Consider the following 57671-nt stretch of genomic DNA (forward strand, 5'->3'; position numbering starts at 1 on the left):
GAAGTTATCGACCGCATCCTCTTCTTTACCAAGTACAGGAATGTTTTGATCGGCGATGTAAGCGTGTCCGGCCTCATGTAATAAGGTATGCAACAAAGTATCGAGTGCGCCTATTTTGGCCGCTTTTCCGAAACGTTCTTGATATTGGTTGTTAGTGAAGTAGTTAAACGATTCAATATAAAACGTGTAGGGAATGTGGATGGTGTGAGTTTCTGGATCGTAAAGCGGACCGTCTTCACCACCGTAGGTTAGTGTCAGTGGGTTATCAAACGGGAAGTAATCATTAGAAAGCTGAACAAAGATATCGTTTACTTCACTTTTTTCAATCACTTGTGCAGCAAAGCGATCATCGGAGGTTTCCGTGGGTAAATATTTAACTTTGATGTTTTCGCTTGCAGATGTTGTGGCAGCAAACAACAGCAGAGAGACGAGAGCAGAGTAATTTTTCATTTTTGGAATCTTGTTATTTATCTGGCTTGCTTGAAAATTATACATGGTTTTTATAGTGTGCGCGCTGGAGGGTACATTCATGAATAATCCATTGCTACTGCAACCCCGCATCTAATAGGCGTCGTTGACTGAGAACGCAGCAACAACGCCACGAGAAATCGTTCCGTGGCAAACATTTACTCAATTGAGGCAATTGCCATGAAAAAACATTGGTCTAAATTCCAGTATCTGCACCAAGTAGTGCAAAACCAAAACATCCACATCAAAGGCACACACAGTTATTACAGCGATTGTTGGGATAACGGCTTTGAAGATTCGGTCGTGCGTTATCTGCATGGCGATGAAATCAGCAAAGCTTGGCAACCAAGGTGGGAAGTTGATCAGCTTTACATTGGTGACTATGTCTGTATCGCCGCTGAAGTGGTGATTTTGATGGGCGGTAACCATAATCACAGGACGGACTGGTTTTGCCTGTATCCGTTCTTAGATGACGTCGAGCAGTCTTATCAAGGTAAAGGCGATACCGTGATTGGTGATGCCGCTTGGATTGGCATGCGTGCCATGATTATGCCAGGAGTTACTATTGGGGAAGGCGCAGTAATTGCTGCCAACAGCGTGGTGACCAAAGATGTCCCGCCTTATACCGTAGTCGCAGGCTCGCCAGCGAAAGCCATTAAGCTTCGTTTCGATCAAAATACCATTGATAAGTTGCTCGCACTGCAAATCTATACGTGGGATGAAGCTAAGTTCGAGGCGCTTCGTGCTTTCATCTGTAGCAATGATATTGAACAGTTGATCGTTGCGGAAGCAAACTATGAAGGTGGCGAATAACACTGAAATGAGGAAAATTTTCAGCGATATGTTATAATCTCGCTCCGTTGTAACGAGAACACTTGTTGCAAGCTTGAGAATTTCCTTGGATTCGGCTCGTTCAAAATTCCATGAGTCAGAGTTTTTAAACTACGATGGGATACAAGCAAACCCAAATGTTAGGGCGCCATTTCGGCGCTCTATTCGTTATGACGGGAAGGAACTTTGCTCGATAGTGATGATCACTTTCTGTTTATGTAAGGGAGCCCGATAGCGGTTCAGAAAGTGTCACTCGAACAATACTCACAACATGATATCCGTCTCGTACAAGCAGTCATTTTTGCTTGTCTATGAAGGGGATAAGAAGGAGCTTAACAGGCTCCTTTTACATTTTAGGGCTTGCGAATAGCGCGTAAATCAGAACATCGCTTAACGACCGTCCCTTAAACTAGCCTAAGGCGCATTTAACACAACCTTTTGAGTATTTTCGGAAAAATTTGGCGAGAAAATTTGCTATTGAACAGAGCTTAAACTAACACTCAATCATTACGGAGGATGAAGAGAACAATAATAAGAGGCGATATGAATCATTTAATATCTGTAGGTGCACTGGAATCCTTTTTGGTTGCGATTAGTGTGCTTTTTTTGGGGCATTTTATTAATGCTAAACTACCGATCTTAAAGAAATTCAACATACCTGAGCCGATTGTAGGTGGCTTGATTGTGGCCTGCATCATTACTGCTCTTCATTTTAACGGCATCGATTTGGAATTCGATTTGCCGTTGCAAAATACATTCATGCTGATGTTCTTCTCTACCGTTGGTTTGGCAGCTAATTACACTCAGTTAATGAAAGGGGGCGCGAAGGTCTTCATCTTTTTAGCAGTCGCGTCGTTCTACATCATCATTCAAAACGGTGTTGGTGTTTCACTGGCAGCGGCATTGGGTTTAGATCCGCTGATGGGGCTTATCGCTGGTTCGATTACTCTATCAGGTGGTCACGGCACGGGGGCGGCGTGGTCACAAACTTTCCAAGACGTTTACGGTTTGAATAACGTATTGGAAATCGCGATGGCGTCAGCAACATTCGGTTTGATCATCGGTGGTATCATCGGTAGTCCGGTTGCGCAGCGTCTGGTCGAAAAGAACAACATCGAATCTGAGTATGGTCGTGGTGGTAGAGATGCCAAAACCCACGAAAAATTCCCAGAGTTGGTGACATACAACGAGTATGAAGAAGACAAAGTAACCGCGAAAAAAGTGGTAGAGAAGTTGTTCTTCCTATTGATCTGTGTAACAGGCGCTAAGTACGTAGAGCAATGGGTGAGCACTTACGACATCCAATGGTTGATGATTCCAGACTTCGTTTACGCGTTGTTTATTGGTGTGATCATCACCAACTTCTTGGAAGTGACTAAGATTCGTAAGTTGGATGCCGAAACGGTCGACATGTTAGGTACGGTATCGCTGTCTCTGTTCCTAGCGATGGCTTTGATGAGTTTGAAATTGTGGAACATTTTCGACCTAGCGATCCCATTCTTGGTGATTCTAGGCGTGCAGTCCGTGATTCTGGCTATCTTCACCTATTACGTTACGTTCAAGGTGATGGGTAGCAACTACGATGCTGCGGTTATCGCTGGTGGTCACTGTGGTTTCGGTTTGGGTGCAACCCCAACGGCGGTAATGAACATGGGTTCTATCGTAAACCGCTTTGGCCCATCACCACAGGCGTTCATGGTTGTGCCGATTGTTGGTGCGTTCTTCATCGACATCGTTAACTTGATCATTCTACAAGGCTACATTTCGTTCCTTGGCTAGATAGATTAAGACGCCAAATAAAACAAAAGGTCACAGTGTTGCTGTGACCTTTTTTGTATCTGGTGTTTGCCAATGACTGGCTTCGTCTTGTCTATACGCACACTTTCACTTTCAAGCGGTTCTTGTTGTCGCGATTGGCAAGCACTTGCTGTTGGTCATCAATCGCTCCCAGTGTTTTCGCCATGCGATCGTAAAGTACAACATTGACTGTCGCGGCTAGGTTCATACAACCGTGAGTCGGTACGTACACCACGTGATGCGCCTTATCGACCATCTCTTGCGGCAGTGAGCCGTCCTCCGGTCCAAACACATAAATCGCTTTCTGTGGATGAGTGAAGTGCGGCAGTGCTGTTGCACCGACCACTAACTCAACACAAACGATTTCAACATCGTCGGCAACATTAGCGGTGAGGTCTTCCATCTCCACTAACTGAATGCGTTCTTGTGAGTTCTGGGTGTCGGTCTGAAACTTTACTGCGCGGCTGTAGCGTGTGCCGTTGTAACGAACTTGCGCAGCGTCGTAGCAGCCTGCGGCTCGTAATACAGCGCCAACGTTGGTTGGACTCTTTGGGTTGTACAGTCCAATAATGGCTGTTGGCTTGGTGGTCATGGTTGGTGTTCTGCTTTTCAAAAATTCTAGATAACAGCGCTGGGCGCATTAAGCGGGGGATTATGAACTTAACCACGCAGAAGCGCTATGGCTATAGGCTGATTATTTTTGCGTTGAAGCAAACAGAGTGAAGATGGATGCTGCTGAAAATGAAAAAAGCGAGGACAGTGCCTCGCTTTTGATGTGTGGTTTCGCTTGTGCTTGTTAGTTCACGGTGCGGCTGAATTTGATACTAGCCGTCCAAGCGAGCACGCCGATGAAGGCGTAAATACCAACATTTACCCAACCTGCATCTGGAATGGCGCTGAACGGGTTTGGCGCAAGAATCGCGTGCAGTGGTAGGTAGAAAATTGCTGAGAAGAAATCATCCAGACCATAGAAGTTGAACATCGCAATCGGCATCCAGCGCAGCGCGTAAATACCAATCAAGATCACCAACAGTGGTGAGTTCACTTTCTGTGAGATTGCCATTGCGGTCAGTGCGAGTGGTAATAACAACACGCCAGCCACCACCATTCGAAGCAAAAACTCAATCCAATTCAGCAGCACGAAGCCCAATGATGCTTGACGATACAACAACGCCAGCTGGTGGTCGGTTGAAACATTCAACATCCACAGCATAAAGTCCGCAGCGAAAACCAATACCGAGCACACCAATGGAATCACCAATAAACCAAACGTCAGCTTCACCAGATGGGTTTTCACGTCACTAACAGGCATACTGCGCCAAAACATGATACTGCCCTCTGAGCGCTCTTTACGCAGCGTTCTCGGGAAGTATTGAGTGCCAAGCAGGATAGACAATAAACCAATGCCACCAGTGATCAGCATATTGACGTCATCGCCGAGCTCTTTGTGGATGTCATTGACATCGCCGCCAAAGCTCATTTGGAAGAACATATTGTGTTGCAGTGTCGAGCTACTCATCAAGCTGACGAACAGCAGCACGCCACAGGCAAACATAAATAACGGCACGCGTGTAACCAATGGGTTCTCTAGCCATTCTTTACGCAACATTGCGACAATCGATTTCATTATGCTGCCTCCTTCTGCAATGCCAAGAACAGATCTGCAAGCTTGACGCCATACACATCACCCAGCCCTGCAACTTGCTCTGCGTATTGGGACGACAGCAACCATTTAGTCGTGCCTAAGCCCTTTTGCGATGATAGTGGTTTCAGCGCTTCGATTTGCGCACGATGCTCATCACTGGCATCGAGAATGAAGTAATCCTCGCTGATGCTGTCCATAGAGGTTTGCAGGACAGGTCGACCGTGTTTAAGAATCAGCACGTCCGTCAGTAGGTGTTCGATTTCCGATACTTCATGGCTCGCAATGATCAGCACACGCTCGCCATCGTGGAACCATTCCAGCAAATGACGGTAGAAGGTATCGCGATAAACCAAATCTAAGCCAAGCGTTGGTTCGTCCAGAATCAGAATCTGGGTGTTGGTCGCGATGACAACGGCCAAGTGCAGTTGCACCTTCATGCCTTTCGATAGGGATTTGATACGTGCACGCGGCTTGATGTCGGTTTGACGAAGCATGCTATCGGCTTTGCTGCGATTAAAACCTGGGTGTACGCCCTCGGTGTAATCGAGCAGCTGAGCAACCGTCATCCAGTTTGGCAGAACGTTCACATCTGAAATGTAAGATAAGCTCTGCATGATTTTGTCGCGTTGCATGATTGGCTCAAAGCCGCTGATGCGAATGGTACCCTGATATTCGTGTGCACCGAGTAGGGCGTTAATGAGAGTCGATTTACCCGCACCGTTATGACCTAACAAGCCAAGCACTTGACCCGCTTGTAGATCAAAGCTCACGTCATGCAGCGCTTCACCCTGCTGACGATATTGCTTGGAGACGTGTTTTACACTGACTAATGCGCTCATTGGTCACCTTCAATATGTGTTTGGATTTGTTGGATAAATTCATCAAGAGACATATCCAGACGTTGTAGTGTGTCTGCGATCTGCGGAATTTGTTGTTCAAGGAAACGGGCTTTTTCATCAGCAAGCAGCTGTTTTTTTGCACCTTGGGCGACAAACATGCCTTGCCCACGTTTCTTCTCGACCAATCCTTCATCAACCAATAACTGATAGCCTTTCATGACCGTCAGGTGGTTGATCTTCATATCCGCAGAGACACTGCGTACCGAAGGCAAAGCTTCGCCCTCTTGCCAGATACCTTGCAATATTTGCTGGGTGATCTGGTCAGCCAACTGACGGAAAATCGGTTGGCGATCATGCCAATGCGTCATGATTGGTTTCCTTGGCTGAGTTGGTGTTATATATATGTATAACACCTTAAGGTTGGGATAAAAAGATCCAATCTTCTAGCGTTGTTTTTTCAACCACTTTGGTCGATGGATTTGCACCAAAGTTTCACGCAAAATTTGCACGCAATCGCATACGCTTTAGGATGTGAAAACTGGCAAAAAATTGTTCACTTCTCATAAGTTGAGAAGGGCGATGAAAACGAGAAAATTGCGCCACAAAACTTGGTGAAAAAGTGTGTTTTTTCATTGAGTGAGAATTGGGTGAATATCCGAGCTATTGCTTTCTTATTTAATGAGAATTTAGTGGATTTGCACCCTAGAAAACCACACGTTCAGTAGGCACTCTGACCTGCCTAAATACCGCTCAGCCGGCGAGTTGTTACTCAAAGGATGAGAAAAAGGAGGCAAAGAGGTTTTATGAATCAGGTCATTTCTGTTGGTCCACAAGAGTCGTTTCTCGTCGCTATTTGTGTGTTGTTCTTGGGACAATTCGTTAACGCTAAATTACCGATCTTAAAGAAATTCAATATTCCCGAGCCAATCGTGGGTGGTTTGATTGTCGCTTGTGCGATCACCGCGATGCACTTCAATGGCGTGGACTTAGTTTTCGATTTACCGCTGCAAAACACTTTCATGTTGATGTTCTTCGCTACCGTTGGCTTAGCAGCGAACTACACCCAGTTGATTAAAGGCGGCGCTAAGGTATTTATCTTCTTAGCTGTAGCATCGGTGTACATTCTTATCCAAAACGCGGTCGGTGTCTCTTTGGCAACCGCACTCGGCTTAGACCCGCTAATGGGCTTGATTGCAGGCTCGATTACGTTGTCTGGCGGTCACGGTACGGGCGCAGCATGGTCGCAAACCTTCCAAGACATGTACGGCTTACACAACGTACTAGAAGTGGCAATGGCATCCGCTACCTTCGGATTGGTGATTGGTGGCATCATCGGCAGCCCAGTAGCGCAGCGCTTGATCGATAAACGTAACCTTGAATCTGAATACGGACGCACCAACCAGACTCACGAGCGTTTCCCTGAATTGGTGACCTACAACGAGCACGAAGAAGACCGCGTAACCGCGAAGAAAGTGGTCGAGAGTTTATCGATCATTCTATTGTGTGTTACTGGTGCCGATTACTTAGAAGGTTGGGTGAGCAGCTTTGGCATCAAATGGTTGATGATTCCAGACTTCGTTTACGCACTGTTCATTGGTGTGGTGATCACCAACATCATGGAAGTGACTAAAGTACGCAAAGTGGATGTTGAGACGGTCGACATTCTTGGTACGGTTTCGCTGTCTCTGTTCCTAGCGATGGCACTAATGAGCCTAAAACTTTGGAACATCTTCGATTTGGCAATTCCATTCCTCATCATTCTTGCGGTGCAATCGGTGATTCTGGCGCTCTTCGCTTACTACGTGACGTTCCGTGTGATGGGCAGCAACTATGATGCAGCAGTTATCGCAAGTGGTCACTGTGGCTTTGGTCTGGGGGCAACCCCAACCGCAGTAATGAACATGGGTTCTATCGTTAACCGCTTCGGCCCATCACCACAAGCCTTCATGGTGGTGCCTATCGTTGGCGCGTTCTTTATCGACATCGTCAACCTAGTGATTCTGCAAGGCTGCATCTCTTTTATTAAGTAATCAGCTACGCTCCACAAAACTAAAGCCAGTCTCGAGAGACTGGCTTTTTTGATCTAACGTACTTCTTCTCCTGAATGCGTTACCGCGCAGGGCTTTCGTTGTTTAGATTCTCAGGCAAGTTACAGTGAAAAACCGTCAACTTCCGGCATGAGAGCCAAATATAAACCGTACGTGCTAGGGTTTAGAGTCACCATTAAGTTTGTTTGTTAAGGATATCAACCTCTTGTAGGTCTTTAGGAGAATTATGGGCCTCTTAAAACGCATTCTGGGATATACGTGTGAGAACACGCACTACCAAGTGAACCGCGTCCACTCGCATTATGTTTCTATTCCTTGTGAAGCTTATTGTAAAACGACGGATGCCTGTCTGATTCATCTTTACAGAGATAAGCATCAACGTTTAGCTGAGCGCTTCATTAACCGCTCTACTTTTTATTATTCAGATAATGACGATCCTAATGAATTAGTGACGCTGTTAGACCTTGCTTGGCGAGGTTTATGCCCGAAGGCGCAAGTGCCAGAGGTGAGGAAGGTCATTGATGAAAAGCAGCAGGAAGTGCTTGATAGCCTTCAAGGCATAGATAGCTACATCATACTGGTTGGCTCGTGGTTGGGGAGTGAAGTTAGCAACTTCAAACGTAGCGTACAAGCCAAGCACCAAGAAATGATCGAAGACCGATTGTTGCTATTTGGAGACGAAGCTGAGGCGTTTCCTATTACCGAAGAATACGGAAGTGAACTGTATTTCTACAAATATCAATTGTTGCTGGATATCACCATTAGGGCAAATGAACTCAACATAAAAAACGTCGTAGCCAGGTGCACTTTCCGATGGTTTGATGCGATCTTAGCGGGCATTTTTCTGGGAAGCATGGAGCGAGAGGTGATTGAGGAAATCCATGATATGCACAATTTCCATCAGAACGTGCTCAATCAGATTTTTGAGCTGGCGGGAATCGGCTCATTAGAGCAGTTTCTTTTAAACGTTAAGCCAGCGTAGAAGTATAATAAGCGTATCAACCGTAGGTAGGATGATACGCTTTCACACTTTCTAGCCTTTTTGATGCAATTTCTCATAGGTTGCAAAGCTAAAAGCGCAGGCTGAAGAAATAAGATCTTGTTTGATGATGGTGACTGCATTGGCATCACTATTGGCGTAGTGCTTGGTAAAATGGACTTCTAGTGTACCTTTGTCTCGGTACCCACTCATTACGGGTTTTATTGATATCTCCTGGTTCAATCCTTCCGCTTCGTTGGGTTCGCCTAAGCTGAGTACTTTACCTACATATAACCTTCGGTCTGATAAGGTTAGCATGACCATTTTGTCCCCTTTTTCTAATGCCGACTTAAAGAGAAAATCATCCAAAGAACTGTCGGAGAATACCCTCGCGTTCAACCGCTCCTTGGGGCTTAACGTCATGTAGCGAATGCAATATTTGATATAGGCGAGTAATGACCAAAATACCGGTACAAGCAACATCGAAAACGTAATTATGGTTACCCAAGTTAGATTGACAACCTCTTGATTAGTAAAGGCATTGAGTTCGGAGAGTAGGTTCGATGTGAACTCATAAGGCGTCTGTGCAAACAACGCGTCAGGCAACCATTTTATTGGGGCGAAATGCGTTATGGTCGCGAAAAAATGCGCGTATCGATTAATGAGCAAGACTAAGCCTAAGGCGATAAATAAACATATCATGCCTAAGTTTGCGCTTTTTAAGTACAGGTACTGCCCTTCATAACGGTGTACCTTGTATCGATAGAACGGATGGATATGACAAACCAAAAAACCACTTACCAAGATTGGTAAGATTAGCAGCAAAAACAACTATTTCTCCTCAACGAGTAACCGAGCTCTTTCATAAATATTGTTCGTCATTAGGTCTTGATGAACTTCCTTAGCAGATATAAACACAGTCCCCCTGCCAACGACTTTTAATGATGTATAAGAACGGTTGATCTTTCTTGAGAGGTTTCGTTCTTCTCTCGTTCCCCATAGACCAAAAGTAAAAAATCGAATAACGCGCTCCATAACTCCTTCGCTGTAAAGTTTGATGCCCAAGCATGTCAGATGATTCGGAAATATATAAAAAGAAACCAGAAGAGTGTACCAATGTCTCTGTGTTATATCTAATGAGCGAATAACTAAATGGTCATTATTATTCTGCTCAAGTAAAAAAGGCAGGATATTCTTTGTATTTTCTATAATAAACAGACACTTATAGTGTTAACTAAACTTTTATTACCAGAAAATACATCAATAAATACGAAATATAGAAATACCATCATATTATTTTGAAAATATCTCATTGATTATTGCTCATGATGTTTTCAATGGGAGGAGTGATACTCTCAGAAAAAAGCATCGGGTTATTCGTATATGTTTTTCCATCAAGTTAAATCCAAAAAAGTCACATTGAAGCCGTACAGGTCGAAAAGAAGCTTGCTCGTTAGGATATCCGGCTACAATGGATTTATTGCCATCAACGGGAATGAAGTTTCATTATTTAACAATAGCTTACTAGTTATACCCGAAGGGGCGATCGTAGAGTGCGATTTGGCTAGGCAGAGTGAGGATAGTTCGTTTGAGGTCGTAACTCTCAACAAAACTGACATCAAAAAAATGAAGGTGAAGTTGGAAAAGCTTAATGACCTCATCTTAAATAAAAATAAGAATGAGTCGTTTATTCTGTATAAGAGTAAAAACCTGTGTGACATGTTTTACTCAAATAGAAAGCTAAACAATTGTCAAAAGTTGAGAAGTATAAAAAATATCGCATTAAAACAGAGTATCTTTCATTTGGTATTATATCTGTATAAAAAAGGTGTCGACATAAGTATATTGTTTAATACTGACTATCATATATCTCTGTCTTCTCGTTTAGCTAAACTGTTTATGTCTGAACCAACAAAAAAATGGACGTTAGACTTAGCCGCGAACTGCATGTTTACCAGTGCTTCGACATTGCGTAGAAAACTATCTAAGGAAGGAGCTTCCTTCTCTCGGGTTTTAAATGATGTGAGGTTGGGCATCTCCCTCAACTATTTAACATTTACCTCATACAATGTCTTAAAAGTCAGTGAGCTCAGTGGCTTCAACAGTTCGGCATATTTTTGTACGATTTTTAAGAAAAAGTATGGTGTAACACCTCAGGAGTTTCGGAAAAACTCAAAGGAAAACAATGTCTAAAAAGATTAGTTATAATCGGTCAAGTGTTGGCTTGAAGGCTAGCACCTAAAAAGAAGATGGTAATGGGATGGGTTAATAGAGCTTTATCTATAGGGATAGAGTGTTGGTAGTTTTCATTCCTAGCAGAGCTTGTTGAACCATTTCCCATGATAGCCATTAATTGAAGACAAATACGAAACTGAACAGTTCTATCTGGTTTACATAAGTCTCAGTTAAACAAGAGGTAAATCAATCACTTGCACTTCAATTGCTTAGTTTATACGTGAGTTCCTCATTTATATAGCAACTATACAAAATCTAATTCCTGTTACTAGTGAGATTTATTAAGTTAAATCATGGTGATGTTAGTATAAATTAGATTGCTTCAATAGACATCGGATATCAATGTACATAAATAATTAGAATTAGTCATTATGCTATTTGCTTATTGTGTTTTGATGTTCACCATAATAAATACAAGTATTTGTGGTTTTTGCTCATATTATATCTATCACTGACTAAACCCTATATATCAATTGAATTTAATTAAGAAAGTTGAATTAATAACAAAATTATTGGTTAGAAGAAATGAACTGATTTTTAATGATTAGCTATAAGCCAGTGTTTCTCGTATTGGGATTCCTGTTATCTAAACTCGCATTATTTATGTATATCCCATTTTTTATGGCGGTCATTACCGGGACTCAAGGGGCTTTAGACTTTGGTTTATCAGCAGTAATCACCCACGCTGGTGGGCTAGTGTGTGTGGCTATTGGCGGAAAAACATCATTAGCCCTAAAAGTAAAAGATGCGTTTCTGATCACTACCCTTGTCTGGGTTTTAGGCAGCGCGTTTGCATCCCTTCCTTTTATATTCATCAATGAAATTAGTTTTACCAATGCTTACTTTGAAACTATGTCCGGAATCACCACCACTGGGTCTACGGTTCTTGCTGGTTTAGATAGTATGGCGCCTAGCATACTGCTTTGGCGCTCGCTGCTTCAATGGCTTGGTGGCGTTGGGTTTATCGTTATGGCTATTGCGATCCTACCCATGATCAATGTTGGTGGGATGCGACTTTTTCAAACTGAATCGTCAGATTGGTCAACAAAAAGTGAGCCTCGGATGAAGAGTGTGGCAAAAAGCATTCTATCGGTTTATCTGCTGCTTACTTTTCTTTGTGTGGTTAGCTATTCGCTATCTGGTATGAACTTATTTGATTCGATTAACCATGCGCTTACCACTGTCTCAACGGGAGGCTACTCCACGACAGATTCTTCTATGAATGGGTTTTCACCAATGGCTCACTGGGTGGCGATTATCTTCATGTTTGCTGGGGGGATGCCATTTATTCAATTTGTAGCCGCAATCAACCAAAAGAGCCTGTCTTGTTTAGTTAAAGATGCGCAAATCAGAGCCTATTTTAAGTTGGTGGTGGTATTGAGTTTGGTTGTCGCGTGTTGGCTGGTGATGAAGCTAGATTATCCAGTCATTGATGCTATTCGTATCGCAACCTTTAACATCGTTACTGTTATGACGACAACAGGCTTTGCTCTGGATGATTTCTCAAGTTGGGGAAGTTTAACAACCATTTTATTTTGTTTTGTTCTGCTGATGGGGGCTTGTTCAGGCTCGACGTCGGGGGGCTTTAAAATTTTCCGGATTCAGATTGCAACGTCACTCCTTAAAAAACAGGTGTACCAGTTGGTACATCCTTCAGGAGTATTTACCTTACGTTATAACAAAGCCCGCTTATCAGACAGTATTGTACAAGCCATAACGGCGTTTGCGTTTGTTTATGCATTGACAATTATTTTCATTGCAATGCTATTGGCAATTATAGGTTTAGACCCTGTCACTAGTTTATCCGGCGCCATTACATCGGTGGCAAATGTGGGTCCTGGACTTGGTTCCATTATTGGCCCTACTGGGAACTTCTCAACATTGCCAGATGCAGCAAAGTGGATCTTAAGCCTTGGAATGCTGATGGGGCGCTTAGAGATCCTCACCATTGTGGTCGTCTTATCCCCTTGTTTTTGGCGTATTTAACGTCGTCGAATTTTCTAACGCTCACTTGAAAGACTAGTGAGCTCCTCAGGTATCTATTTTTAAATTGCGATTATGAAATTGGTATTTTTTGCAAAAGAGATCAACAACTTTATCTTACGTGTTCATGCTATGGATGGGAGGAAAAAGAAAGAGATCAGAACATTAAGGCAGGGGTTATGTCGTACCCTACAGTTTGAAGGCGCAGGGTTTGAACTCTATTCCTTGTTAGAGCCAACGCATGATATTTCCAAGGATCAAGTCATACGTCTCGCTAAGGACAAATTAAGAATTCTGGTTCGAAAGTTCAAAAAGGAATTTGAAGAAAAAGAAGATGACACCTTCGCCGATTTAGAGAATCAAATTATCGATTATTTGTTTAACTCTGAGCATAAAGTAAGCCTGAAAGAGCTTGATCGGAATCTTTACATCAAAGGCACATACAACCAAGAAACCTTGGCCACTACGATAGCTAGGTTGGTTAGAAGTAATAAGGTGAACGTGGCGCATACCGCTCTAGGTAGCATGTATTACATTAACTATCAGAATAACTGGATCTATGATGGCGACAACCAATCATACGTACAATGTCGATGTCATTATCACTGCGCAACCTGTGATCAGAACTTAGTTTGTGTCTATCAGCCTAAACATAAAGTTGTTCGTGAGTTCTATAAGTTGATTGACATTGGCTTGGAAGTCGTTGTGGGTAAACCGCAACAAGATAATGATGGTTTGGTTGGTCACACTATACGCTTCTATTCAAGTATAGAAATAAACAATGAGATCAGAATATCAGAAGGCTTGGACTATTCCGTTATCAATTCAGATGATGAAAAGTTGGTGGTGATTGATAATTTTGGTAAGCCATACATTGTGTTATTGGAAGATTTAAATTGGTTCCGTGTTGATTTAGGCAATCGATGTAAGAGCAAGCAAGAGAAAATTGCGGTCAAACGGAAGTTTGCTAGTGGCTACGAGTCAAATCACAAAACCAGAGATAACATCATTAAATGTATCTCGTCTATCGGTGATGCATCGGTATCGGTTGATGCTTTAATGATGAAGTTGGGGCTACTGAGGCTGCCCATCGAAAAGGCGTTATCTCTACTTGAGGAAGAAGGTATTGTCGCAAGCATCACTGAAAAAAACACGAAGAAATATCATTTACGCTAGTTTAATGACTTCATTTTTTACCGGTACCCCTTCCTTACTGTTTCTACATGTTAAATCTTCTCGGCCTAGGCAGTGTTTACTATGACTTAAACAGCATACCTCAGCGAGAGTTGGACTTAGTGATTTAGATTTGAAGTCATATAACTCTACTTATGGATTGATTATCGATACATGTCGCATAAAGATTCTTCTATCTTGCTAGTATGCTCGGTAATATTCAGATGTTAACTAATTGATAGCAATGTTTTTCCATAATATTAATTCCGGCAATTTTAAGCTACCTAACTATAGGACTAAAAAGATTATATTTGCTAGGGTCTCAGGCTATAAAGGAGACGTTAGTATCAATGGTTCTCCGGTTTTTGATTTTAACAATAGTTTAATTATCATTCCGAAAAATTCTTTTATTAGTGTTAACCTTTCGAAAGTAAGTGATCAGGCTGAATTAGATTTTATTAGCTTAAACGATACTGACATTGAATGCATTAAGCATGACTTATATGAACTCAACAAATTTATTTTTGATAAGAGAAACAGAAGAGCCTGTCATTCTAATGATGGTGGTAGTTTCATAAAGTCTAAGAAAAAAGATTTTTGTGATGTATTTCTAATGAATCGAGTAGTCGATGGACATCCTTGTATGGAGAGGTTGAACAAAGCCATTCTTCGACAAAGTGTTGTTGAACTTTTAATCCATCTACATTTAGAAAACAAAGATATAAATGTTGTATTAAACATTAAGAGCGAGCTTTTGATCTCTGAAAGGTTGTCTAATCTGCTGATGCGCGAGCCTAAAAAGCACTGGACACTTGAAGCTGCGGCTTTGTCTATGGCGACGAGCGTCTCTACACTGAGGAGAGGATTGTCAGCGGAGCAGAAATCATTCTCTTGTATCCTCAACGAGGTAAGGCTCAATGTTGCCACCAGGTATCTAAAGTTTAGTAACTTTAGCATATTAAAGATAAGCAATCTTTGTGGATTTAAGAGCTCTGCGTATTTCTGTACTGTATTTAAAAAAAATAAACACGTAACGCCTCAGCAGTTCAGGAGTAACTATAGAAAACCCATAATATAAACCGCTTTATTGAAAGAAATTAGTCATTATCTTAAATTCGCTAATTATTGGAGTTGTGAGTCATTTCACGGTTTAAAAATTGGGTTTGATTGCTAAGAAATAGTTTTAAATATTCTATTAACAATAGAGTCAATCTGATGTTTATATTGTAATCTTTTGGGCAAAATGTCTAATTTAGACTCAGCACTATTACTGTATATTGTATCCATTCATTACAGCGCAGACTTAGAAAGCTATGTAGTTGTGTAAATATATTAATAGTAATTATCTGCGTTAAATTAAAGTGGGATATCTATTTTGAAACTCACTTAAAGCTAGGTACTTACAATCAATTGTAGTTTCTATTCTAATTCGGCGTTATTCGTTGAAGTTTGACCTATTTCACTTATTACCTATTTAGAAGTAATAGGCATTTTAATCGTAATTTTTTATTTAAAGGTAGGTAGAAAGGTATGTTCATATGACAGATTTCCAAATGGCAACGACTGAACAACCCAAAGCGTCTTGCACTGAACAAGGCTTTGGTATTAATCGTCAGTGGTTAGCATCTTTGACCCTAAAATTTGGTGCTCATGCTGAAGGCAGTACAAGTGTCACGCGATTAAATACCCTACGACATTTTGGACCTCTCATTGTTCAAAGACCTTTCTATCCAGAGGGAAGAGATGGCTGTTGTCATGTCTACATTCTGCACCCACCAGGTGGGTTAGTGAGTGGCGATGAGCTGAACTTCAACATCAGTGTAGACAGCCAGGCTCATGCTTTAGTGACAACCCCTGCCGCAAACAAGTTGTATAAAGCCGACCGCAACTTGGTGCCATGGAAACAACACACCAATTTGGATGTTGAAGATAACGCGATTTTAGAGTGGCTTCCTCAAGAGTCGATTGCTTTTGATGGCTCTATTGGTGACCAAACTTGCACGATTAATTTAGGTAACAACGCCAAGTGTCTAGGTTGGGAAATTACCGTTCTTGGGCGACCTGCAAGTGAACTGCCATTTAACAGTGGACGCATCACTCAACAATTCAACCTTTACCAAAATGGCAAGCCCTTGTGGCTTGAAAGACAAACGGTGGATCCAACTCATCCTCGCTTTACCGGTAAGTGGGGGCAAGGTGGTGCAACCGTACACGCCAATATGTGGGCGGTTGGTCTAGAAGATCCTAAACAAGCAATCCTAGCACTGAGAGAACACATGCCTGCTTCCGATCGTTGGGCGGTGAGCGAGCGACGTGGTGTGTTGGTGATTCGTTATCTCGGTACCGAAAGAAACGAAGTTTGGGACTTATTCCAACAAGCGAGAGAAGTATTACGCCCGCTACTCATCGGTATGGCTCCGGTTATACCAAGAATATGGCTGACTTAATCTAAATCCGAACTGTAACGCCTCATTAACCACTTAATGATGCAGTTTTATATTGAAAATAATGAAACGGAGTAAACGATGGAATTAACACCTAGAGATAAAGACAAATTACTTTTGTTCACTGCAGGTCTTCTTGCTGAAAGACGCAAAGAAAAAGGCATCAAACTGAATTACCCAGAATCTGTTGCGCTGATCAGCTGCGCAATTATGGAAGGCGCACGTGAAGGACGCACCGTTGCAGAAATGATGAGTGCAGGTCGTGAAATCTTAACTCGTGATGACGTTCAGCCTGGCATCGCTGAAATGATTGAAACGGTACAAGTAGAAGCAACTTTCCCTGATGGCACAAAGCTCGTGACTGTGCATAACCCGATTATTTAAGGAGACCTTCATGTTCGCAGGTGAATATCAACTAAAAGCTGATGACATTGAGCTATGTAGCGACCGCACAACTATCCCAGTAAAAGTTTCTAACACGGGCGATCGCCCTGTTCAGGTTGGCTCACATTACCACTTTGCTGAAGCGAATCGCGCTTTATCCTTTGACCGAGAGCTTGCTTATGGTCACCGCCTAGCGATTGCTGCTGGCATGTCAATTCGATTCGAACCAGGTCAAACCCGTGAAGTGGAACTAATTCCATTCGCTGGTTTACGTCAAGTCTACGGCTTCCGTGGTGACGTGATGGGCTCACTAGATAACAATTCTAAGTAAAGGTAACAGTAATGAAGATTTCTAGACAAGCGTATGTAGACATGTACGGCCCTACGACGGGTGATAAAGTTCGTCTGGGTGATACAGAACTATGGATCGAGATTGAAAAAGATCATACGCACTACGGTGAAGAAGTCGTATTTGGCGGTGGTAAAGTTATCCGTGACGGTATGGGCCAGAGCCAGCGTTGTGATGATGCAGTGATGGATACCGTCATTACTAACGTCATCATCATGGATTACTGGGGCATCGTTAAAGCTGACGTTGGTCTTAAGCAAGGTCGTATCGCAGCAATCGGCAAAGCGGGCAACCCAGACGTACAGCCAAATGTTGATATCATCATTGGCCCTGGTACTGAAATCATCGCAGGTGAGAACCAAATCCTAACTGCGGGTGGTATCGATACACACATCCACTTTATCTGTCCGCAACAGATTGATGAAGCGCTGATGAGCGGTGTAACGACCATGATTGGTGGGGGTACTGGTCCTGCAACAGGCAGTCTAGCGACAACCAGCACATCGGGTCCTTGGCACATCGGCAAGATGATGCAAGCGGTTGATGATCTACCAATGAACATCGGTCTACTAGGTAAAGGCAGTGCAAGTACGCCTGAAGCACTTGAGCTGCAAGTAAAAGCTGGCGCGATGAGCCTGAAGATCCACGAAGACTTTGGTGCAACAGCGGCATGTATCAACAACGCCTTAAACGTAGCAGATCGCTACGATGTTCAGGTTGCGCTTCACTCAGATAGCTTGAACGAATCTGGCTTCTTACAAGATACGCTAGCTGCATTTAAAGATCGTTGTATTCATACCTACCACACGGAAGGTGCGGGTGGTGGTCACGCTCCAGACATCATTGCAGCTTGTGCACTGCCAAATGTACTGCCTTCTTCAACAAACCCAACGCGTCCGTACACCATCAACACCGTTGATGAGCACTTGGATATGTTGATGGAGTGTCACCACCTAGATCCAAACATCCCTGAAGACGTTGCGTTTGCAGACTCTCGTATTCGTCGCGAAAGTATCGCCGCAGAAGACATTCTTCACGATATGGGCGTGATCTCGATGATGTCATCAGATTCACAAGCAATGGGACGTGTGGGTGAAGTTGTATGTCGTACTTGGCAGACTGCAAACAAGATGCGAGTACAGCGCGGTCTACTTCCTGAAGACCAAGATCTTGGGGCAGATAACTTCCGTGCGAAGCGCTACATCGCGAAATACACCATTAACCCAGCAATCACTCACGGTATCGCACACGAAGTGGGCTCGATTGAAGTAGGTAAATTCGCGGACTTGGTGCTTTGGAAACCGGCATTCTTTGGCGTTAAACCATCTATCATCTTGAAAGGTGGCATGATCGCAGGCGCTGCGATGGGCGATCCAAACGCGGCAATCTCAACGCCTCAACCGGTGCATTACCGCAACATGTTCGGCTCTTTGGGTCGCGCAGTATCAGCGACGCGTATGACGTTTGTTAGCCAAGCTGCGATGAACACTGGCCTAGAAGAAAAACTGGGTCTGAACAGCCCGCTTGTTGCGTGTAAAGACGTTCGTAACAAGACCAAACAAGACATGAAGCACAACGACGTGTGTCCTGAGCTGACCGTTGATCCACAAACTTATGAAGTAAGTGCGGATGGCGTTCTATTGACGTGTGAACCAGCAACAGAAGTTCCGTTGGCTCAACGCTACCATTTGTTCTAATTAACAGTAAGGGCTTGCAATGCTTGAACTAACAAAACGATTAGATGCCAATACGGAATGTGAGGTATTCGATAGTCTTATTCTTCCTTATGAGCTGCGTATCCGAGGACGCCTTAAAGGAGTGACGGAAAAGGGACATGATGTCGGTTTGTTTCTTGATCGTGGACCAGTATTACGTGATGGCGACCTGCTAGAAGCGAAAACTGGTGAAGTGATTCGTGTCCATGCAGCGAACGAACCCGTCACGACGGCATACATCAACGGTACGCTTCCTCTCGCTCGCCTTTGCTATCACTTAGGCAACCGCCACACATTGCTTGCGGTTGGTCAGGATGAAGACGGACGTTGTTGGGTACGAATGACACCGGACCATGTGCTTGAAGAGCTGGCACTGCTGCTTGGTGCAACATTGACGCATCATCAAGCGCCTTTTGACCCAGAATCCGGTGCATACGCACATGTTGGTCGTGAGCAATCTCATGATCACTCTCACGGCCACCATCACCACGGGCATCAGCATGAACACTAATACTTCTGATCGTGAAGTCGGTGATCTAGCACTACTTGGCTTGATGCAATTTATTAGCCCAGCACTTCCTATTGGTGCGTTTGCTTGGTCACAAGGGCTAGAAAGCGCTTTTGAGCTTGGTTGGGTGAAAAACGAAGAAGAGCTTGGTGCATGGCTGGAAGGCGTACTTGATGACGGTTTATCGCGTTGCGAATTACCTGTGTTAGCACGCTTGTATCGCTCTTGGGCGAATAGCGATTGCCAAGAAGTGACGTTTTGGAACGATTGGCTGTTAGCGAATCGCGAAACGTCTGAGTTATGCGAAGAAGACATTCGTCTTGGTCAAGCATTAATAGACTTACTGACCAATCTAGAAATGCACCCTCAGCGCCATGTTGAGGGAGCAAAACAGCTTCAAGAACCTGGATACGTAACCATGTTTGCTTGGGTGGCACAGCTTAACCATATTCCTGTTCGACAGAGCTTGCTGGGCTTTGCATGGGGATGGTTAGAAAACCAATTAGCGGTGGCATGTAAAGCGCTGCCGCTGGGGCATACCGCAGCACAGCGCTTGTGTATTCGACTGCAACCTAAGCTTGTTGAAGCGGTTGAAGCATCCCTCTGCTTAGAGGATTGGGAGCTAGGCCCAACACTTCCTGGCTTAGCGCTAGGAAGTGCAAAACATGAAACGCAATATTCAAGACTATTTCGAAGCTAATTTGCTTTAAAGAACAAAAGGAAAATTAATATGACACAGTGTTTACGTGTTGGTGTAGGCGGTCCTGTTGGTTCTGGTAAAACAGCGCTGCTACGTAAATTGTGTAAAGCACTTAAAGATCATTACAACATCGCGGTTGTAACGAACGATATTTACACCCGTGAAGATGCGGACTTCTTGCTAAAGCATGACGCGCTGCCATCAGATCGTATTCTTGGTGTAGAAACGGGGGGCTGTCCACATACTGCTATCCGTGAAGATGCTTCGATGAACCTCGCTGCGGTGAACGACTTACAATCGCGTCATCCAGATCTTGAGCTCGTGATGATCGAATCTGGCGGTGATAACCTAGCTGCGACATTCAGCCCAGAGCTGTCTGACCTAACGATTTACGTTATTGATGTGTCTGCAGGTGACAAGATCCCACGTAAAGGTGGTCCGGGTATCACTAAGTCAGATCTATTGATCATTAATAAAATCGACATTGCTGAATATGTACATGCGTCTCTCGATATTATGGACCGTGATGCGAAGAAGATGCGTGGCGATCGTCCATTTATTTTCGCGAACTTACATGACGGTGTTGGTTTAGAAGAAATCATTAGCTTTATTTTGAAAGAAGGCATGCTGCCTGACCGTAGATAGCATCAATTTTCTTTTAATATAAAAAGATATTTACTCTAGCGTCTCCCTACGCAATTTTTTAACTCTGTATTAATTAAGTCATACCAGTCATTGAGTACTGGTATGGCTTATTAACGCATATTTTTATTTTGCTAAATAACAATATGCGTTGACTAAAAAAACCAATATTACTTTTATTTACATTCTGGGGCTATTTATGTCTGAAGTTAGAACCGCGTCCACATCTGGACCAGAGAAGAAAATGAGCAAACCACTTGCTTATATGTTTATTATGATTGGTATTTTCGCCTTGGCGTTTTCTGCAATCATGGTAAAAGAAGCAAACTTTGAACCTGCAACCAACGCATTCTTACGTTGTCTTGTCGGCTTCTTGGTTTTGATTCCATTTGCCGTTGCCGAAATTAAAAAGAAAGGCCTAATTAATAAATCTGGTTTTGTACTCGCTATTATAGCAGGTATTTTCCTTGGTCTTGATATGACCTCTTGGAACTTTGCGATCTTCTTTATTGGTGCGGGTATCTCATCTATCCTGCTTAACCTACAAATTATCATCATGCCATTGCTTGCCATGACTTTTGATAAGTTTAAACCGGAGAAAAGCTTCTGGTTCCTAGTACCGATCATGTTGTTCGGTATTGTACTAGCGGGTGGTGTGCTAGAAGGTGGCCCATCTGAAGGTCCAAGTACCATGTGGGGCTACCCTATTGCGCTAGTGGGTACGATATTAGGTATTAAATCGGGCATTTGTTACGCGCTATACCTCTACACTAGCCGTAAGTCGGGCACACTAAACGCAGGTCGTTACTTCCAGCCGCTAATGTGGGTATTCCTTGCTCAGCTTATTCCTGCTGCAATTGTTATGGCAAATACTCATGGTTTCAACATTACCACGGGTGTTCTCGTCGACGGTAAACTACCACTAACAGCAGCCGATGGCTCTATTGCGGGTGATGCGATTAATATGAGCAACTGGATCTGGATTGTGATCTTAGGTGTTGTTGGTCATGCGGTTGCTTGGGTATTTGTACAAATTGGTTCGGTAAACTTGGATCCAACCGTTGTTGCAGGTCTATTGCTATTAAGCCCAATTACTACTGTTCTTGTTGCACCATTCACAAGTGGTGAATCGGTAACGCTACTGCAATCAATCGGTGTGGTAATTGTTCTTACTGCGGTGGCATATCAGAATGGTCTGCATACTGCCTTGTTAAATAAGCTCAGAGGCGAGCCTGCTAAAGTAAGAAGTTAAGCTTTATCCTTTACAGCGTGAACAAAATAGAGCCCAATATTAACGCTAATATTGGGCTTTTTTAGGTTGTGTAGATTATGCGTTTCGATTGTGTTTGTTTGATTATGAGGAAGTGATTAGTACTTGAGTGTTAGCAGCGATGAGCCGTTGTTTTCTCTAGAATATTGCCTGAACTTTGAGGGCGTTAGATTGTACTTTCGTTTGAATGCATCACAGAAGTAAGCCGAACTACCAAAGCCGCAACGATGGCTGATCTCACTGACATTGTAGGAAGTGAAAGTCAGCATATTGAGTGCAATGCCCATTCTTACGTCTAACAGCAATTGGCTGAAAGAGACGTCTTCTTTATTCAAGTGTCTTCTTAGCGTGGAAGAGGAGATGAACAGCTTGCTGGCGACTTCCTCAATTTGCCACTTATGAGTCGGATCTTGGCTTATCATTCGAGTGATGACCTCTCGCTTTGATTGGTAATGATCGGACTTGAACATTCGAATAATATCCATTTCGTAGTAACTCATTGTTAAAAATATAAAAAATAGAGACTCTTCAACCAGTAACACCTTTAAAGCGTGGTTGCTTAATGTGTCATGTCCCTCTTTTAATATTCTGAACCTGTCCTTTATCTCGAAGTTGTCACTGATAGCGTAAGAGATGCTATTGCTACCTAGCGCACGCTGTGGAACTTTAGAGAGCAGAGAGTCAATCGTATGGTTGGATACGGTCAGTATTTGAACCTCAATGCACTGTGATGGGCTCTCGCTGCGTAAGTCACACCAAACTCGGCTGTATTGAGGAATCATCAAGATAGTTGGGGAGGTAATGGCGATCTTACTGTCATTGATGCACACCAGTCCTTTGGCTTCAGAGAGATATATTATGTAATGATGTTCCACATAAAACTCTCTGAGTGTTATCGTTTTACAGTCAATTACTTTTCTATACTTCATATCTATTGTCACGATTGAAAATTTAGCTATTTGATATAGTAGTTTTTCAATTAACTTTGCTATTCGTTTCACATGAATAAAGGATAGGGCCCTATTTCTAAGTAAAATGAATATATTTCTAAATCATAATTAAAAACATATTTTTTATTTTCTGTTTTTATTGACTACGTTTTTTTTTATTTGATAATGGCTAAATATTAACTAGCAAGGCTTATTAATGTGAAAGAAGTGTTAACCATTAAGGGATTGTCACTAGGCATTAAAACGGAGTTAGTTAGGGATATTAGCTTTAGTCTAAAAGAGAAAGAGTTCTTAGCGATTGTTGGTCCTAATGGGTGCGGAAAATCGACCTTTATTCGCACCATTATGGGTACGGTGAATATATTCTCTGGTGAATTGAGTTTTCTGGGTAAACCACTTTCGAGTTATAACCATAAAATGCGTTCAAGATATATTGCATTTATGGGGCAGAATAATACCGTCGACCCACAAATGAGAGTGCTTGATTATATTTCACTGGGGCGATTTCCTCATTTTCACTATTCCACACGCCAATACGACAACGAATGCATTACCCGCGTGATCGCCGAGCTTGGACTGGAGGCGTTAAGAGAGCAAAAAGTTGGGCAGCTTTCTGGTGGAGAGTTTCAGCGCGTCAACTTAGCGCGAGTGTTGGTGCAAGAGCCCAAGTTGCTGCTTTTGGATGAGCCGACGAATCACTTAGACCCTAAAGCGAGAATAGAGCTTCTCAAAATCGTTAAGGATAAGCAGATCACGACGATTGCCGTATTACATGATTTAAACCTTGCCGAATACTTTGCCGACCAAGTGATGATCATTAATCGAGGCAAGATGCAGGTGTGCGATACGGTCGAAAACACGCTCAACGCCCACTGGATAAAAGATACTTTTGATTTGAATACCCTTCATTTCTTACATCCTACAACAGGAAAAGCGATCCGTTTTTTTGAAATAGATTAAGGAGTTACCGTGAAAAAAATATGCTTGATGCCGTTGTTTTTATCTGTCTCTGTTTACGCAAACACCAATGCACCGACGGAACCACATTACCCAGTCAGCGTTGAAAGCTGCGGGGACGTGTTGACGTTTGAACAAGCACCAAGACGGGCGGTATTCCAAGACCTAAATATGACGGAAATGGCGTTCGCATTGGGGCTACAACCTAACATGGTGGCGGTAAATGGTATTACAGGGTGGTATCAAGTATCCGATCAGTTCAAGGCAGACTTGGGCGATATTCCCGAAATCTCTGGGCGTTACTTAACGCTAGAACCTTTACTAGAAAAGAATCCGGACTTCCTGTTTGCTGGTTGGAACTATGGTCTTAAATTTGGCTCGGATCTAACGCCACAAAACTTAGCGCACTTTGGTGTAAAGACGCTGGTACTCAGCGAAAGCTGCGCTCACATCACTAAGAAGAAACAAGAAGCTTCTATGGAGCTGCTTTACGGCGATGTCCTTAAGTTGGGTAAGGTCTTCGATAAGAGTGATAAAGCACAAAGCTTAGTCGAGAGCTGGAAAAAAGACCTCAACGAAATAGAGGCAAAGGTATCAGCTTATCCAACCAAGAAGGTGTTCCTTTACGATTCAGGCATTGATCAGCCCTTTACTAGTGGGCGCTTTGCTATGCCTCATGCGCTGATCAAAGCAGCTGGTGGCGTCAACGTGATGGGCAACGAAAACTTTAGTTGGGGCACTGCACCATGGGAAAAAGTCGCCATTCATAATCCTGATATGATCATTTTGGTGGATTATGGCAGCTCAGATGATGCAGCGAGCAACAGCTCGATAAAAAACCTGAGTGACAACCCTCTAATGCGCCAAACGAAAGCGGTGAAAAATGGTCAATTTTTGCGGCTGAAGTACAGTGAGCTGACGCCAGGCCCCAACAATGTAGTTGCCATCAAGAAGATTGCAGCCAAGCTCCATCCCGAGGCTGGTATCGTGATTCATGAGTAATTCGAATGTAAAGTTTTGGCTTGCTATCGTGGCAAGCCTGATGCTGCTATCGGTCATACTGTTCCTTTCGCTCTCTTACGGAACAATAAACATCCCCTTTTCCGCTGTTTATCAGTTTTTTACCTTTGACCACGCTTCGCTACCTGCAATGACCAACGTTATTTTGAGTGAGATTCGAATTCCTAGATTTCTTCTCGCGATTTTAGTTGGTGCTGGGCTTGCCATGGTGGGGGCGCTATTGCAGACCGTGACCAAGAACGACTTGGCTGACCCATTCTTATTCGGGTTATCCGCGGGAGCATCGGCTGGCGTTGTTGCGGTTATCAGCCATTTCGATTTAGCGTTAGGTCAATGGTCTTTACCGGTGGCAGCATTTGCTGGGGCAACCTTATCCGCAGCTTCGGTTATCCTAGTGTTCTTTTTGCAAAAGTCTCAAGGGGTTGAGCGCCTGATCTTATCTGGGTTGGCGGTTTCGTTCCTGTTTAGTGCCATTACTGGGTACTTGATTTATACCGGCGATCAACGTTCGGCGAGCAATATTCTCTTTTGGTCGATGGGGGGATTAGGGCTGGCAAAATGGGAGAATCTACCGTTTGCTTCTGTTGGGGTTATTGTGCTCGCACTGTTTACCATGCTGCGCTGGCGTTCGCTTGATGCTATGTTGGTGGATGAGGACACCAGTAACTCACTGGGTGTAAGCGTCAAATTCCTCCGCGTGACCGTGTTTATTTTATCGGCACTCTCTACAGCCATCTTTGTCTCTTTAAGTGGCGTGATTGGCTTTGTTGGACTTATCGTGCCGCATCTCGCGAAACCATTTTCCGGACCAAGTCATCGTTATCTATTGCCTTTATGTGCTTTTATTGGCGCGATGCTGCTCTCAGCCAGTGACTTGATGAGCCGAGTACTGATCCCTGGTCAGGAGTTACCCATAGGTCTGATGACTTCAGCAATTGGCTCTATGTTTATTCTGTTTTTCGTACTTAGAAAGAAATAAGGCGAGATAGAATCCCAAGGTCATGGAGATAACTCTGCTATATAAGTCGGCCTCACCGTTTAAAGTGGTGAGGCCGACTTTTTTGGTTAAGGGCGTGAGAAAGTGACTCCTCGGCGTCGATTACTTGTTGCTTAGGATGATTCTTTCCGCATCGCCAACCGCTCTGGTTAAGCTCTGGTTGCTGGACAATTGACCGGAACTTACTGGACCAAGAACATGGGTATATAGCGCTAACTGCTTCTCGAATGGCAGTCTTAGAGTGTTGTAGAGCTCCTGCCTAATTTGAACATGGGACTCTTGTGGGGCTGAGGATAAGCGTAATAGGGTTTCATGAATAACAGTCTTCATCTGTTGTTTGTCCTTTTGTTTTCTACGTTGTTAGGGCTTAAATAAAGTAGCACCACCGAGCATGTACATACTCGGTGGTGGTCGTGTTCATCAGTATTGGAAGCGTTAGGCTTGGCGATTCAGTGTTTCAACCACAAGCGTATAGTTTGGTGATTCATTTATATTGGTTTGGTTTAGATTACTCGCTTTATCCAAGCGTTGGCGGCAACTAGGGCTCAAATGCTTTAAGTGAATCTTCTTGTTTTGAGCCTGATAGCGCTCTGTCAAAGTCACGATGGCTGCAATGGCGGAATGGTCAGTCACTCGAGTGTTGGCAAAGTCGACAACTACGTCTTGCGGATCGTCATGTACGTTGAATAGCTCTAGGAAGTTTGCCGTAGAACCGAAGAAGATCGGCCCATAGACTTTGTACTCTTTTATGCCTTCTTCATTGATACTTGTTTCTGCGTAAATATATTTCGCGTGTTCCCATGCGAACATTAATGCCGAGGCAATCACGCCTACCGCTACTGCAATAGCAAGGTCCGTCAACACGGTTACCACGGTAACTAAAACAATAACGAAGAAATCTTGTTTAGGTACTCGACGTGCAAGCTTGAATGTCGCCCATTCAAATGTGCTAATCACCACCATGAACATCACCCCAACAAGGGCTGCGAGAGGAATCATCTCAATCAGTGAAGAAGCGAATAGGATGAACAGCAAGAGCGAGATAGCGGCAACGATGCCCGATAGACGCCCGCGTCCACCTGAATTTACGTTGATCATGGACTGACCAATCATTGCGCAACCACCCATTGCTCCGAACACTGAACAGGTCAAGTTCGCGATGCCTTGCCCGATACACTCGCGATTAGGTTGACCACGTGTGCTTGTTATTTCATCCAGTATTGTTAGTGTGAGTAGTGATTCGATCAGACCAATTGCGGCAAGGATGACAGCGTAAGGCAAAATGATTTGCAGTGTTTCTACCGTAAATGGTACCGCTGGAATGGAGAAGCTAGGTAGCGAGCCTGCTAGTGTTGCGGTTTCGTCAACAGACATGGTGCGCAGGAAATCGATGACTGTGCGCGTTTCTAGATCCAATCCAACAACAAGTGCTGTAACGGTGACGATTGCGACCAAAGAAGATGGTACAGCAGTGGTGAGCGTTGGTAGAAAGTGAATGATTGCCATGGTTAATGCAACTAGGCTTATCATTAGTAGCATTTGATCTTGTGGTAGCCAAGTCAGTATGCCGTTGATGTCCGGCGCTTTAAACTGGCCTAACTGCGCTAGGAAGATAACAATCGCCAGGCCGTTTACGAAACCAATCATCACCGGGTGAGGTACGATTCGGATGAATTTCCCTAGTTTGAATAACCCCGCAGTGAGCTGAATGATGCCTGCCAGCATAATTGCGGCAAAAAGATATTGGACGCCGTGAATCGCCACAAGGGATACCATGACGACTGCCATCGCTCCGGTTGCACCAGAAATCATACCAGGACGCCCACCAATGATAGAGGTGACAAGCCCTACAATGAAGGCTGCGTACAGGCCAGCCATAGGATCAACGCCAGCCACAAAAGCAAAGGCTACGGCTTCAGGAATTAAAGCCAATGCAACGGTTAGCCCTGAGAGGATATCTTTTTTCATGTTAAACCCAATAGTTTATTTATTCGCTTGATGACCGTTAGATTTTGATAGTTTTTGTCTTTTCTGATCTCGTTAACTAAGGTTCTTCTTAGTTGTGCTTTAGTGACGGTTAGAGGAGGCATACTCAAAGGGCCTTTTACCCTACATGACATCGTGTCAGGGCAATATATCTCGGCTTTGGCTGTGTTTTTTAGTAGCCAACGAAAGCAATTTGGACATAATTTGTCTGTTTTTTCGTACATATTTCTTTGGCTTATTATCAGTTAGAGAGATAAAAAGTTAATGCCATTGGAATATAAGCGGATGCTATATCCATCATTGGCGATAGACTTGAACTTACAAATAAAAACGTTATCGAAATTAAACTTATACTTATTTGAATTTTCACAGTTATAGAAGAGTAAACTAGAGTCCAGTTCAACAAAGACGTTATCTTCTGCATCTAAAGAAAAGGAGGTGACATCATCAATAGAGTCAAGAAAACTTAATATCTTATTCCAGTATGTGGCATCGAAAGGTTTTAACCTAATCTCAAAGTCCTCAATAGATGAATAGTCAATCCTTTCTAAGTTCATTTTCTACCTCAAAAAAAGCCCTAACCAAAATTGGATAGGGCTAAGTTGTGCAAGAGCGGAATAAAGTTATTTTTAAGTAGGTTACTTATCTCATATGAGCGAGAGGACTTTATCAAACTGGGCTTTATAACGACAAGTAGGCATGAAATGTTTTTTATTATTTCAAAACATTATGACTTAATTGTTTAATTTATAAAATAAAAAAAGTCTTTTCCTGTTCAATTTAGTTTTGTTTTACTAATGATATGGGACGTGAAGTTGTGAGTAGGTAAAAAGATTATAGAACGGTGAAGATAGTTAAAGAGCACTGCGTGTAAAAATTAAACATAATGCGCGCATGTTGTAATGAAGTGCGTCTAAATAATCAGCATAATCTTATAGTTTTACTTACGATGTGGATTGTTTGTGAAAGGAGAGGTATGAAAATATTTAGAGGCATATTAATTGATTTAATCATCCTTGTCGGTGTTCTATCCGGGATGATTGCCTTCTCTTTAAATAAAGTCGATATATTAGGTACGATTCTGATTGCTACCGCTTCTTTGTTGATCCTTGCTCTATTTATCTATGGTTTAAAAGATGGATATAAAAGAAGCGGTTAATTCTTTTACGAATCGATATTTAATTGGAATTAAATATAACTAATGACTCTCTTTTCTAGCCTAAATGATGTTCACGTAAGTTAAATGTCCTTATCATTAATTTAAAGGTAACATTAAAATGACTGGCACCATTATAAAATGCTCGAGAAATACAAATAGTGCACCAATGAATAGTCACTCAACGCAAAGTGTTGCGTTTTCTCATTACAATAACATCTCTGCTCAGCTGCCAATTGACCCTCAAACCAACCAACTTGTTGAAGGTGGCATTCAGGAACAAGCCAAACAGTGTCTTTTGAACATTAAAAGAATTGTAGAGAGCATTGATCACGTTATGGATGATGTGGTTAAAGTGAATGTCTACTTGACCAATATTAATGACGCAGAAGCAGTGAACAAGGTGTATGCGACTTTCTTTACGAATCTTCTGCCAACACGTACTGTCTTGGCGATTGAGGCGGTACCTTTTGAAGGGGCGTTGCTACAAATGGATGCGCTTATTTCAAATGGTGAGGGGACCACACCACAAAAGCCATGTGATTTAATCAAGGTGTCGCGTGATACTGAACTGGCACCAACGAGTCCGTTTTCTACCCAGACTGTCGCATTCTCACACTACAATAATATCTCAGCACAGTTGCCTATTGATACCACGACAGGAAGCTTGGTCGAAGGTGGTGTAAAAGAACAAACTCAGCAATGTCTGCAAAACATCAAGCACATCCTAGAGAGCATTGATGTTCCGCTGGATGACATCGTAAAAACGACCGTTTACCTACAAGATCTGGCTGATATCGAGTCAGTGAACGAAGTGTATCGTACTTTCTTCCCCGACTCTGCGATTGCAAGAGCAGTGGCGTACGTGCCTGCGCGCTCAGTTATTCAAGCATCTGCGCTGCCAATGGGCGCAGCAGTACAAATTGATGCTGTGATTTCTCATGGTGACGGCACGCCGCCGCAAGAAGTTGAAGATCGCCACGGCATTGTGATTAAGGCAAACAACACGCTGAACGCTCCTCTTGATGCGCTTGCGACGCAAACTGTGGCGTTTTCTCACTATAACCACATTTCCGCGCAACTGCCGATGGATGCACTGAACCATGAACTGGTTCAAGGTGGGGTAAAAGAGCAAGCTAAGCAATGTTTGAAAAACATTAAAGCGATCGTTGAGAGTATTGGCCACGTGATGAATGATGCGGTTAAGGTCAATATTCAAGTGACTGACATTGCTGATATTGATGCAATCAACGAGGTGTACGCCACTTTCTTTGATGGCGATTTGCCAGCAAGAACCGTGATTGCTGTATCTAACATCGCGCTAGGTGCAAAAGTTCAAATGGATTGTGTGCTTTCAAATGCAGAAGGCACACCGCCACAAGTGTAATCAAACACAAAGCCATCACTCTGGTAAGGAGTGATGGCTAATGATTGAAATTACTCGTTGGATTATTTCTACTCTATATTTCTTTCTGGTTGAAAAACGACATCCAAGATCTCGATGGTTTTCTTGTTGCCATTTGGCAGTGTCCAATCGATGCATTGACCGACAGACAGTCCGATAAGTGCCATGCCAATCGGGGCTAGTATGGATATATGTGAGTTATCTTTCACTTGGTTTGGATAAACGAGCACTTTCCGAATTTGTTCTTCCTCACCAAGGAATTTAAACGTCACTTTAGAGTTCATCGTGACAATATCGCTACTAATCTCATGTGGCTCGACAATCAAAGCGCGGTCAATTTCTTCTTCTAATTTAAGCAGCTCGTCGGTGAAATTCGGAATGTTATCAAGTAATCGACAGATATTGTTGTAGTCATCAGATGTAACGGTGATCGAATTAGACATAATAGTTCCCTAAATCTAATTTCCATGCCCAAGTACCTTGAGGCGGCTCGGGTATATAGTGAAATTTTCTATTGCATAAAGCGAGATACCATACTCATGCATGGTTAGAGAAAATGTTACCTAAACTCAAGGATTGGTTATTTAAGTGAAAATCAGAACGAAATGGTCGTAAATCTTAATGTTTGCTCGCTAAGTCCTGCACCTAGACTTCAATTTAGAGTCTTTAGCTCACCTCGTTACTTCTTGTTGATACAAGAGACGCATCACTGGTCTTTTTAGACTGGATTCGGAACTGTGACGGTGTCAGGTGGTACTTGCGTTTAAAGGCATCACAAAAGTAAGCGGCACTGCCAAACCCGCAACGGTTGCTGATCTGTGAAACGTTATAGGAAGTGAACGTTAACATGTTCAGTGCGAGCCCCATTCTTACGTCGACTAATAGCTGGCTAAACGATAAATTTTCTTTTTGTAAATGTCTTCTCAATGTAGAAGTTGAAGTAAACAGTTGTTTGGCGACATCCTGTATTTGCCACTTTCTTTGTGGTTCTTTCGTGATCATTCGTGCGATCACTTCGCGTTTGCTTTCTTCGTAATTGAACTGAAAGACATTGAAAACATCGATACCCGATTCGCAAAGAGAGAGCAGTATGAAGTAAAGCGTTTGCTCTAAGAACATGATCTTTAACGCATCTCTACTTAAGGAGTCATACACTTCTTTGAGTAGCTGAAAGTTATTGTCCACATCCACTGGTGTTGGCAGTTGATGGGCTACAGTGTTTTTAATAAAGCTACGTTTTTGAGGAAGTTGAAGTAGCGAGCCTTCTAGCATCTCATCAGTCACGATTAACAGCTGAATTTGTAAGGGCGAGAATGACGACTTCTGAGTCAAATGACATGACAGGCAAGTAAACTGCGGAATGATTAATGTTGATGGGCCATCGATGGTGATTTGCTGATCATTGATGTAAACCGTCCCTTTCGCAAAGGCGATGTTTACAATGTAGTGATACTCTACGTAAAACTCCTCAAGTTTCACTGGTTTGTACATTTCAATATATCTATATTCCACTATTGCTTATCTCATAATTGGGCTTACTACATGCAGTAAGTTGGGCTAAAAGAAAAGCATCCATGCGACGGTACAATGCACAGTATAACGCCACTTACTCCTACTTTTCATAAATTCATCAAAGAAAGTGCATTATCTTAGTAATTTGAGCTAATTTCTAAATGCGTGCTATTGATTTTTTGATTAAGTAATTGAAAGTAAAGGGTAATGATGGTGTTTCTATCAGTAATCGAAATTAAGATTAAGAGTCAGCTGATAAGTTCTTTGTTATGAGACCAGTTGGCGGTGATGTTCTTCATGCTGAAGAGGTGCTTAAATAATCTTGAATACCAGCAGATATAGATATTGGACCATAATGTTTAGATGACTTACTTTGAGGTTTATATCTAAAGTTTATGGGCTGATATCGGAATGGAATGATGAGATTATTATTGTATATTTTATTTCGAGAGTGGTTAGGAGACATAACCTACCAGTCGAATCATGTAGCTATTGTTGATGATAAAAATTGCAATCCTTCGTTATCAATATTTACGGGTTAGTTAGTCTAAAGCTTGGCCAATGAGTTTGCCTAATCACTCTCAAACTATTCAAAAGTTAGTACCTTGTTCAAAACCTAGTACCTTACTCAAAATTCTAATACGCCATATACCTACTCATCAATTACGCATTGATGATTATTGCTCATTTGTCTTTCAATAACTTTCGGCTTATTCATCGTTAGTTAAAATATATCAAATATTTACTCCTATCCATTATTTTGGAAAATTCTTATGCAAGAAGACTACAAACAACCTTTGCGAATTGGCGTTGGTGGACCTGTTGGTTCTGGTAAAACGGCATTGCTGGAGGTTCTCTGCAAAACCATCCGAGACCAGTATCAAATTGCAGTGGTCACCAATGATATCTACACACAAGAAGATGCAAAAATCTTGACTCAAGCGGAAGCTTTAGATGCAGACCGTATTATTGGGGTCGAGACAGGTGGTTGCCCGCATACCGCGATTAGGGAAGACGCCTCAATGAACCTAGCAGCGGTGGAAGAGCTTTCTACGCGGCACCAAAACCTAGATGTGGTATTTATCGAAAGTGGTGGTGATAACCTGAGTGCAACGTTCAGCCCTGAGTTGGCAGATTTGATGATCTATGTAATTGATGTGTCGGAAGGAGAGAAAATTCCACGCAAAGGCGGGCCGGGTATCACACGCTCTGATCTGCTTGTTATCAACAAAATAGACCTTGCGCCTTATGTTGGTGCGTCACTAGAAGTCATGGAAGCCGATACCGCGCGTATGCGTCCGGAAAAACCTTATGTGTTTACCAACTTGAAAGAAGGAGTAGGGTTGCAGGAAATCATCGACTTCATTGTCGATAAAGGCATGCTAGAAAAGAGATAGTGGCAAATACATCATTACGCATCAACAATGGCGCTTATCCACAGTCGCTTCTATGTCTGATATACACTGAAAACAATAAAAAAAAGCAGCTTTAAAGAGTTAAAGCTGCTGAAGGATCATTGTGCAGAATAAGTAGATGTTTAAATCTACGGAACAAAAAGTGAAATCAAACAATAGTAACGTTTGATAAAAGCTATAGTATATGACCAGTGTTTTAGTTCAATATATATAGCGGATGTTGAGTTTGAATCTAAACACCTGGAGCGTATAGCTAAATAGTCGTTACTTTATTAACCTAATGTGATTCTTTGGTCTTTTTATATAGTCATAGAATTCTTTAGTTTTCAGTCGGCCGACCGAAAGTTCAATCTTGAGTTCATTAGCAAGTAATCTTAGCGTCGATCTGTTTACAATACTCTTACTGGCATTCAGTTTATCCAAGTATTCATCCAATATTTTGTCATCATAAACGTAAATATATTCATTCATAATTGCATGTCTTTTTCAATGATGGTTTTGTTGAGCATTGGACTCTAAAGTAAATTGTTATTAGTAGAGATATGCTTCTAATAAAGAGATGGGGTTTTAGACGATGGTCGCTTTATGGTTGGATTATTAGTGCATAATAAAATCTCTTCAACTTATTTTGTTCTAATTTCTTGATGTTGAAATAGTCTAGTCTAATGATGAAATACAAATCTCACTATTGTATTCTTTCTAAATTTATTTAAATATTTGTGTAATTTATTTTGATAAATGTTGATTATGGTTGTGTTTGTATTTATCTGACACTGTGATGACTTTGACGGTTTACTAATTATCTGATTTTTCTTAATTTATTAAAATGAGGATAAGATGAAGAAATCACTGTTAGCGATTAGCCTGCTATTGAGCTCTACAGCATATGCTGCGCATTGGGGATACGAAGGTGAGAATGGACCTGAATTTTGGGGTAAATTCTCTGAAGATTGCCAACAAGGTAAGAACCAAAGCCCAGTAAATATTCAATCAACCGTGTTGGGTTTTATGGATGAGATAAACATTAACTACCTAGGCAATGCCGTTTCTGCCATTGATAATGGCCATACTCTGCAAGCCAATGTTGAAGGCAATAACACGCTTCTGGTTGACGGTAAAAAATTCACGCTTTCTCAATTTCACTTCCACACACCATCTGAAAACCATGTTGACGGAAAAGAGTACCCGCTTGAGGCACACTTTGTTCATACCGATAAAGATGGCAATCTCGCTGTTGTCGCCGTTTTCTATAAGCTAGGGGATGAAAATCCAACGCTGAGCAAGTTGCTGAAGCAAGAGTTTGAAGAGGGTAAAACAACCAGCGTTGAGTCTGTGAGTATCAAATCGCTCATTCCTTCTAAGCACAGCTACTACCGATTCAATGGCTCGTTAACCACACCACCATGTTCTGAAGGTGTTCGTTGGCTGGTTTTGAAAGATGTTGAAATGGTATCTGAAGCGCAAGTGAAAGCGTTTATGGATATCATGGGCAAAAATAATCGCCCGATTCAGCCGATTAATGCTCGACTCATCATCAAATAATCATTAAATAATCATCAATGATAGCTTGTAGTCTAATGCGTTTTGCGCGCTATCTGCGATACATGGTTGTTTAAATGAAAAAAAGGACTCTTAACGAGTCCTTTTTGATATTAAAAATAAGAGCATACATCAAGTGGAACTCAAGTGCCTGATGGGGACTCCATCCTTGGAGATTTGACACTTAAGCGACATCGAGCGCAGTCATACATTACACCCGGATGTACTAACCAAAACCAATTTAACATTCGACTTATTAGCAGTACATCAAATGATTTTTGTTACTAAAACAGAACTAACCTTATAAATTATAAATGGTTTTGTTTTCAGTGAGTCTGATGGTTTTGCCGATATTGAGCTTGCATCGAAGCGAAGCTGGCACATTTTCAAATACCTAGAGGAGCTCAGTTGTATTTTGGGGTTGTGAAAAAGTGAGCTGAATGGAAGATTGTCAGTTTTACTTGATAGAGCGTATTAATCGTCAGCGTCGTCATTGGCCTTAAGTCTGTGTTTCAGAAAAATTGTTACCGTTTTGCGCTTATTTACCAAGTTAACCGTATTAAGTGGCCCTTTTTTGCAGTGGATAGAAAATCTAACCTATTCTTACTTCAAGCAATGAAATCAATGCGTTAATATGCATATGTTGTTCACAGAACGATAAGATTAACGGGTAGCAATGTCAGAGTTAGGATTCTTTATTCGCGATATTTAGGAGTTAGCGCGTTATGTCAGAGAAAATTTCCACATCGGCGTTAGCAAAAATGCGTCAGCTAGAAGCCAAGGCGTTATTTGCTGACCTTAAACGCGCTGGCTATATTGTTCGCCAAGATGATAAATGGATTTTGACCGAAGAGGGGGGCAAGTTTGGCGGCGAATATGTCGATCACCCGAAGTTTGGACAGTTCATTGTCTGGCCGACCAACTTGCACATTGAACTTGCGACCTCTTCTGGCAAAACGTATAGCGCAACGCAGCTTGGTGAGAAGCTTAAGCTCAATGCTAAGCGCATGAACCAGTTATTGAGCGAATTAGGATGGATCAGAAAATCGGAAGAAGGCTGGAGTCTAACCGAAGCTGGTATACGTGCAGGTGGGCAACAGAGAACTGACAAAGAGTCACAGAGCACCTTTGTGGTTTGGCATGATGTTGTGTTGCGTAACAAGCGTCTCAAGCAGTCTGTGGTTGAGTTTTTGGGGCAAGATGCCGAGTCTCATTCGACAGACAGGTCGCTTTCCAGCTTTCGCCAGAAGTTTGAAGCTAAACACCGCACTTTGGATGGCCATTACGTTCGCTCTAAAGGGGAACTACTTATTGATAACTGGTTATATTTGGCAGGCGTGGTGCATGCGTATGAACGCCAACTACCGATTGACCAAGATATGACGAGTGACTTCTATCTACCAGGTGGCAAAGTTTATTTGCAGTTTTGGGGTAGTGACACGGGTGACATGCTGGAAGTAGAGCGAGAGAAGGTTCGTGTTGTTTATGAGCAGCACAATTTTAACCTGATTGAGATTGAGCCGTTCGAGTTAGATAATCTTGATGAGGTGTTGCCTAAACGTCTACGCCAGTTTGGCATTCAAGCCTATTAGGCTATTGCTCAGAAACGAAAAAACCCGTGATGATTCACGGGTTTTGTGTATTCAGCGTTTATCTTTGGTTGTTACCCGAAGGGTTAGAAACCTTTGATGTTTTCCGCTTCTAGCTCAGAGAAGTACTTCACAGTCTTCACTTTAAGCTCTTGCTGTGAAGGCTCATCACAAACGATCACTGCTTTAGGGTGAAGCTGAAGTGCAGAAACCGTCCATAGGTGGTTTACGCTGCCTTCTACTGCTGCTTCTAGAGCAAGCGCTTTATTGTGGCCCGTTACTAGGATCATTACTTCTTCAGCGTCTAGTAGCGTACCTACACCGATAGTCAGTGCGTACTTAGGAACTTGGTTGATGTCGCCATCGAAGAAACGAGAGTTCGCGATACGAGTGTCTTCAGTTAGTGTCTTGATGCGAGTGCGTGAAGACAGAGAAGATGCTGGCTCGTTGAATGCGATGTGACCGTCGTTACCCACGCCGCCCATGAATAGGTTGATCTTGCCGTAAGATTTAATTTTGTCTTCGTAACGTTGACATTCTGCTTCGTGATCTTCCGCGTTACCGTTAAGAAGGTTGATGTTCGCTTCTTGAATGTTTACGTGGTTGAAGAAGTTGCTGTACATGAATGAACGGTATGATTCTGGGTGATCTGCAGGGATACCAATGTACTCATCCATGTTGAATGTTACAACGTGTTCGAAGCTTACTTCACCAGCTTGGTAAAGTTCGATCAATGCTTTGTAAGTTGCTAGAGGAGTGCCACCAGTAGGTAGACCCAGAACGAATGGACGCTCAGCAGTTGGTTGGAAGTCGTTAATACGCTTAGCGATGTGTGCTGCCGCCCACTTGCCTACTTGTGCTGCCTGAGCTAACGGGATAAGTCTCATTTTGTGCCCCTAGTTATTGGAATTTAAGATGTCCTGAAACATTAATTCGCATTATAAAATAAGTTATGGGGAACTGCTATTGTTTTAGGTCAAAAATTTGCTTTTTCTTTAATCAATGTTGCTTTTCTCAACAGTTGTTACGTTTGCTTCTTACAAACTCTCACCTATCAAGATAGCTTTAGTGTGTCTTGCATTGCTGCTCAGAGTTTAAAATTTATGATTGAAATTAAGTTTTTCAATGTTGTTGGTACTGAGTAGGTCTTTGTTTCGTAGGGTAAAGTGAGAAAAAATACGTAAGTTATGATCTTACGCAATCTATGGTGTGGCACGGTGTTTCTTCTTTAACCATAATTAAAGCGAGTTTATTGCTAAGGGAAATCGCAATGAGAAACGAATTAGATGCCACCAAAGTACTGCAAGCGTATGAATGTGTGATGAACAATGGCACGCCAACTGAATTCGGTAAAATATATGAAGGGGTTGAAGCATTCTCTGATTATGATGGCTACAACGTCTTTATGCGAGGTAACGGCGTGGAGTTGAAAGTGGGGTTTCACAATACCTATCATTTGGAGTATGACCAAGAACACTTAAAAGATAGCTTCTTGAAGAAGGTAGCGATGTTAGCCAAGTAATAGAAAGTGTGTATTTGAGTTGAAAAAAGCCCTTGAGGAAATCACTTAAGGGCTTTTTGAGAAGAAAAGTGAATGCACACTTCTATTTGATTCAACCAAACAATAGTGTTTGATTAAGGGCTAGATTAATCGTCTTCGGCTAAGCTCTCTTCTGCATAATCATCAGACGCTTCTGGTTTGTTACGACCATTTAGTGTGTGGAAGCGTTTGCGACCACGGGCCAATTGGGTGTACTTCAACCAAGTGCGTTCGATTTTAGTTTTCGCTTTGCCTGGGTTTTCTAGAACTTTAACGAAGTGTTTTTCTTCGGAGTTCTCTGGTGTCAACTCACCTGACTCTAGGCCAAGCATAGTATCCCCATAAATTGTTAGGATTTCCTCTTCTGAGAGAGTAAAATCGCCAGACTTTGCAAAGCCGCGCGGAAATTTTACGTTATCGTAAAAACGTTTTTTGCCATGACGAAATTCAGTGTCAGACATATCAACAGCCTCTGTAACCGTTATTGATGAATGTGATGAATTACGGCGAAATTAGGCGCAAAGCTAACAAAAGAAAAACAAAACTTTTTTGTCGTCAAGATTTTAATTAATTGTTAATCTGGTTTTATATTAACCAGGAGATGGTTTATGGATGTAAAGGTTTTTAGAACATTTTTAGAGCTGGCAAAGGTTCGTCACTTCGGACGAGCTGCTGAGAACTTGTACATTACTCAAGCCGCAGTGAGCGCACGCATCAAACAACTCGAAAGTTATTTCGATACTCAGTTGTTTATTCGTGATCGAAATAACATAAAGTTGACCTCCGCAGGTGAGCGTTTAATAAGCTATGCCGAGGTAATGGTCACCACCTTGCAGCAAGCCAAACTCGAATTATCCCTCGAAGATGGCAAAGCGTTGCAGCTCACCATAGGTGGTACGCCGAACATTTGGGATGCTTATCTGCAAAACTGTTTGAGTGTGGTAACAGACTCATTTAGCGGTTACGGCTTTATGGCAGAAGTCATGGGGCGCGAAATGCTCAGCCGCAGTCTTTTAGAGCGTACTCTCGACATGGCGTTTGCCTTTGACCAAATCAAAGCGGATGAGCTCAACTGCAAAAAAGTAGCAGATGTGGTGCTTGTGTTAGTTTCTACTGAGCCTGATTCTCTTGATACAGTATTTGGTAAGAAATACGTGTATGTCGATTGGGGTACACGCTTTGCTTCTGAGCATGCGGAACGCCATCCAAAAATTCCTGCGCCGTACCTTCGTACCTCCACGGCTCGTATCGGATTAGATTTCATTTTGGAGAAAGGTGGTAGCGCATACCTACCAGCATCTTTGGTTGAGCCATTTATCGCAAGCGGACAACTCTACAAGGTGTCTGGCGTGGAAGATTGGTACCGTCCTATCTATTTGAGTTATCGCAAAGCTAGCACGTCTGTAGAGGCGATTAAACAGGTTGAAGAAATCGTAAAAGAGATTGACCCGTTAACGGCGTATAGCTTGCAGCAAATCGCAGATATTCCCGTCGGCGAATAGAGATTATTTGTCATCTTCTAAGTGAGATTAAGAAAGCTCTTGGTATAAAACCAAGGGCTTTTTATTTGGCGCTTTCTGAACCAAGAGTTACGGCAGAATATATCCAGCCCTATTGAGTTAAGCTGATGAACCAAAATGTGAAAAAAAAGAGCACAGCTAACTGTACTCTTTTACGTTTACAAGGGGGAAAGGAGTAATTACAGGTTCATTAAACTTTCAAGTGAGTCTTCTACACAATTATAGTGATAAGTCCTTATCGAGTTACCATCGGTTGTATTAATTTGAATTTCTGAAATCTCATTGTCTGAGTCACGCTCAATAATTCCTATTGAGTGTTCTACTGATTTACTAGTAATAACCTTGTGATTTCTAAGTACAATCACGCACGTATGTAAGTCCATGCCAATTCCCTTTAGCCGACGTTGTTGTGTTGTTCTTAACTAACCTTAGTGCACAAATTGACTAATGCCACATTTTCTCATTATTGAGTTCCGAAAATGGCTAACCCGATCCAAAGTAGCACTCTACAATGTATGTGTACTGGTTGAGCAACTGATAGTGTTGGCTCAAAAAGAAAGGCAAAAACTGGAATCGCATTATGACCATCAATCCATATGCTACGTTGACCAATGAACAGTGTAAAAAAGCGCGCATGGCACGAGACAGTCGTTTTGATGGGCGTTTTTACATTGCGATGAAAACGACAGGGATCTTCTGTCGTCCTATTTGCCCAGCCAACTTGCCCAAAGAGGAAAACGTTGAGTACTTCACTGACAAGACTCAGGCTTTGAAGGCTGGCTATCGTCCTTGCTTGCGTTGTCGTCCGGACAGTGCGCCAGGATCATGGGCCTGGAAGGGTGCTGAAACCACATTCCAACGTGCGATTAAAATGATCGATCAAGGCGAACTGCAGCATCAGTCTCTGGTGGATTTATCGGATCGCCTGGGGATCTCAGATCGTTACTTACGCATGCTGTTTGAGCAATATCTGGGGATGTCGCCCAAGCAATACGCTCAGTACCAACAGCTGATGTTTGCCAAGCAGTTGCTACACTCGAGCTCCATGTCAGTCACTGAAATTGGGTTTGCCGCGGGGTTTAATAGTACGCGACGTTTCAATGATGCGTTTCAAAAAATCCTGCAACTAACGCCATCTCAAATACGCCGAAAAGAGTTTGATGGCATGGGGACGAATCGAATTGTATTGCCTTATCGCGGTGCGTTGAATTGGCAACATATGCTTAATTTTTATCGCTTACGTGCAATTGAGGGAGTGGAGCAAGTTACTGAAGATGCATACCTGCGCAACGTTTCTCTGGATGACTGTCAGGCGCGATTCAAGGTCACTCAGGGCGAAGGTTACCTTGAGATGGCGTTTGATATTGAAGACGTAACCAAGCTGCTGAGTCTCGTGGCTGGTGTGCGTCGTATGTTCGACCTCGATGCGGATATCTGCACGGTGGAGCAGCACCTTGAATACATTGCGCCGGGATTAGTCAAAACACAGGGTATTCGTATTCCAGGCGTGTGGAGTGCATGGGAAGCCGGAGTTCGTGCTGTGTTAGGGCAGCAAGTATCGGTCAAAGCGGCGATTGGGCAGCTTAATTTGTTGGTAGAAACGCTCAGCAACGACCAGCAAGTACGTCACTTCCCAACGCCAGAAGCAATTGCCTGTGCCGATGTCAGTTTTTTGCGCATGCCGCAAAGTCGTAAAGACACATTGGTGCGATTTGCTCAGTACATGCAGCAGAATCCAGAAGCTGATCCACAACAATGGCTGGAGTTGAAAGGCATAGGCCCGTGGACGGTGAGCTATGCGCAACTGCGTGGTCAGTCTCAACCGGATTGTTTTTTAGACAAAGACTTGGTGGTGAAGAAAGCCATGCCAAACTATCCGTCATTGAATACTCATACTGCGTCGCCTTGGGGCAGCTACGCGACTTTTCACTTATGGAATCAATCATGAAATCACTTTATACGGTAATGCCAAGTCCGTTAGGCGCAGTGACCATCCAAGCCAACGAGCAAGGTTTGCTGGGGATTTGGTTTGAAACGTGTACCACCAAACCAGACGATTTGGGTGAACGTGATGATCAGCATATCGTGCTTAGCCAAACCGTTACCCAATTGGAAGAATACTTTGCTGGGTTGCGTAACGAATTCGACTTGCCACTTGCGGCAACGGGTACTGATTTCCAAACCCAAGTTTGGTATGCGCTGACGACCATTCCTTATGGCGAAACGTGGAGCTACCAAGACCTTGCGAATGCGATCGGCAACCCCAAAGCTGTGCGTGCGGTGGGGCTGGCTAATGGTAAAAACCCAATTTCGATTGTGGTGCCATGCCATCGAGTGATCGGTAAAAGTGGCAAGCTCACTGGCTATGCGGGCGGGGTAGAGCGCAAACAACGATTATTAGCGTTGGAGAAGGGTACACCACTTTAAGTGAGACCATTCTCAGAAACCGGCAAGTTTTACCTTATTTGGCTAAATTTTGTGTAGGGTTGTTGTGCTAATAAGCAATCCAGAGCAATGAAAAAGGATAATAAGGATATGTCTTTCAATACGGATTTTGATGCATTTATAAACCAAAGCTGGCAACAGCATGAAGCGCAGCCACAACAAACATACAACCAACTAGAACAAGCGATTAGTGAGGTGGAAGATACTAATCATGCTGAACGCATTTTGCCTTTAATGCTGCACACCTCCATTGGTCATTTACACGATCCAAAGCAGTTTCTTACTAGTTTAGATAAACTCGAAAACGGCGTTGCAACTCAATGTTTGGCACGCCAGAGAGCTAAAGCGGTAGCGCAGTATTTTATTGACCGAAATACGGACCACATCGCTGATTTAGACGATGTCGACCAGCGCCGCGTGTTTGCTCAGATTGCCAACGAACTGTCGGCGATGAATGAGCTAGAGCAAGCGAGCACATGGTTAGTGAATGCAGCTGCTGGTCTAGAATCAGACAAGGTTGTAGAGCCGTTAGCGCGCTCGATTGCCATTACGGGTAACAATCTTGCTTGCCAATATGAAGAGCTTGAGGCGCGCTCTGAAGCGCAAATAGAACACATGTTAGAAGCGGCGACACTGGCACTTGAGTATTGGAAGGTTGCTGGTGGTTGGATGCAAGAAGAGCGCGCAGAATATCGCTTAGCCATGAGCCTACTTAAAGCAGGACTACCACTCAAAGCCAAAGTACACGCTGATCGCTGTGAGGCAATCTGTCGCCAAAATGGTGAAGATGCTTTTGAGCTCTTCTACGCTCATGATTTGTTGATGTTAGTGCACTATCACTTAAGCCAAGCGAGTAAGCAAACACTGGCGACGGATGACCAGAAATATTGTGAGAACTCGCCATTGGCGTAATCTTTTCGTTAGCGAATTAGAACAAACAAAAAGCCCCGAGTTAATTAATGGCTCGGGGCTTTATTTTGTTCGTGACTCAGTCCTATCACACAACTTGTGGCTTCGGCTGATAGCGCCCAGGTTTGTGGTTCATCGCTAAGATTAAGTTGGTCGCGATCGCGCCAAGTACAGAAAGGGCGATTAAGTAAACATCGACGATAAACAGCGACATCACAACGATAGTACAGTCGAGCGCCATTTGTACTTTACCTGCACGAATACCAAAGCGCTCCTGAAGGTAAAGCGCCAAGATGTTAAAGCCACCTAAACTCATCTTGTGGCGGAAAATCACCAGCATCCCCATACCAATCAAGCCACCGCCGAGTAGGGCTGCGTACACGGGCTCAATACGAGAAATCTCAATCACATGGTGCAAGTGGTCTACCGCAAAAGAAACGATCGAAACCGCGATAAAAGTGTTGATGGTAAAACGCCAACCCATGCGCATCACAGACAGAATGTAGAAAGGTAGGTTCAGTGCGAAGAACACCTGACCAAAACTGAAGTCGCTGATTTTGGTGAGGAAGATTGCCAACCCTGCCGTACCGCCAGTAAGTAGTCCAACCTTGTTGAAGAAGATAACCCCAAGTGACACTAACGCGCTACCGAGCGTCAGCGCTAAGAGGTTCTCTCTAAGGCTATGATCTTTATCCATAAAAGTATTTTCCTAGGTTTTAAAAACGTCTTAGCTGCGAGCATGCAACCAAAACGGATGCGGTCAGCAAAACGCCAACCAAAGAGTGATAAAACGCTAAATAAAATGTCGCGAAAAGTGATTGATGTCGAGTTTTTGACCTAGATTACGCAGATGTTAACTGTTTAACAGACTTTACACATTAAACTGGACGAACACGGAAGGAACAAGGAAAAGTCATGATTAAACAAGTGGGTAGCACCACAATTCAGCCTTTGCATAAGCTCTCTTGTCACTGTGGAAAAGTGCAAATCGAACTGTCGTTACCGAATGGAATCGAGAAGCCTCGGCGCTGTGATTGCTCCATGTGTCGACGTCGTGGTGCGATTGCGGCGTCGGTACCTTTGAATGGGATTCGCATCATTCAGGGTGAGGAAGCACTCAAGCTTTATCAATTTAATACCAATACGGCTAAGCATTTCTTTTGTGGTGAATGTGGCATTTATACTCACCATCAGCGCCGCTCTAACCCAAGCGAATACGGTTACAACGTTGGCTGTTTAGAAGGTGTAAACCCATATGAATTGGGAGAGGTAGAAGTAATGGATGGCGTAAACCACCCATCAGACCGATAAGAAATCTTAGAATCGATTAAGGCAGTTTAAGTAAACAAACTGCCATTCATCCATAGATGCGCGGCAATACTCGCAACGTAACCTAGCGCAATCACCGGTGCCCATTTAAGGTGCCCAAAGAAGGTATATTGCCCTCTTGCTGCGCCCATGAGTGCAACGCCAGCAGCAGAGCCAATCGATAGTAAACTACCACCGACACCAGCAGTGAGAGTCACGAGTAGCCAGTTACCCATCGACATGCTTGGGTCCATGGTCAAGACAGCAAACATCACCGGAATGTTATCGACGATCGCGGAAAGGATACCCACCATAATATTTGCCCAAATTGGGTTCCACTCGGTATACATCACGTTAGAAACCAATCCTAGATAGCCAAGTAAACTAAGCCCACCGACACACATTACCACGCCATAGAAGAACAACAGAGTGTCCCACTCGGCACGAGATATACGATTGAATACGTCAAATGGTACTACCGAGCCTAGTCGTTTCAACGCGTAATCATCACCATTGGCAATCGCCATTGCAGCTTTTTTGGCAAGAGAATGTTTGAGCGTTTTACGCAGGAAGTAGCCGAAAAATTGTAGATAGGCGAGTCCCATCATCATGCCGACCACGGGAGGGAAGTGCAAAACAGCATGGAAGGAAACCGCTGTCGCAATGGTAAGGATAAACAAACCAACGATGCGCCTTGCACCTCGCTTAAGTTCAATGTGTTCGTGAACCGTATCTGGCTTCGTATTTGGTACAAACAACGACATGATGAAAGCAGGAATGACGTAGTTGATCAGTGAAGGTACAAACAGCGGCATAAATTCAGCGAAGCTGACGTGCCCTGCCTGCCAGACCATCAGAGTAGTAATGTCACCAAATGGGCTAAACGCCCCACCGGCGTTGGCAGCAATGACGATATTGATACATGCTAGATTGACAAAGCGGGGATTATCACCTGAAACCTTCATCACCACTGCACACATCAAAAGGGCGGTCGTTAAGTTGTCTGCGATAGGGGAAATCACAAACGCTAAGCTTCCCGTTAACCAAAATAGTTTTTTAAAGTTAAAGCCTTTTCCGACCATCCACGCTTGTAGTGCGTCAAACAGTCTGCGCTCTTCCATTGCGTTGATGTAAGTCATCGCCACCAGTAGGAACAATAAAAGTTCAGCGTATTCCAAAAGGTTGTGTTCCAGTGCGGCTTTGGCGATGTCTGCTTGGTTGTGCTGGGCAAAGGTGTAACCAATCAAGATCCAGATTAACCCTGCAGCGAGCAACACGGGTTTAGACTTTCGCATTTGCAGGTATTCTTCCAGCATCACCAGAATGTAGGCAATGGTGAAGAAAATGAGCGCGGCATAGCCGACGGTGGAATTGACGAGATTAAGATCACTGGTCGCAGCTGCAAATGTAGAGCTAGAAAACATCAAACAGCAAAACGCGACAATTGGATAGATTGGCATAGACATTTCTCCTTGTCCGACTGGAGAAATTTTAGCCACATATTAGAGGGTTAAGTGTGAGAAAGCTCGAATTAACGATAGGAGTTTTGAATTGATGTAGCTTGCGCCACTACTTTCTGAGTGACGCAATACTTGCCGCGCCAAATAGGATTGCAGCAGCATATAAACCATAGGTTAACCAATGGCTAATTTCTAAAAAAGGAACGAGTCCTTGACCTGCCCACATACAGCCTCCGTTTAATGAGCATATTGTTGATGTCGAATAAATCTAAAGTAAATGAACAATGTTTTTTGTGAGTGATAGCAAATTACAGCGTATTAGAAATGATAATTTTGATGAGTGAGAGAAAGCTCTCATTTCTATTGAACCTGCACTAACCCTAAAGTATTAGTGCAGGCAAAGCCTATTTATCGGAGTAGTAGTTTTTGTAGTGGTGTTGCTTCAATAGCCTTTACAAGTAGCAGTGTTACCACGATGGTTGCTGGATAAATAAAGGCGTCTTTCGCTAAGTTTTCTAGCCCTAACAACCCTGCCACGTTCATCATCATAATGATCACCAGTAAGTGGCTGACGTAGATACCCAAAATGCTCGGAGACCACTTGTACACCCATGGCATGTTGCCAAAATTTGGATGTGCGAGAAGCCACATGAACACGCCTAAAGACCAGACAACAGTACCGAACAAAAAGTCGTGCGAGTTAAAGGCGATCTCGTAGTCCAGCAAGTAATAGGCTTCAGCGAAATGCAGTGCCATACCAAGCAAAATAACGCGAATGGTGTTGTTGCGAAACCATTGCCATTGGTGCTGTCTTGCCAAGTAACCAAGTACAACTAACAAGGTGCTAAAGAACGGGCCATTACGAGTGAAAAATGGTGTTGGTAGATCCGTTAGCGTAACGTAACTGCCTGCAAATACACCGTAGACATACAGTAATACTGCGGTTGGGAGTAGCAGTTGCGCCATGCCAATACGGACAAGAAACGCAATGAGAGCCACTGCAATCACAAGAGCAGGTATGAACCACAAATGCACCAACCCGCCTTCCATTAGTGAATTGATTGGGTTCGACATCAAATAGCTCCAGTAACCTTGTCGCTCGGTAAGGTATCCTGCTTCTGCAACCACTTGCCAGCGAAATGGTACTAACAAACAAATTACGCTCCAAACCAACCATATTTTAAGCAGAGGATTGGCGTAGTTTTTCAGCGTTTCAACGGGGTTGGTACTAAGTTTTGGTTGGATCAGAAAACCGGAGATCAGGAAAAACAGCGGCACGGCGAATCGAGCTAGCTGGTTAAGCATGTATCCTACCCATGGTATTTCATCCCACTGCCAATAGGTGAGAGCCATCTGGCAGTGAAGCCCAACGATCGCAAACATTGCGATGATACGGGCAAATTCTAAACTGGCAATTTTCTTTGTGGTTGCCATAAGTGCTTACCTAAAATAGTGAAAAATCGCTGCGAAATTAGCAGCTAACGGCTCGGTTCTCGCGGTAAAAAATCAACTCATGTGCAATTGGCATCCCCCAGTTCTCGAAATTCAGACTTACCTCAAATTTCGAAAATTTGTATTCATTGAGTTGCTCAATATATTGCGAGCGTGAGTGCGACTGAACGTAATGCTTCTTCAGTGCCCACTCAGAAACCACATTACCATTTCGAACGACAAAGGCTCTCTACTGGGAGTCTTTTTTATGCGTGAAACAGTAGGAAAAAGCAGGGTTTTAGTGTGATTCAAGTTCAACTCGAATCGGCATACATCGATTGTACGATGATACTTTTTACAGTGTAAAACTCACGGGCATATAGTGGCGGCGAATCAGTTATTAACAACAATATAAAGGTCTAAAATGAAAATAAAAGCCCTACTGTGTTCTACTCTTGTTGCAGTGACAGCCCTACCTACCTTTGCTGGTGAGACCAAGCTGGATGTACGTTTTGGTCACAACACCGCGTCTGATATTCGCGATAGCCGTGTGAAATTTATGCATACTTTCGATACGGGATTTTACTTTAGTGCCGAAGCCGCGCAAATCCACAATGATGGTTACTTTGCTGGTAATGACTCTAATGATCCAGATAAGAATGGCTTGAAGGCAGCGGCACAGGAATTTGAAGCAACTTACAAGTTTGATCTTGGTGAAGATTGGTATTGGGCGCCAGGTTTGGTTATGGTAACAGCCCCGAATTGGACGGAATACCGACCTTACCTAAAGCTTGGTACGACATTTGACAATGGCGTGTCTTTAACGGGTCGTTACCGCTACAACTGGTCAAATGATGCGAATGGCAAAAACTATCTTGATGGTTCTGGTACCACTCGTGGTGCTTCTAACCAGTTTGACCTTTGGATCTCGAAAAACTTTGGCGATGTGGGTTTGATGTACAACCCTCGTTACCGTTATCAAGATGGCGTAGATCAAGGTACTGGTCGAGATGATTATTGGGAGCACACGATCATGGTGAACTACAAGTTGAATGAAACTTGGACGCCATACATGGAGCTTGTTTCTGTGGATGAGACTTATGTAAATGATCAGGGTAAGCGTGAGAATGATTACGCAGTGCGCTTAGGTTTTGTGATGAACCTGTAGTAACGAAAGAAATCAAAAAAAGCGGTCATTGACCGCTTTTTTTGATCGGAAATAAGAGCTAAAGCGAGTTAAAAAGTGAGTAGCTCTTTACCGATTTTATCTACGATGTTAAGGATATGGATTTGTGACTCTCGACTATAGAGAGAGATACCATCCACTTGCTCTTCTAAAGGAACATTAACATGGCTTGATTGTGCTAATGTAGAGCCTTTTCGACTGATCCCCATCACCTTCAAACCTTTTCTTTTGGCGTTGTGCGCCATTTCTACGACGGCTTGTGTTTCCCCGGATTTACTGATTAACAATAGCGTCCCGAGTTCAGCTCTCGTTAGCTGGTGGATATCTGTGATCACCAAGTGAGGAATATTCGCCAGAGAAAGGAAGCGCGATAAATAGTTCACACTCACAATCGATGCGCCGCGAGAGTATAGATACACAACGGGAGAGTCACTCAGTGTCTTTGCCACTTGTGAAATGACACTTTGCTCGCACTCTTCGCCGTCTAGGTTCTGTACCTGTTCTTTTAACTCATTTGCCAACTTATAGCGCAATTCTGTGTAGCTGGCATACCCCATTTTCTTACAAACTCGATTGACCGAGGTTGTCGTAGTAAGTGCCTTGTTGGCTATGGTCTTTGCCGAGATCTCATGTAACTGACTGGCGTGCCCAATCAGATACTCGTAGATAACACGCTCTATGCCTCGAAAAGTATTCATCGCTTTTGACTATTATTGAGAAAACTGTCGGTATTACGCTTGAAAATGGCCGCGTTGTCTTTGCGTCGGATCACAGATGTATCGTGATACGTGAGTTGTATGAGGAAACAATATCTGAGCCGAGTTGGGGTTCATATACTGTCCGCAGTAAAAAATAACAAGGTATAGACCCATGAGTAAAAAGAAGCTGGTTGCAGTCACCGCCTGCCCTACAGGCATTGCACATACCTTTATGGCAGCTAAAAAAATCAAAAGCTGGGCTGACAAGCATGGCTATGAAGTCAAAGTGGAAACCCAAGGCAGCGATGGTGTGAAAAACCGATTGACTGCTCACGATATCGCAACCGCTGATGGTGTCGTGCTAGCCGTTGACGTGCCTATCATGGACATGGAGCGTTTTGATAATGCCAAGCCGTTAAAAGTACGAACTCAAGAGCTGATCAAACATGTGGATGCTTTGTTGCCAACGGTTTTCCAACGTGGCAAAGAAAAGTCGGCGGCATTGAGTGAGCTTCCAATTGAAGAAAAGCGCTCGGCGTATCAAGTTGCGATCGGCCACATCATGACGGGCATCAGCTACATGCTGCCAGTGGTGGTTTTGGGTGGTCTTCTAATGGCGGTTGCCAAGATCACCGGTGAGTTCATAGATATCTCCGGTACTCCGATTCAAACCTTGGATAAACTGGGCTTCATGACCATTAAGTTCATGTACCCAATCTTTGCTGCATACCTTGCCTATTCTATCGCTGGTAAACCCGCTCTGATCCCTGCCTTTATTGGCGGCGTGATGAGTGACGAAGTGTACAAGCGATTTTTCGACCTAGAGGGTTGGGCGCCTTCTGGCTTCTTTGGCGCCATCGCGATTGGTTTCCTGGTTGGTTATCTCGTACGTTTCTTGAACGATACGATCAAAGTGAAATCAGAACTTACCACGTTGAAAACCATGCTTGTGGTACCTGCGATTACGGGTGTGGTGATGGTGCTGACGATGGAATACATCATCAATCCATTCTTTGGGGCTTTGAACATCGCCATGATCAACCTGTTTACCGAAGCGGGTGATGCAGGTCGTGGCATTTACTCGATGGTCATTGCGGCAGGTACTGCATTTGACTTGGGCGGACCAATCAACAAAGCCGCAGGTTCAGTAGCGTTAGGTCTTAACGGTATGGGCGAAGGCTTTGATTTGATTGCCCGCGAATTAGGCATCGTTATCCCGCCTATCGGTGTTGGTCTTGCAGCCTTACTCGACGGCAAATTCCGTCCGCGAGTGTTTTCTCCAGAAGAGCGAACCGTCGGTAAAACGTCTTTGATGCTGGGCTTGATTGGTATTTCAGAAGGGGCGATTCCATTCATCCTAAAGAATCCGAAGATGATTCCAATCATGATTTTAGGTTCCATCATCGGAACGCAGTTAGCTGTAGTGCTTAACGTATTTCAAAGCTTGCCATTACCGGCAGTATGGGGATGGTTCCTATCGTCTGACCCTGTGAGCTACACCATTTCTGTTATTGCCGGCTCTCTGTTTATTGCTGTGGCTCTGCTGCTTTGCACGAAACCTCAGCCTACTCAAGCTTAACCATTTTCAACGGGGGAAGATGCGTCTTCCTCCAATAAAATTCAGACCAAGATTTAGAGACAACGCCAATGGCTAAAGTACACGTAATTCCTCACACTCACTGGGATCGTGAGTGGTATTTCACCCAACAGGATAGTGATGTACTCGCGACTTACAATTTTACAAAAGTGATTGAAACGCTCGAAAACACCGAGGCTTACACCTGTTACCACTTAGACGGCCAGTCCTCTATTGTGGAAGATTATCTTAAAGTCCTACCTTACATGCAGGAGCGCATGGCTAAATTGGTTTCAGGGAAGAAACTGTTTATTGGACCATGGTACACACAAACTGATACCTACAACGTCGCCGCAGAATCGATCATCCGTAACTTGAAATACGGTATGCATATCGCTGAGGAACTTGGCCACAGTATGAAGGTGGGCTACTTACCAGATACCTTCGGTCATAACGCGCAAATGCCTACCATTTTTAAAGGTATGGGTATCGATAACATTATCTTTTGGCGCGGTATTGATTATGACCAACAGGTCGAAAAATCGCACTTCTTCTGGCGTTCGACGGGGGGCGACGAGATCTATGCTTACAACCTAGTTCACGGTTATGGCGCAGCGAAGAACATCAACGCAACGCCTGAACATCTGGATAAGAAAATCTTTCCGATGGTAGAGAAGATCAAATCACTCTCAGGCTTAGATGAAGTGTTGATTCCATCGGGTGGTGACCAAGTGAATATCGACCCTGAGTTACCAAAAACCTTACAAGCCGCGACTGAGCGCTCGGGTAAAGATGTTTACGTGATTTCGTCGATGGAAGCGTTTGTTGATGTGTTACGTAATAATGACCAAGCGTTTGAGACGTACCAAGGCGAGTTTAAAATGCCACGCTACACGCGCATCCACAAAACCATTGGTTCAGTTCGTTATGACATCAAGAAACTCAACTTTGAAATTGAACAGTTCTTATTGAAGAAACTTGAAGTGGTGATCGCTATCGCGAAGGCTCAAGGTATTACCGTACACACTGAGTTGGTCGATATTGCTTGGAAAAAAATCCTTGAATGTCATGCCCATGACAGCATGGGTGGATGTAATAGCGATGCCACCAACGCCGATATCATGCATCGTCTCAAGCAAGCGGAAGAGATTTGTCACGGCCTTTACAACCTCGTTATCAAAGAGATTGCCAGTGCATGTCATGACGATGAGTTGATGTTATTTAACGGTCAAATGACACCTTACAGCGGGATGGTCAAAGCGGTTGTATTTAGTGCGAGTGAGAACATTTCGGTTCTGGATTCTGGTCAGCCTCTGCCGATTGAAGTGCTCAAGAAAGAAACATTGAGTGGCGGTAAGATCATTGAGGTAACAAAAGATGGCGAGAAGGAAGTCGACGTACCACCATACTACCGATTCGAGCTTAATGTGCTTGTTTCTGAATTACCTGCAATGGGGTATCGCGTTTTTGAAGTTCAAACTTGTGAGCAAGCTAATACAGAGCAAGTGAACAGCGAGCAAGCGGTGATCGAAAACCAAGCATTACGAGTTTCTTTAGAGCAAGGTCAACTGCGCTTAGAAGACAAAATTAATGGCCGTGTTATCGAGCAATTATTAACGTTTGAAGAGCAAGCCGACGATGGCGACTCCTACGATTTCTCGCCACTAGAAGGTGATACACCATACTACAGCACTTCGCTTGAGTGGTTGTCATGTACGGTTGGTGAAACGCAACAAAGCTTATCTGTTCGAGCAACGTTAGTAGTGCCGCAAGATCTGACGGCACGACAAAGTGGTGAGCAGAATAGACAAGCGGTATTCGACATTACGATGAGTCTGGTTAGTGGTGAGTCCCAGCTTCTGTGTGATATCAACACAGTGAACAACACTTGCGATCACCGTGTACGCGTTCTGATTAACTCAGATCTTCAGACTGATACTTCGATTAGCACTCAATCTTTCGCACTGATGGAGCGTCCTGTTGCTCCCGACCTAGCGCAATGGCGTGAAAAGTACCGAGAGTGTCCTGTCGATATTGAAACCACAGATGGTTCTGTCGCGATTGCTGAGTCGGAGCGAGCTCTGATTTTAACGGGACGTGGCCTTAAAGAGTTTCAGGTATTGAAAGGCTCAGAGAGCGATAAGATCGCACTGACTTTGTTTAAGTCGACCGGACGACTTGGTAAGGATGACTTGTTATGGCGTCCGGGGCGTGCATCTGGCATCAACAACACAGTGGTATATACGCCTGATGCTCAACTGCAAAAAGCGATGAGCTTTAGCTTTGCTCTGGCTCTGTGTGATAACGCCCAACACAAGACCATTCGTCAGTTAGAGCGCCGTTATTTGGACCAACCTTTTGGGTACCAAAAACAATCGCTGAACAGTTTTGAAAATCGTCTTGAACGCTTCCAAGTTCGCTTTGAACCGAGACAGCATTCACCTTCATTCAGTCTGTTCTCATTACTGCAAGCGCTGGAATTATCTAGCTTAGGACACGCCTTCTACCGTGATAATGCGATCATTCTGCGCGTGTTCAACCCAACTGAGAGCCCAATCGAGCTTGACCTTGATTCGCTGAAGCATTTTGTAGACGTTGAATTGGTGAACTACCGCGAGCAGCCACTCGATGGTGCTTACATTGTGCGCCCGAATAATAGCTTAGATGTGCGTTTAACGCTTGGTAACAAAGAGAATTAGGAGAGAGTCATGATTGCTAATGCGATTTACAACAAAGTTGCCAAGCTATATGGCGAGGCCAGCGCGACAGAAATTACCGATGATATTCTTGCTCTAATGACAAAGTGGCAAGACAAAGCACCGCAATATCGGAATTGGGTGGATCAACGTACCTCTTACTTGATCACCTATGGCGACAGTTTTTCTACTCAAGCGGAACCTACGCTGGCGACGATGAAGACATTCGCTGATCGCCACTTGAAAGGGGCATTGAGCAACATTCATATTTTGCCAATGTTCCCTTACACCTCGGATGATGGTTTTAGTGTGGTTGACTACCGTCAGGTGGACCCTAATCTCGGTAATTGGGAGCAATTGAATGCACTATCTGAGAACTTTGACCTGATGTACGACTGTGTCATCAACCATATCTCTAAGAGCAGTGATTGGTTCCAAGGTTACCTAGCGGGCGATGTGAAATACCAAGACTACTTTGTAGAGTCTGATCCGAGCCTTGACTATTCAAGTGTAACGCGCCCCCGTGCGTTACCGCTCCACACTCCGTTTAGCAAGGCATCGGGTGAGACTGTACATGTGTGGACGACTTTCTCGGACGATCAAATTGACATTAACTTCCACAGCCCGAAAGTGCTTTTAGAAAGCATCGATATCTTGTTGATGTACGCGGCGAATGGTGGACGCTCGATTCGTCTTGATGCGATTGGTTTTATCTGGAAAAAGCTCGGAACCACATGTATTCACCTAGAAGAAGCGCATGAAATCATCAAACTATGGCGAATCATTTTGGATGAAGTGATGCCAGGGACATTGTTGATCACTGAGACCAATGTGCCGCACAAAGAGAATGTATCCTACTTTGGGGGCGGCGATGAAGCACACATGGTTTATCAATTCCCACTGCCGCCATTAACGCTGCACGCTTTGATGAGTGAAAATAGCGAGACATTGACGCAATGGGCGACTTCGCTGACAAATGAAGCGATGGCGAGACTCGCTCAAGGTGATAAAACTACGTACTTTAACTTCCTTGCCAGTCACGATGGGATCGGGGTTCGTCCAACGGAAGGCATACTGACGGATGAAGACCGCCAAATGATGTGCGCGCAAGTCGAGCGCAAAGGCGGTCGAGTGAACTATAAAAATAACGGTGATGGGACCCAATCACCTTATGAGCTGAATATTAACTACCTCAGTGCAATTACAGAGCCGACCGACAGCATTGACGACAAAGCGAAGAAATTCATCGCCGCTCAATCTATCTTGCTGTCATTCATCGGTGTACCCGCGATTTATTACCACAGCTTGTTGGGTAGCGAAAATGATGTGCAAGGTATGATCGATTCCGGGATTAACCGACGCATCAACCGTGAAAAATTGGATTTATCTAAGCTAGAAAGTGAGTTGGCAGAAGAAGGCTCACTGCGCTCAAAAGTATTCAAGCCAATGACGCACTTATTGAACCTTCGTCAGCAATACGCCGCATTCTCACCACAGGCTTCTCAACAAGTCTTGAATTTGGGTGATGGTATCTTTGCATTGCAACGTGGCGATGGTGAAGAAGCCATTCGATTTGCGGTTAATCTGACATCACAAGCTCAAGCTGTTGTGTTAGCGGATTCTGGCTTTGACCTCATTAGTGAACAGTTAATGCCAACAGAATTTGAGTTGGCGCCGTACCAGTTTGTTTGGCTGACACAGCAAAAATAAGGAACAGATCATGAAACTTGCCCAACTTACAACTCCTGAGCTGATCATGCTTGATGCTGTGTTTGAAGATCGCTTCAGCGCCATCAATGCACTGACGGACAAGCTTGAACAAACCGGCAAACTTACTAACAAAGCACAATTTCTTGAGGCGGTATTAAAGCGCGAAGAAGAAGGACCGACGGCCCTTGGTGAATACTTAGCCGTGCCTCATGGCAAATCAGAGGCAGTGAGAGAGCCTGTCTTCGCATGTGCATTTGTGAAAGATGATCTGATGTGGAAAGGCCTGGATGGCGATGAACCAGTCAACATGATTTTCTTGTTAGCGATTCCGCCAGCAGAGGCAGGCTCGACACACATGGAGGTGCTGACTACGTTGACTTCATCGCTGGTTGATGACGATTTCCGTGACCAGTTACTCGCTGCGCGCACTACTCAAGAGATCATGGCGCTATTTGGAGAAGATGATACTGATAGCGAGCCTCAAGTTGAACAATCAGAAGCTGAATCGGCGCAACAAGACAATGTCGCAAAAGACATCAGCAGTATTGCTTACCCGGTAGTACTAGGCATTGGTGTCATCATATCGGCATTTTTGTTCTTACTACTTTAGAGCGGTGTATTTGATGAAAATAGTAATTGCTCCTGACTCATTTAAAGAATCACTCACTGCCAAGCAGGTTTGTGAATGCATTGAGCAAGGTTTTGCTCAAGTATATCCGAAAGCTCAATACATACACCTTCCCCTCGCCGATGGTGGTGAGGGAACGGTTGAAGTACTAATACAGGGGCTAGAGGGTGAGGTGCAGCATTCGCTCGTGGCTGGACCGCTAGAGCGGGGTATTGCTGATTCAAAGGAGAGGGCTCAATGGGCGTTACTTGATAATGGTAATACCGCATTGATTGAAATAGCGGCAGCGTCAGGCTTGGATTTACTTTCGGCTTCGGAACGTAACCCTGCAGTCTCTACTACATATGGTACTGGCGAGCTGATAAGTAAAGCGCTAGATCTGGGAGTGAACAAAATTATGCTCGGTCTAGGTGGAAGTGCAACTAACGATGGTGGTGCTGGAATCGTACAAGCTTTGGGTGGGAAATTGCTAGACAGAGAGGGCAATGAACTGCCAAAAGGTGGTATTGCTCTTGCTGATCTTGATCGTATCGATTTGTCACATGCTCACCCTCGTTGTCATCAAGTAGAGTTTATCGTGGCATGTGATGTTGCCAACCCACTTGTTGGTGTGAATGGTGCGAGCGAGGTTTTTGGCCCCCAGAAAGGGGCATCCCCAAGATTGGTTGCTGACTTGGACCGTTCCTTAGAGCGTTTTGCCAAGGCTGTATTTTCAATAACAGGTGTCGATCACCGCTTAAGTGCTGGGTTTGGTGCTGCGGGCGGCACGCCTTTGGGACTATCGTTGTTATTTGACATTCAAATTACGCCCGGAATCGAGATGGTATTAGATGCGCTGGATGCGGATAAAGTCCTTGAGCACGCGGATTTGGTGATCACCGGAGAAGGCCAAATGGACAATCAAACCTTGCAAGGTAAAACTCCATTTGGTATCGCAAATCGAGCCAAGAAAAAATCAATTCCAGTGATTGGCATTGCTGGATCTTTGGGCTCAGATATCGAAGGCCTGTACAGCAAAATCGATTGTGCTTTTGATACTGTTAGCTCTCCTCAAAGCCTTGACCAAGCGCTCAAGCAGGCGAGTAAAAACGTAGCTCGAACTGCTAGAAATATCGCTGCGACTCTCAAGTTGGGTGCGACCTTAAATAACAAGTAGCCGATTGTTGTTTACTTGTCAGTGATGCGAAGAAAATTCTATGTCTTTATTTAAATTAGATAATGTCATTCAACATTACTCATGGGGCAGCAAGCAGTCTATTTCTGAACTGTTTGGTATTCAAAATCCCAATGCGCAACCTCAAGCGGAAATTTGGATGGGTGTTCACCCGAGAGGCTGCTCAAGAGTTGCCGATACCGGACAGTTGCTTTCGGGCGTATTAAGCCAAAACAGCAAAAGCATGTTGGGTGAATATACACAAGCAAGGTTCGGTGAATTGCCTTACTTGTTTAAAGTTCTTGCGGCAGAAACTCCGCTTTCCATTCAAGTGCATCCTAGCAAGAAAAAGGCTCTACTTGGTTTCGAAAGAGAGAATCAGTTAGGTATTCATCTTGATGCTTCGAATCGTAATTATAAAGATTCAAATCATAAGCCTGAACTTGTTTACGCACTGACTTTCTATAAAGCAATGAATGGTTTTCGTCCTGTATCGCAAATCATTGAACTGTTTAATGAAGCAAGAATTAGCGTGCTTGATACTGACATTTCAGTGTTAGCAAGCAACCCGAATAGTGAAGGTTTGAAAGCGTTTTTTACCACAGTGATGACTCTTGAAGATGAGCGAAAACAGTCTGCACTAGAACAATTATATTCGGCCTATGAACGCAGACCGAAGACTGCAATGGGGCGAGATGCATTGCATTATAGTAAAGGCTTTAAAAAGCACTATATGGATGATATCGGTTTGTTTTCGCCGTTAATGTTGAACACAGTCGAACTTGCTCCGGGTGAAGCGATGTTTCTGCATGCCGAAACACCACATGCTTATATCGAGGGGACAGGGTTAGAGATTATGGCTAACTCAGATAATG

55 protein-coding genes (2 of these 55 cut by a window edge) are annotated in these 57671 nt (G+C 43.5%); 37 read left to right on the top strand and 18 right to left on the bottom strand.

The genetic code is table 11. From position 1 onward, the window contains the following. Nucleotides 1-450 carry the 5' portion of a DUF4344 domain-containing metallopeptidase gene (locus tag ACTS60_RS16285; protein WP_440889102.1) on the bottom strand. 324 nt of this gene lie to the left of the window's left edge, so 450 of the gene's 774 nt are visible here — the first part of the coding sequence; its start codon is at nt 448-450; its stop codon lies beyond the left edge, outside the window. 198 nt (nt 451-648) lie between these two features. Between ACTS60_RS16285 and ACTS60_RS16290 the strand changes: the two genes are divergently transcribed. Together ACTS60_RS16290 and gltS (ACTS60_RS16295) are read left to right on the top strand one after the other, a co-directional pair. Beyond that, nucleotides 649-1281 (top strand): CatB-related O-acetyltransferase, encoded by a 633-nt coding sequence (locus ACTS60_RS16290; RefSeq protein WP_440889103.1) that lies wholly within the window; start codon nt 649-651, stop codon nt 1279-1281. Nucleotides 1282-1842: 561 nt separating this feature from the next. Further along, the gene (gene gltS, locus ACTS60_RS16295) at nt 1843-3078 is read left to right on the top strand and encodes a sodium/glutamate symporter (protein ID WP_010453649.1); all 1236 of its coding nucleotides are present in this window, start codon (nt 1843-1845) and stop codon (nt 3076-3078) included. 91 nt (nt 3079-3169) lie between these two features. Here gltS (ACTS60_RS16295) and ACTS60_RS16300 read toward each other — a convergent pair whose 3' ends face one another. From ACTS60_RS16300 to ACTS60_RS16315, 4 genes are all read right to left on the bottom strand, one after another. Next, nucleotides 3170-3688 (bottom strand): RNA methyltransferase, encoded by a 519-nt coding sequence (locus ACTS60_RS16300; RefSeq protein WP_440889104.1) that lies wholly within the window; start codon nt 3686-3688, stop codon nt 3170-3172. 204 nt (nt 3689-3892) lie between these two features. Then, nucleotides 3893-4723 carry a hypothetical protein gene (locus ACTS60_RS16305; RefSeq protein ID WP_440889105.1) on the bottom strand — a complete coding sequence of 277 codons (831 nt, stop codon included), beginning with the start codon at nt 4721-4723 and terminating at the stop codon, nt 3893-3895. Continuing rightward, nucleotides 4723-5580, bottom strand: a complete 858-nt coding sequence (locus ACTS60_RS16310) for an ABC transporter ATP-binding protein (RefSeq protein ID WP_440889106.1) — start codon at nt 5578-5580, stop codon at nt 4723-4725. Before ACTS60_RS16310 ends, ACTS60_RS16305 begins: the two co-directional genes overlap by 1 nt. After that, nucleotides 5577-5948: a GntR family transcriptional regulator gene (locus tag ACTS60_RS16315; protein WP_005428840.1), complete on the bottom strand. Its 372-nt coding sequence runs from the start codon at nt 5946-5948 to the stop codon at nt 5577-5579. The genes ACTS60_RS16310 and ACTS60_RS16315 overlap by 4 nt, the downstream gene beginning before the upstream one ends. Nucleotides 5949-6383: 435 nt before the next feature. Between ACTS60_RS16315 and gltS (ACTS60_RS16320) the strand changes: the two genes are divergently transcribed. After that, nucleotides 6384-7610 carry a sodium/glutamate symporter gene (gene gltS / locus ACTS60_RS16320; protein ID WP_282065290.1) on the top strand — a complete coding sequence of 409 codons (1227 nt, stop codon included), beginning with the start codon at nt 6384-6386 and terminating at the stop codon, nt 7608-7610. Nucleotides 7611-7854: 244 nt separating this feature from the next. Further along, nucleotides 7855-8610 (top strand): hypothetical protein, encoded by a 756-nt coding sequence (locus tag ACTS60_RS16325; RefSeq protein ID WP_440889107.1) that lies wholly within the window; start codon nt 7855-7857, stop codon nt 8608-8610. Between the two features lie 51 nt (nt 8611-8661). Here the strand turns inward: ACTS60_RS16325 and ACTS60_RS16330 are convergent, their stop codons facing one another. Next, the gene (locus tag ACTS60_RS16330; protein ID WP_440889108.1) at nt 8662-9438 is read right to left on the bottom strand and encodes a hypothetical protein; all 777 of its coding nucleotides are present in this window, start codon (nt 9436-9438) and stop codon (nt 8662-8664) included. Nucleotides 9439-10554: 1116 nt separating this feature from the next. Here ACTS60_RS16330 and ACTS60_RS16335 point away from each other — a divergent pair. The 12 genes from ACTS60_RS16335 to ACTS60_RS16390 all read left to right on the top strand — a co-directional run bounded on the left by ACTS60_RS16335 (nt 10555) and on the right by ACTS60_RS16390 (nt 21992). Continuing rightward, the gene (locus ACTS60_RS16335) at nt 10555-10800 is read left to right on the top strand and encodes a helix-turn-helix transcriptional regulator (protein WP_440889164.1); all 246 of its coding nucleotides are present in this window, start codon (nt 10555-10557) and stop codon (nt 10798-10800) included. Between the two features lie 582 nt (nt 10801-11382). Beyond that, nucleotides 11383-12828: a TrkH family potassium uptake protein gene (locus ACTS60_RS16340; protein ID WP_440889109.1), complete on the top strand. Its 1446-nt coding sequence runs from the start codon at nt 11383-11385 to the stop codon at nt 12826-12828. 72 nt (nt 12829-12900) lie between these two features. Next, a complete protein-coding gene (locus tag ACTS60_RS16345) occupies nt 12901-14001 on the top strand; it encodes a hypothetical protein (protein ID WP_440889110.1) in 1101 nt (366 codons plus the stop codon). Nucleotides 14002-14242: 241 nt separating this feature from the next. Continuing rightward, a complete protein-coding gene (locus ACTS60_RS16350; protein WP_440889111.1) occupies nt 14243-15076 on the top strand; it encodes a helix-turn-helix transcriptional regulator in 834 nt (277 codons plus the stop codon). 460 nt (nt 15077-15536) lie between these two features. After that, complete coding sequence (locus tag ACTS60_RS16355) at nt 15537-16445, top strand: urease accessory protein UreD (RefSeq protein WP_440889112.1); 909 nt, start codon at nt 15537-15539, stop codon at nt 16443-16445. Nucleotides 16446-16523: 78 nt separating this feature from the next. Next, entirely contained in the window at nt 16524-16826 is a 303-nt protein-coding gene (gene ureA / locus ACTS60_RS16360) for an urease subunit gamma (RefSeq protein WP_440889113.1), read from the top strand. A gap of 10 nt (nt 16827-16836) precedes the next feature. Beyond that, nucleotides 16837-17157 carry an urease subunit beta gene (locus ACTS60_RS16365; protein WP_440889114.1) on the top strand — a complete coding sequence of 107 codons (321 nt, stop codon included), beginning with the start codon at nt 16837-16839 and terminating at the stop codon, nt 17155-17157. 11 nt (nt 17158-17168) lie between these two features. Further along, nucleotides 17169-18872, top strand: a complete 1704-nt coding sequence (gene ureC / locus ACTS60_RS16370; protein ID WP_045383082.1) for an urease subunit alpha — start codon at nt 17169-17171, stop codon at nt 18870-18872. 19 nt (nt 18873-18891) lie between these two features. Beyond that, entirely contained in the window at nt 18892-19401 is a 510-nt protein-coding gene (ureE, locus tag ACTS60_RS16375) for an urease accessory protein UreE (protein WP_009696562.1), read from the top strand. After that, nucleotides 19352-20098 (top strand): urease accessory protein UreF, encoded by a 747-nt coding sequence (locus tag ACTS60_RS16380; protein WP_440889115.1) that lies wholly within the window; start codon nt 19352-19354, stop codon nt 20096-20098. Before ureE ends, ACTS60_RS16380 begins: the two co-directional genes overlap by 50 nt. Before the next feature lie 30 nt (nt 20099-20128). Next, nucleotides 20129-20743, top strand: coding sequence for an urease accessory protein UreG (gene ureG, locus ACTS60_RS16385; RefSeq protein ID WP_009696564.1), 615 nt, complete (start codon nt 20129-20131; stop codon nt 20741-20743). 196 nt (nt 20744-20939) lie between these two features. Then, complete coding sequence (locus tag ACTS60_RS16390) at nt 20940-21992, top strand: DMT family transporter (protein WP_440889116.1); 1053 nt, start codon at nt 20940-20942, stop codon at nt 21990-21992. Between the two features lie 116 nt (nt 21993-22108). Here the strand turns inward: ACTS60_RS16390 and ACTS60_RS16395 are convergent, their stop codons facing one another. After that, complete coding sequence (locus tag ACTS60_RS16395; protein ID WP_440889117.1) at nt 22109-22885, bottom strand: helix-turn-helix transcriptional regulator; 777 nt, start codon at nt 22883-22885, stop codon at nt 22109-22111. A 273-nt stretch (nt 22886-23158) separates the two neighbouring features. Between ACTS60_RS16395 and ACTS60_RS16400 the strand changes: the two genes are divergently transcribed. The 3 genes from ACTS60_RS16400 to ACTS60_RS16410 are packed head-to-tail and all read left to right on the top strand — an operon-like array spanning nt 23159 to nt 25916. After that, entirely contained in the window at nt 23159-23920 is a 762-nt protein-coding gene (locus tag ACTS60_RS16400) for an ABC transporter ATP-binding protein (RefSeq protein WP_079401603.1), read from the top strand. A 9-nt stretch (nt 23921-23929) separates the two neighbouring features. Continuing rightward, a complete protein-coding gene (locus tag ACTS60_RS16405; protein ID WP_440889118.1) occupies nt 23930-24919 on the top strand; it encodes an ABC transporter substrate-binding protein in 990 nt (329 codons plus the stop codon). Continuing rightward, complete coding sequence (locus ACTS60_RS16410; protein WP_033008126.1) at nt 24912-25916, top strand: FecCD family ABC transporter permease; 1005 nt, start codon at nt 24912-24914, stop codon at nt 25914-25916. Before ACTS60_RS16405 ends, ACTS60_RS16410 begins: the two co-directional genes overlap by 8 nt. Before the next feature lie 120 nt (nt 25917-26036). On the opposite strand, the gene ACTS60_RS16415 is transcribed toward ACTS60_RS16410, so the two are convergent. Together ACTS60_RS16415 and ACTS60_RS16420 are read right to left on the bottom strand one after the other, a co-directional pair. Continuing rightward, entirely contained in the window at nt 26037-26264 is a 228-nt protein-coding gene (locus ACTS60_RS16415; protein WP_407833562.1) for a PAS factor family protein, read from the bottom strand. 105 nt (nt 26265-26369) lie between these two features. Further along, nucleotides 26370-27902, bottom strand: coding sequence for a SulP family inorganic anion transporter (locus tag ACTS60_RS16420; RefSeq protein ID WP_440889119.1), 1533 nt, complete (start codon nt 27900-27902; stop codon nt 26370-26372). A 994-nt stretch (nt 27903-28896) separates the two neighbouring features. Between ACTS60_RS16420 and ACTS60_RS16425 the strand changes: the two genes are divergently transcribed. Together ACTS60_RS16425 and ACTS60_RS16430 are read left to right on the top strand one after the other, a co-directional pair. Further along, nucleotides 28897-29079, top strand: a complete 183-nt coding sequence (locus ACTS60_RS16425) for a hypothetical protein (protein WP_440889120.1) — start codon at nt 28897-28899, stop codon at nt 29077-29079. Between the two features lie 118 nt (nt 29080-29197). Beyond that, nucleotides 29198-30463, top strand: a complete 1266-nt coding sequence (locus ACTS60_RS16430) for a RidA family protein (RefSeq protein ID WP_440889121.1) — start codon at nt 29198-29200, stop codon at nt 30461-30463. A 68-nt stretch (nt 30464-30531) separates the two neighbouring features. Here the strand turns inward: ACTS60_RS16430 and rnk are convergent, their stop codons facing one another. Both rnk and ACTS60_RS16440 read right to left on the bottom strand, forming a co-directional pair. After that, entirely contained in the window at nt 30532-30924 is a 393-nt protein-coding gene (gene rnk, locus ACTS60_RS16435) for a nucleoside diphosphate kinase regulator (RefSeq protein WP_440889122.1), read from the bottom strand. Between the two features lie 223 nt (nt 30925-31147). Further along, complete coding sequence (locus ACTS60_RS16440) at nt 31148-31993, bottom strand: helix-turn-helix transcriptional regulator (protein ID WP_440889123.1); 846 nt, start codon at nt 31991-31993, stop codon at nt 31148-31150. A 773-nt stretch (nt 31994-32766) separates the two neighbouring features. On the opposite strand from ACTS60_RS16440, the gene ureG (ACTS60_RS16445) reads away from it, so the two are divergent. The 3 genes from ureG (ACTS60_RS16445) to ACTS60_RS16455 all read left to right on the top strand — a co-directional run bounded on the left by ureG (ACTS60_RS16445) (nt 32767) and on the right by ACTS60_RS16455 (nt 36539). After that, nucleotides 32767-33390, top strand: coding sequence for an urease accessory protein UreG (gene ureG / locus ACTS60_RS16445; protein WP_440889124.1), 624 nt, complete (start codon nt 32767-32769; stop codon nt 33388-33390). An 855-nt stretch (nt 33391-34245) separates the two neighbouring features. Next, nucleotides 34246-34950, top strand: coding sequence for a carbonic anhydrase (locus ACTS60_RS16450; protein ID WP_440889125.1), 705 nt, complete (start codon nt 34246-34248; stop codon nt 34948-34950). Between the two features lie 722 nt (nt 34951-35672). Beyond that, entirely contained in the window at nt 35673-36539 is an 867-nt protein-coding gene (locus tag ACTS60_RS16455) for a glycerol kinase (RefSeq protein WP_440889126.1), read from the top strand. Nucleotides 36540-36622: 83 nt separating this feature from the next. Here the strand turns inward: ACTS60_RS16455 and nagB are convergent, their stop codons facing one another. Then, nucleotides 36623-37423 (bottom strand): glucosamine-6-phosphate deaminase, encoded by an 801-nt coding sequence (gene nagB, locus ACTS60_RS16460; protein WP_440889127.1) that lies wholly within the window; start codon nt 37421-37423, stop codon nt 36623-36625. 383 nt (nt 37424-37806) lie between these two features. Between nagB and ACTS60_RS16465 the strand changes: the two genes are divergently transcribed. Continuing rightward, nucleotides 37807-38058, top strand: coding sequence for a DUF3081 domain-containing protein (locus ACTS60_RS16465; protein ID WP_440889128.1), 252 nt, complete (start codon nt 37807-37809; stop codon nt 38056-38058). A 125-nt stretch (nt 38059-38183) separates the two neighbouring features. On the opposite strand, the gene ACTS60_RS16470 is transcribed toward ACTS60_RS16465, so the two are convergent. Then, the gene (locus ACTS60_RS16470) at nt 38184-38537 is read right to left on the bottom strand and encodes a DUF413 domain-containing protein (protein WP_005434702.1); all 354 of its coding nucleotides are present in this window, start codon (nt 38535-38537) and stop codon (nt 38184-38186) included. A gap of 147 nt (nt 38538-38684) precedes the next feature. Between ACTS60_RS16470 and ACTS60_RS16475 the strand changes: the two genes are divergently transcribed. Then, entirely contained in the window at nt 38685-39578 is an 894-nt protein-coding gene (locus tag ACTS60_RS16475) for a LysR family transcriptional regulator (protein WP_440889129.1), read from the top strand. A gap of 197 nt (nt 39579-39775) precedes the next feature. Here ACTS60_RS16475 and ACTS60_RS16480 read toward each other — a convergent pair whose 3' ends face one another. Then, on the bottom strand, nt 39776-39979 hold the full coding sequence (locus ACTS60_RS16480; protein WP_440889130.1) for a hypothetical protein: 204 nt from the start codon (nt 39977-39979) through the stop codon (nt 39776-39778). Between the two features lie 197 nt (nt 39980-40176). Here ACTS60_RS16480 and ACTS60_RS16485 point away from each other — a divergent pair, with 197 nt between their 5' ends. The 3 genes from ACTS60_RS16485 (at nt 40177) to ACTS60_RS16495 (ending at nt 42953) form a co-directional block, all read left to right on the top strand. Continuing rightward, a complete protein-coding gene (locus ACTS60_RS16485) occupies nt 40177-41544 on the top strand; it encodes a DNA-3-methyladenine glycosylase 2 family protein (RefSeq protein WP_440889131.1) in 1368 nt (455 codons plus the stop codon). Further along, the gene (locus ACTS60_RS16490; RefSeq protein WP_045385734.1) at nt 41541-42023 is read left to right on the top strand and encodes a methylated-DNA--[protein]-cysteine S-methyltransferase; all 483 of its coding nucleotides are present in this window, start codon (nt 41541-41543) and stop codon (nt 42021-42023) included. The genes ACTS60_RS16485 and ACTS60_RS16490 overlap by 4 nt, the downstream gene beginning before the upstream one ends. A gap of 108 nt (nt 42024-42131) precedes the next feature. Then, nucleotides 42132-42953, top strand: coding sequence for a hypothetical protein (locus ACTS60_RS16495; protein ID WP_440889132.1), 822 nt, complete (start codon nt 42132-42134; stop codon nt 42951-42953). An 85-nt stretch (nt 42954-43038) separates the two neighbouring features. Here ACTS60_RS16495 and ACTS60_RS16500 read toward each other — a convergent pair whose 3' ends face one another. After that, a complete protein-coding gene (locus ACTS60_RS16500) occupies nt 43039-43647 on the bottom strand; it encodes a YitT family protein (RefSeq protein WP_038886138.1) in 609 nt (202 codons plus the stop codon). Between the two features lie 218 nt (nt 43648-43865). On the opposite strand from ACTS60_RS16500, the gene ACTS60_RS16505 reads away from it, so the two are divergent. Beyond that, nucleotides 43866-44261 (top strand): GFA family protein, encoded by a 396-nt coding sequence (locus ACTS60_RS16505; protein ID WP_409582579.1) that lies wholly within the window; start codon nt 43866-43868, stop codon nt 44259-44261. 26 nt (nt 44262-44287) lie between these two features. Here the strand turns inward: ACTS60_RS16505 and nhaD are convergent, their stop codons facing one another. Both nhaD and ACTS60_RS16515 read right to left on the bottom strand, forming a co-directional pair. After that, nucleotides 44288-45718 (bottom strand): sodium:proton antiporter NhaD, encoded by a 1431-nt coding sequence (nhaD, locus tag ACTS60_RS16510; RefSeq protein ID WP_409582580.1) that lies wholly within the window; start codon nt 45716-45718, stop codon nt 44288-44290. Between the two features lie 408 nt (nt 45719-46126). Next, entirely contained in the window at nt 46127-47152 is a 1026-nt protein-coding gene (locus tag ACTS60_RS16515) for an acyltransferase (protein WP_440889133.1), read from the bottom strand. Nucleotides 47153-47573: 421 nt separating this feature from the next. On the opposite strand from ACTS60_RS16515, the gene ACTS60_RS16520 reads away from it, so the two are divergent. Further along, nucleotides 47574-48317: an oligogalacturonate-specific porin KdgM family protein gene (locus ACTS60_RS16520; RefSeq protein ID WP_440889134.1), complete on the top strand. Its 744-nt coding sequence runs from the start codon at nt 47574-47576 to the stop codon at nt 48315-48317. A 68-nt stretch (nt 48318-48385) separates the two neighbouring features. On the opposite strand, the gene ACTS60_RS16525 is transcribed toward ACTS60_RS16520, so the two are convergent. Next, nucleotides 48386-49033 carry a MurR/RpiR family transcriptional regulator gene (locus tag ACTS60_RS16525; RefSeq protein WP_440889135.1) on the bottom strand — a complete coding sequence of 216 codons (648 nt, stop codon included), beginning with the start codon at nt 49031-49033 and terminating at the stop codon, nt 48386-48388. 172 nt (nt 49034-49205) lie between these two features. Between ACTS60_RS16525 and ACTS60_RS16530 the strand changes: the two genes are divergently transcribed. The 6 genes from ACTS60_RS16530 to manA form a co-directional block, all read left to right on the top strand. Then, entirely contained in the window at nt 49206-50612 is a 1407-nt protein-coding gene (locus ACTS60_RS16530; protein WP_440889136.1) for a PTS fructose transporter subunit IIC, read from the top strand. Nucleotides 50613-50680: 68 nt separating this feature from the next. Continuing rightward, the gene (locus ACTS60_RS16535; protein ID WP_440889137.1) at nt 50681-53308 is read left to right on the top strand and encodes a glycoside hydrolase family 38 C-terminal domain-containing protein; all 2628 of its coding nucleotides are present in this window, start codon (nt 50681-50683) and stop codon (nt 53306-53308) included. Nucleotides 53309-53317: 9 nt separating this feature from the next. Then, on the top strand, nt 53318-55015 hold the full coding sequence (locus ACTS60_RS16540; protein WP_440889138.1) for an alpha-amylase family glycosyl hydrolase: 1698 nt from the start codon (nt 53318-53320) through the stop codon (nt 55013-55015). 10 nt (nt 55016-55025) lie between these two features. Then, nucleotides 55026-55625 carry a fructose PTS transporter subunit IIA gene (locus ACTS60_RS16545; RefSeq protein WP_440889139.1) on the top strand — a complete coding sequence of 200 codons (600 nt, stop codon included), beginning with the start codon at nt 55026-55028 and terminating at the stop codon, nt 55623-55625. 13 nt (nt 55626-55638) lie between these two features. Next, complete coding sequence (locus ACTS60_RS16550; protein ID WP_440889140.1) at nt 55639-56799, top strand: glycerate kinase; 1161 nt, start codon at nt 55639-55641, stop codon at nt 56797-56799. 40 nt (nt 56800-56839) lie between these two features. Then, nucleotides 56840-57671, top strand: the 5' portion of a protein-coding gene (manA, locus tag ACTS60_RS16555; RefSeq protein ID WP_440889141.1) for a mannose-6-phosphate isomerase, class I. It continues 356 nt past the right edge of the window; only the first 832 of its 1188 coding nucleotides appear in the window; it begins with the start codon at nt 56840-56842; its stop codon lies off the right edge, out of view.

Source organism: Vibrio sp. WZ-1, from assembly GCF_052037695.1.
Lineage (GTDB): Bacteria > Pseudomonadota > Gammaproteobacteria > Enterobacterales > Vibrionaceae > Vibrio.

Bases quoted from the DNA above. Each gene is read 5' to 3' on its own strand.
- rnk (WP_440889122.1), bottom strand. From the start codon at position 30,924: ATGTCTAATTCGATCACCGTTACATCTGATGACTACAACAATATCTGT.
- ACTS60_RS16485 (WP_440889131.1), top strand. From the start codon at position 40,177: ATGACCATCAATCCATATGCTACGTTGACCAATGAACAGTGTAAAAAA.
- ACTS60_RS16420 (WP_440889119.1), bottom strand. From the start codon at position 27,902: ATGAAAAAAGATATCCTCTCAGGGCTAACCGTTGCATTGGCTTTAATT.
- ACTS60_RS16550 (WP_440889140.1), top strand. From the start codon at position 55,639: ATGAAAATAGTAATTGCTCCTGACTCATTTAAAGAATCACTCACTGCC.
- ACTS60_RS16345 (WP_440889110.1), top strand. From the start codon at position 12,901: ATGAAATTGGTATTTTTTGCAAAAGAGATCAACAACTTTATCTTACGT.
- ACTS60_RS16520 (WP_440889134.1), top strand. From the start codon at position 47,574: ATGAAAATAAAAGCCCTACTGTGTTCTACTCTTGTTGCAGTGACAGCC.
- nagB (WP_440889127.1), bottom strand. From the start codon at position 37,423: ATGAGACTTATCCCGTTAGCTCAGGCAGCACAAGTAGGCAAGTGGGCG.
- ACTS60_RS16480 (WP_440889130.1), bottom strand. From the start codon at position 39,979: ATGGACTTACATACGTGCGTGATTGTACTTAGAAATCACAAGGTTATT.
- ACTS60_RS16530 (WP_440889136.1), top strand. From the start codon at position 49,206: ATGAGTAAAAAGAAGCTGGTTGCAGTCACCGCCTGCCCTACAGGCATT.
- ACTS60_RS16500 (WP_038886138.1), bottom strand. From the start codon at position 43,647: ATGGATAAAGATCATAGCCTTAGAGAGAACCTCTTAGCGCTGACGCTC.
- ACTS60_RS16335 (WP_440889164.1), top strand. From the start codon at position 10,555: ATGTTTACCAGTGCTTCGACATTGCGTAGAAAACTATCTAAGGAAGGA.
- ACTS60_RS16430 (WP_440889121.1), top strand. From the start codon at position 29,198: ATGACTGGCACCATTATAAAATGCTCGAGAAATACAAATAGTGCACCA.
- ACTS60_RS16315 (WP_005428840.1), bottom strand. From the start codon at position 5,948: ATGACGCATTGGCATGATCGCCAACCGATTTTCCGTCAGTTGGCTGAC.
- ACTS60_RS16470 (WP_005434702.1), bottom strand. From the start codon at position 38,537: ATGTCTGACACTGAATTTCGTCATGGCAAAAAACGTTTTTACGATAAC.
- ACTS60_RS16305 (WP_440889105.1), bottom strand. From the start codon at position 4,723: ATGAAATCGATTGTCGCAATGTTGCGTAAAGAATGGCTAGAGAACCCA.
- ureA (WP_440889113.1), top strand. From the start codon at position 16,524: ATGGAATTAACACCTAGAGATAAAGACAAATTACTTTTGTTCACTGCA.
- ureE (WP_009696562.1), top strand. From the start codon at position 18,892: ATGCTTGAACTAACAAAACGATTAGATGCCAATACGGAATGTGAGGTA.
- ACTS60_RS16415 (WP_407833562.1), bottom strand. From the start codon at position 26,264: ATGAAGACTGTTATTCATGAAACCCTATTACGCTTATCCTCAGCCCCA.
- ACTS60_RS16535 (WP_440889137.1), top strand. From the start codon at position 50,681: ATGGCTAAAGTACACGTAATTCCTCACACTCACTGGGATCGTGAGTGG.
- ACTS60_RS16350 (WP_440889111.1), top strand. From the start codon at position 14,243: ATGTTTTTCCATAATATTAATTCCGGCAATTTTAAGCTACCTAACTAT.
- ACTS60_RS16410 (WP_033008126.1), top strand. From the start codon at position 24,912: ATGAGTAATTCGAATGTAAAGTTTTGGCTTGCTATCGTGGCAAGCCTG.
- ACTS60_RS16390 (WP_440889116.1), top strand. From the start codon at position 20,940: ATGTCTGAAGTTAGAACCGCGTCCACATCTGGACCAGAGAAGAAAATG.
- ACTS60_RS16340 (WP_440889109.1), top strand. From the start codon at position 11,383: ATGATTAGCTATAAGCCAGTGTTTCTCGTATTGGGATTCCTGTTATCT.
- gltS (WP_010453649.1), top strand. From the start codon at position 1,843: ATGAATCATTTAATATCTGTAGGTGCACTGGAATCCTTTTTGGTTGCG.
- ACTS60_RS16455 (WP_440889126.1), top strand. From the start codon at position 35,673: ATGTCAGAGAAAATTTCCACATCGGCGTTAGCAAAAATGCGTCAGCTA.
- ureC (WP_045383082.1), top strand. From the start codon at position 17,169: ATGAAGATTTCTAGACAAGCGTATGTAGACATGTACGGCCCTACGACG.
- ACTS60_RS16290 (WP_440889103.1), top strand. From the start codon at position 649: ATGAAAAAACATTGGTCTAAATTCCAGTATCTGCACCAAGTAGTGCAA.
- ACTS60_RS16475 (WP_440889129.1), top strand. From the start codon at position 38,685: ATGGATGTAAAGGTTTTTAGAACATTTTTAGAGCTGGCAAAGGTTCGT.
- ACTS60_RS16450 (WP_440889125.1), top strand. From the start codon at position 34,246: ATGAAGAAATCACTGTTAGCGATTAGCCTGCTATTGAGCTCTACAGCA.
- ACTS60_RS16525 (WP_440889135.1), bottom strand. From the start codon at position 49,033: ATGAATACTTTTCGAGGCATAGAGCGTGTTATCTACGAGTATCTGATT.
- ACTS60_RS16540 (WP_440889138.1), top strand. From the start codon at position 53,318: ATGATTGCTAATGCGATTTACAACAAAGTTGCCAAGCTATATGGCGAG.
- ureG (WP_440889124.1), top strand. From the start codon at position 32,767: ATGCAAGAAGACTACAAACAACCTTTGCGAATTGGCGTTGGTGGACCT.
- ACTS60_RS16505 (WP_409582579.1), top strand. From the start codon at position 43,866: ATGATTAAACAAGTGGGTAGCACCACAATTCAGCCTTTGCATAAGCTC.
- ACTS60_RS16515 (WP_440889133.1), bottom strand. From the start codon at position 47,152: ATGGCAACCACAAAGAAAATTGCCAGTTTAGAATTTGCCCGTATCATC.
- ACTS60_RS16355 (WP_440889112.1), top strand. From the start codon at position 15,537: ATGACAGATTTCCAAATGGCAACGACTGAACAACCCAAAGCGTCTTGC.
- ACTS60_RS16300 (WP_440889104.1), bottom strand. From the start codon at position 3,688: ATGACCACCAAGCCAACAGCCATTATTGGACTGTACAACCCAAAGAGT.
- ACTS60_RS16495 (WP_440889132.1), top strand. From the start codon at position 42,132: ATGTCTTTCAATACGGATTTTGATGCATTTATAAACCAAAGCTGGCAA.
- ureG (WP_009696564.1), top strand. From the start codon at position 20,129: ATGACACAGTGTTTACGTGTTGGTGTAGGCGGTCCTGTTGGTTCTGGT.
- ACTS60_RS16380 (WP_440889115.1), top strand. From the start codon at position 19,352: ATGATCACTCTCACGGCCACCATCACCACGGGCATCAGCATGAACACT.
- ACTS60_RS16545 (WP_440889139.1), top strand. From the start codon at position 55,026: ATGAAACTTGCCCAACTTACAACTCCTGAGCTGATCATGCTTGATGCT.
- ACTS60_RS16425 (WP_440889120.1), top strand. From the start codon at position 28,897: ATGAAAATATTTAGAGGCATATTAATTGATTTAATCATCCTTGTCGGT.
- ACTS60_RS16310 (WP_440889106.1), bottom strand. From the start codon at position 5,580: ATGAGCGCATTAGTCAGTGTAAAACACGTCTCCAAGCAATATCGTCAG.
- ACTS60_RS16325 (WP_440889107.1), top strand. From the start codon at position 7,855: ATGGGCCTCTTAAAACGCATTCTGGGATATACGTGTGAGAACACGCAC.
- ACTS60_RS16465 (WP_440889128.1), top strand. From the start codon at position 37,807: ATGAGAAACGAATTAGATGCCACCAAAGTACTGCAAGCGTATGAATGT.
- ACTS60_RS16365 (WP_440889114.1), top strand. From the start codon at position 16,837: ATGTTCGCAGGTGAATATCAACTAAAAGCTGATGACATTGAGCTATGT.
- gltS (WP_282065290.1), top strand. From the start codon at position 6,384: ATGAATCAGGTCATTTCTGTTGGTCCACAAGAGTCGTTTCTCGTCGCT.
- nhaD (WP_409582580.1), bottom strand. From the start codon at position 45,718: ATGCCAATCTATCCAATTGTCGCGTTTTGCTGTTTGATGTTTTCTAGC.
- ACTS60_RS16490 (WP_045385734.1), top strand. From the start codon at position 41,541: ATGAAATCACTTTATACGGTAATGCCAAGTCCGTTAGGCGCAGTGACC.